This is a genomic window from Armatimonadota bacterium, assembly GCA_037138755.1.
Taxonomy (GTDB): domain Bacteria; phylum Armatimonadota; class Fimbriimonadia; order Fimbriimonadales; family Fimbriimonadaceae; genus Fimbriimonas.
On record JBAXHT010000002.1, the window covers coordinates 112,993 to 168,486 of the forward strand.

66 protein-coding genes and 2 tRNA genes (2 of these 68 cut by a window edge) are annotated in these 55,494 nt (G+C 55.0%); 29 read left to right on the top strand and 39 right to left on the bottom strand.

Translation table 11 applies throughout. The features are described 5' to 3' along the window. Positions 1–125, top strand: the end of a protein-coding gene (locus tag WCK51_10215; protein MEI7577258.1) for a protein kinase. Its footprint begins 1,600 nt before the window's first position; the window shows 125 of its 1,725 coding nt (coding positions 1,601–1,725); its start codon lies beyond the left edge, outside the window; its stop codon occupies positions 123–125. On the opposite strand, the gene WCK51_10220 is transcribed toward WCK51_10215, so the two are convergent. The 9 genes from WCK51_10220 to WCK51_10260 form a co-directional block, all read right to left on the bottom strand. Continuing rightward, positions 122–982 carry a hypothetical protein gene (locus tag WCK51_10220; GenBank protein MEI7577259.1) on the bottom strand — a complete coding sequence of 287 codons (861 nt, stop codon included), beginning with the start codon at positions 980–982 and terminating at the stop codon, positions 122–124. The genes WCK51_10215 and WCK51_10220 overlap by 4 nt on opposite strands. Next, the gene (gene hisS / locus WCK51_10225; protein ID MEI7577260.1) at positions 961–2,220 is read right to left on the bottom strand and encodes a histidine--tRNA ligase; all 1,260 of its coding nucleotides are present in this window, start codon (positions 2,218–2,220) and stop codon (positions 961–963) included. The genes WCK51_10220 and hisS overlap by 22 nt, the downstream gene beginning before the upstream one ends. Positions 2,221–2,243: 23 nt before the next feature. Then, entirely contained in the window at positions 2,244–2,609 is a 366-nt protein-coding gene (locus WCK51_10230) for a DUF5615 family PIN-like protein (protein ID MEI7577261.1), read from the bottom strand. Beyond that, positions 2,606–2,839: a DUF433 domain-containing protein gene (locus WCK51_10235; GenBank protein ID MEI7577262.1), complete on the bottom strand. Its 234-nt coding sequence runs from the start codon at positions 2,837–2,839 to the stop codon at positions 2,606–2,608. The genes WCK51_10230 and WCK51_10235 overlap by 4 nt, the downstream gene beginning before the upstream one ends. 23 nt (positions 2,840–2,862) lie before the next feature. Next, positions 2,863–3,486 carry a class II aldolase/adducin family protein gene (locus tag WCK51_10240; GenBank protein ID MEI7577263.1) on the bottom strand — a complete coding sequence of 208 codons (624 nt, stop codon included), beginning with the start codon at positions 3,484–3,486 and terminating at the stop codon, positions 2,863–2,865. A gap of 7 nt (positions 3,487–3,493) precedes the next feature. Then, a complete protein-coding gene (locus tag WCK51_10245) occupies positions 3,494–4,000 on the bottom strand; it encodes a peroxiredoxin-like family protein (protein MEI7577264.1) in 507 nt (168 codons plus the stop codon). A gap of 20 nt (positions 4,001–4,020) precedes the next feature. Further along, the gene (locus tag WCK51_10250) at positions 4,021–4,938 is read right to left on the bottom strand and encodes a sigma-70 family RNA polymerase sigma factor (protein ID MEI7577265.1); all 918 of its coding nucleotides are present in this window, start codon (positions 4,936–4,938) and stop codon (positions 4,021–4,023) included. 177 nt (positions 4,939–5,115) lie between these two features. Further along, positions 5,116–6,843 carry a DNA primase gene (dnaG, locus tag WCK51_10255; GenBank protein MEI7577266.1) on the bottom strand — a complete coding sequence of 576 codons (1,728 nt, stop codon included), beginning with the start codon at positions 6,841–6,843 and terminating at the stop codon, positions 5,116–5,118. 6 nt (positions 6,844–6,849) lie between these two features. Then, a complete protein-coding gene (locus tag WCK51_10260) occupies positions 6,850–7,770 on the bottom strand; it encodes a hypothetical protein (GenBank protein MEI7577267.1) in 921 nt (306 codons plus the stop codon). Between the two features lie 166 nt (positions 7,771–7,936). Here WCK51_10260 and trxA point away from each other — a divergent pair, with 166 nt between their 5' ends. The 4 genes from trxA (at position 7,937) to WCK51_10280 (ending at position 11,608) form a co-directional block, all read left to right on the top strand. Beyond that, positions 7,937–8,263, top strand: coding sequence for a thioredoxin (gene trxA / locus WCK51_10265; protein ID MEI7577268.1), 327 nt, complete (start codon positions 7,937–7,939; stop codon positions 8,261–8,263). A 99-nt stretch (positions 8,264–8,362) separates the two neighbouring features. Continuing rightward, positions 8,363–9,985 (top strand): murein biosynthesis integral membrane protein MurJ, encoded by a 1,623-nt coding sequence (gene murJ, locus WCK51_10270; protein MEI7577269.1) that lies wholly within the window; start codon positions 8,363–8,365, stop codon positions 9,983–9,985. A 47-nt stretch (positions 9,986–10,032) separates the two neighbouring features. After that, on the top strand, positions 10,033–11,268 hold the full coding sequence (locus WCK51_10275; protein ID MEI7577270.1) for a D-alanyl-D-alanine carboxypeptidase: 1,236 nt from the start codon (positions 10,033–10,035) through the stop codon (positions 11,266–11,268). 37 nt (positions 11,269–11,305) lie between these two features. After that, positions 11,306–11,608 (top strand): DUF5658 family protein, encoded by a 303-nt coding sequence (locus WCK51_10280; GenBank protein MEI7577271.1) that lies wholly within the window; start codon positions 11,306–11,308, stop codon positions 11,606–11,608. On the opposite strand, the gene WCK51_10285 is transcribed toward WCK51_10280, so the two are convergent. After that, entirely contained in the window at positions 11,605–11,940 is a 336-nt protein-coding gene (locus WCK51_10285) for a hypothetical protein (GenBank protein MEI7577272.1), read from the bottom strand. The two genes, WCK51_10280 and WCK51_10285, sit on opposite strands and share 4 nt — an antisense overlap. A 95-nt stretch (positions 11,941–12,035) precedes the next feature. Here WCK51_10285 and WCK51_10290 point away from each other — a divergent pair, with 95 nt between their 5' ends. Genes WCK51_10290 through WCK51_10310 form a run of 5 tightly spaced genes read left to right on the top strand, consistent with a single transcriptional unit; the run spans position 12,036 to position 17,197 of the window. Further along, positions 12,036–13,724 carry a hypothetical protein gene (locus tag WCK51_10290; protein ID MEI7577273.1) on the top strand — a complete coding sequence of 563 codons (1,689 nt, stop codon included), beginning with the start codon at positions 12,036–12,038 and terminating at the stop codon, positions 13,722–13,724. A 12-nt stretch (positions 13,725–13,736) separates the two neighbouring features. Beyond that, entirely contained in the window at positions 13,737–14,633 is an 897-nt protein-coding gene (locus tag WCK51_10295; GenBank protein MEI7577274.1) for a BadF/BadG/BcrA/BcrD ATPase family protein, read from the top strand. Continuing rightward, a complete protein-coding gene (locus tag WCK51_10300; GenBank protein MEI7577275.1) occupies positions 14,623–15,429 on the top strand; it encodes an N-acetylmuramic acid 6-phosphate etherase in 807 nt (268 codons plus the stop codon). The genes WCK51_10295 and WCK51_10300 overlap by 11 nt, the downstream gene beginning before the upstream one ends. A 26-nt stretch (positions 15,430–15,455) precedes the next feature. Continuing rightward, positions 15,456–16,637 (top strand): acetyl-CoA C-acyltransferase, encoded by a 1,182-nt coding sequence (locus WCK51_10305; GenBank protein MEI7577276.1) that lies wholly within the window; start codon positions 15,456–15,458, stop codon positions 16,635–16,637. Between the two features lie 2 nt (positions 16,638–16,639). Next, entirely contained in the window at positions 16,640–17,197 is a 558-nt protein-coding gene (locus WCK51_10310) for a hypothetical protein (protein ID MEI7577277.1), read from the top strand. Here WCK51_10310 and WCK51_10315 read toward each other — a convergent pair. From WCK51_10315 to WCK51_10340, 6 genes are read right to left on the bottom strand one after another with little or no spacing between them, the layout of a single operon-like run. Then, a complete protein-coding gene (locus WCK51_10315; protein ID MEI7577278.1) occupies positions 17,176–17,598 on the bottom strand; it encodes a MarR family transcriptional regulator in 423 nt (140 codons plus the stop codon). The two genes, WCK51_10310 and WCK51_10315, sit on opposite strands and share 22 nt — an antisense overlap. A 24-nt stretch (positions 17,599–17,622) precedes the next feature. Then, complete coding sequence (locus tag WCK51_10320) at positions 17,623–18,600, bottom strand: aldo/keto reductase (GenBank protein ID MEI7577279.1); 978 nt, start codon at positions 18,598–18,600, stop codon at positions 17,623–17,625. Positions 18,601–18,609: 9 nt separating this feature from the next. Continuing rightward, positions 18,610–19,035 carry a hypothetical protein gene (locus tag WCK51_10325; protein ID MEI7577280.1) on the bottom strand — a complete coding sequence of 142 codons (426 nt, stop codon included), beginning with the start codon at positions 19,033–19,035 and terminating at the stop codon, positions 18,610–18,612. Between the two features lie 13 nt (positions 19,036–19,048). Next, positions 19,049–19,435: a type II toxin-antitoxin system VapC family toxin gene (locus WCK51_10330; GenBank protein MEI7577281.1), complete on the bottom strand. Its 387-nt coding sequence runs from the start codon at positions 19,433–19,435 to the stop codon at positions 19,049–19,051. Beyond that, on the bottom strand, positions 19,426–19,668 hold the full coding sequence (locus tag WCK51_10335; protein MEI7577282.1) for a type II toxin-antitoxin system prevent-host-death family antitoxin: 243 nt from the start codon (positions 19,666–19,668) through the stop codon (positions 19,426–19,428). Before WCK51_10335 ends, WCK51_10330 begins: the two co-directional genes overlap by 10 nt. Positions 19,669–19,709: 41 nt before the next feature. Continuing rightward, complete coding sequence (locus WCK51_10340; GenBank protein ID MEI7577283.1) at positions 19,710–20,399, bottom strand: ThuA domain-containing protein; 690 nt, start codon at positions 20,397–20,399, stop codon at positions 19,710–19,712. Between the two features lie 52 nt (positions 20,400–20,451). On the opposite strand from WCK51_10340, the gene WCK51_10345 reads away from it, so the two are divergent. Then, positions 20,452–21,396 carry a DMT family transporter gene (locus WCK51_10345; protein MEI7577284.1) on the top strand — a complete coding sequence of 315 codons (945 nt, stop codon included), beginning with the start codon at positions 20,452–20,454 and terminating at the stop codon, positions 21,394–21,396. Here WCK51_10345 and WCK51_10350 read toward each other — a convergent pair. Continuing rightward, complete coding sequence (locus tag WCK51_10350) at positions 21,393–23,054, bottom strand: serine hydrolase domain-containing protein (GenBank protein ID MEI7577285.1); 1,662 nt, start codon at positions 23,052–23,054, stop codon at positions 21,393–21,395. The two genes, WCK51_10345 and WCK51_10350, sit on opposite strands and share 4 nt — an antisense overlap. Before the next feature lie 78 nt (positions 23,055–23,132). Then, positions 23,133–23,441: a hypothetical protein gene (locus WCK51_10355; protein ID MEI7577286.1), complete on the bottom strand. Its 309-nt coding sequence runs from the start codon at positions 23,439–23,441 to the stop codon at positions 23,133–23,135. Positions 23,442–23,558: 117 nt separating this feature from the next. Between WCK51_10355 and WCK51_10360 the strand changes: the two genes are divergently transcribed. Together WCK51_10360 and WCK51_10365 are read left to right on the top strand one after the other, a co-directional pair. Further along, a complete protein-coding gene (locus tag WCK51_10360; GenBank protein ID MEI7577287.1) occupies positions 23,559–24,725 on the top strand; it encodes an MFS transporter in 1,167 nt (388 codons plus the stop codon). Between the two features lie 7 nt (positions 24,726–24,732). Further along, positions 24,733–24,808 (top strand) — tRNA-Arg (locus WCK51_10365). Positions 24,809–24,845: 37 nt separating this feature from the next. Here the strand turns inward: WCK51_10365 and WCK51_10370 are convergent. The 7 genes from WCK51_10370 to WCK51_10400 form a co-directional block, all read right to left on the bottom strand. Continuing rightward, positions 24,846–25,232 (bottom strand): hypothetical protein, encoded by a 387-nt coding sequence (locus WCK51_10370; GenBank protein MEI7577288.1) that lies wholly within the window; start codon positions 25,230–25,232, stop codon positions 24,846–24,848. Then, complete coding sequence (locus WCK51_10375) at positions 25,229–25,564, bottom strand: ACT domain-containing protein (protein ID MEI7577289.1); 336 nt, start codon at positions 25,562–25,564, stop codon at positions 25,229–25,231. The genes WCK51_10370 and WCK51_10375 overlap by 4 nt, the downstream gene beginning before the upstream one ends. Then, a complete protein-coding gene (locus tag WCK51_10380) occupies positions 25,561–26,640 on the bottom strand; it encodes a homoserine O-acetyltransferase (protein MEI7577290.1) in 1,080 nt (359 codons plus the stop codon). The genes WCK51_10375 and WCK51_10380 overlap by 4 nt, the downstream gene beginning before the upstream one ends. Further along, positions 26,637–27,866, bottom strand: a complete 1,230-nt coding sequence (locus WCK51_10385; protein MEI7577291.1) for a type IV pilus twitching motility protein PilT — start codon at positions 27,864–27,866, stop codon at positions 26,637–26,639. Before WCK51_10385 ends, WCK51_10380 begins: the two co-directional genes overlap by 4 nt. After that, entirely contained in the window at positions 27,866–28,954 is a 1,089-nt protein-coding gene (locus WCK51_10390; protein MEI7577292.1) for a type IV pilus twitching motility protein PilT, read from the bottom strand. The genes WCK51_10385 and WCK51_10390 overlap by 1 nt, the downstream gene beginning before the upstream one ends. A gap of 63 nt (positions 28,955–29,017) precedes the next feature. Continuing rightward, entirely contained in the window at positions 29,018–30,097 is a 1,080-nt protein-coding gene (locus WCK51_10395) for a PilT/PilU family type 4a pilus ATPase (protein ID MEI7577293.1), read from the bottom strand. A gap of 31 nt (positions 30,098–30,128) precedes the next feature. Continuing rightward, the gene (locus WCK51_10400) at positions 30,129–30,806 is read right to left on the bottom strand and encodes a hypothetical protein (protein MEI7577294.1); all 678 of its coding nucleotides are present in this window, start codon (positions 30,804–30,806) and stop codon (positions 30,129–30,131) included. Positions 30,807–30,957: 151 nt separating this feature from the next. On the opposite strand from WCK51_10400, the gene greA reads away from it, so the two are divergent. The 4 genes from greA to recJ all read left to right on the top strand — a co-directional run bounded on the left by greA (position 30,958) and on the right by recJ (position 34,090). Next, complete coding sequence (gene greA, locus WCK51_10405; protein MEI7577295.1) at positions 30,958–31,461, top strand: transcription elongation factor GreA; 504 nt, start codon at positions 30,958–30,960, stop codon at positions 31,459–31,461. Between the two features lie 64 nt (positions 31,462–31,525). Beyond that, positions 31,526–31,765 carry a preprotein translocase subunit SecE gene (gene secE / locus WCK51_10410; GenBank protein MEI7577296.1) on the top strand — a complete coding sequence of 80 codons (240 nt, stop codon included), beginning with the start codon at positions 31,526–31,528 and terminating at the stop codon, positions 31,763–31,765. Positions 31,766–31,768: 3 nt separating this feature from the next. Next, complete coding sequence (gene nusG / locus WCK51_10415; protein MEI7577297.1) at positions 31,769–32,296, top strand: transcription termination/antitermination protein NusG; 528 nt, start codon at positions 31,769–31,771, stop codon at positions 32,294–32,296. A gap of 63 nt (positions 32,297–32,359) precedes the next feature. After that, positions 32,360–34,090, top strand: coding sequence for a single-stranded-DNA-specific exonuclease RecJ (gene recJ / locus WCK51_10420; GenBank protein MEI7577298.1), 1,731 nt, complete (start codon positions 32,360–32,362; stop codon positions 34,088–34,090). Here the strand turns inward: recJ and WCK51_10425 are convergent. The 4 genes from WCK51_10425 to dtd are packed head-to-tail and all read right to left on the bottom strand — an operon-like array spanning position 34,026 to position 36,977. Then, complete coding sequence (locus WCK51_10425; protein ID MEI7577299.1) at positions 34,026–35,081, bottom strand: S1C family serine protease; 1,056 nt, start codon at positions 35,079–35,081, stop codon at positions 34,026–34,028. The two genes, recJ and WCK51_10425, sit on opposite strands and share 65 nt — an antisense overlap. Further along, the gene (locus tag WCK51_10430) at positions 35,062–35,847 is read right to left on the bottom strand and encodes a hypothetical protein (GenBank protein ID MEI7577300.1); all 786 of its coding nucleotides are present in this window, start codon (positions 35,845–35,847) and stop codon (positions 35,062–35,064) included. The genes WCK51_10425 and WCK51_10430 overlap by 20 nt, the downstream gene beginning before the upstream one ends. Next, a complete protein-coding gene (locus tag WCK51_10435) occupies positions 35,844–36,461 on the bottom strand; it encodes a sigma-70 family RNA polymerase sigma factor (protein MEI7577301.1) in 618 nt (205 codons plus the stop codon). The genes WCK51_10430 and WCK51_10435 overlap by 4 nt, the downstream gene beginning before the upstream one ends. A 60-nt stretch (positions 36,462–36,521) precedes the next feature. Next, positions 36,522–36,977 carry a D-aminoacyl-tRNA deacylase gene (dtd, locus tag WCK51_10440; protein ID MEI7577302.1) on the bottom strand — a complete coding sequence of 152 codons (456 nt, stop codon included), beginning with the start codon at positions 36,975–36,977 and terminating at the stop codon, positions 36,522–36,524. 100 nt (positions 36,978–37,077) lie between these two features. Here dtd and WCK51_10445 point away from each other — a divergent pair, with 100 nt between their 5' ends. The 9 genes from WCK51_10445 (at position 37,078) to WCK51_10485 (ending at position 42,034) form a co-directional block, all read left to right on the top strand. Next, complete coding sequence (locus WCK51_10445) at positions 37,078–37,740, top strand: DUF3298 domain-containing protein (protein ID MEI7577303.1); 663 nt, start codon at positions 37,078–37,080, stop codon at positions 37,738–37,740. A 48-nt stretch (positions 37,741–37,788) separates the two neighbouring features. After that, positions 37,789–38,508: a hypothetical protein gene (locus WCK51_10450; protein ID MEI7577304.1), complete on the top strand. Its 720-nt coding sequence runs from the start codon at positions 37,789–37,791 to the stop codon at positions 38,506–38,508. A gap of 87 nt (positions 38,509–38,595) precedes the next feature. Next, positions 38,596–39,495 carry a hypothetical protein gene (locus WCK51_10455; protein MEI7577305.1) on the top strand — a complete coding sequence of 300 codons (900 nt, stop codon included), beginning with the start codon at positions 38,596–38,598 and terminating at the stop codon, positions 39,493–39,495. A 6-nt stretch (positions 39,496–39,501) separates the two neighbouring features. Next, a complete protein-coding gene (locus WCK51_10460; protein ID MEI7577306.1) occupies positions 39,502–39,927 on the top strand; it encodes a hypothetical protein in 426 nt (141 codons plus the stop codon). A 2-nt stretch (positions 39,928–39,929) separates the two neighbouring features. Beyond that, positions 39,930–40,835 carry a Mu-like prophage major head subunit gpT family protein gene (locus tag WCK51_10465; GenBank protein ID MEI7577307.1) on the top strand — a complete coding sequence of 302 codons (906 nt, stop codon included), beginning with the start codon at positions 39,930–39,932 and terminating at the stop codon, positions 40,833–40,835. A 44-nt stretch (positions 40,836–40,879) separates the two neighbouring features. Next, positions 40,880–41,077: a hypothetical protein gene (locus WCK51_10470; protein ID MEI7577308.1), complete on the top strand. Its 198-nt coding sequence runs from the start codon at positions 40,880–40,882 to the stop codon at positions 41,075–41,077. After that, positions 41,074–41,319, top strand: a complete 246-nt coding sequence (locus tag WCK51_10475) for a hypothetical protein (protein MEI7577309.1) — start codon at positions 41,074–41,076, stop codon at positions 41,317–41,319. Before WCK51_10470 ends, WCK51_10475 begins: the two co-directional genes overlap by 4 nt. Next, positions 41,319–41,711, top strand: coding sequence for a hypothetical protein (locus WCK51_10480; protein MEI7577310.1), 393 nt, complete (start codon positions 41,319–41,321; stop codon positions 41,709–41,711). The genes WCK51_10475 and WCK51_10480 overlap by 1 nt, the downstream gene beginning before the upstream one ends. Positions 41,712–41,794: 83 nt before the next feature. Then, positions 41,795–42,034 (top strand): hypothetical protein, encoded by a 240-nt coding sequence (locus WCK51_10485; protein ID MEI7577311.1) that lies wholly within the window; start codon positions 41,795–41,797, stop codon positions 42,032–42,034. Between the two features lie 56 nt (positions 42,035–42,090). Here the strand turns inward: WCK51_10485 and WCK51_10490 are convergent, their stop codons facing one another. Next, positions 42,091–42,876 (bottom strand): hypothetical protein, encoded by a 786-nt coding sequence (locus WCK51_10490; protein ID MEI7577312.1) that lies wholly within the window; start codon positions 42,874–42,876, stop codon positions 42,091–42,093. Between the two features lie 97 nt (positions 42,877–42,973). Between WCK51_10490 and WCK51_10495 the strand changes: the two genes are divergently transcribed. After that, positions 42,974–43,345, top strand: coding sequence for a hypothetical protein (locus tag WCK51_10495; GenBank protein ID MEI7577313.1), 372 nt, complete (start codon positions 42,974–42,976; stop codon positions 43,343–43,345). Here the strand turns inward: WCK51_10495 and WCK51_10500 are convergent. Further along, a complete protein-coding gene (locus WCK51_10500) occupies positions 43,335–43,922 on the bottom strand; it encodes a hypothetical protein (GenBank protein ID MEI7577314.1) in 588 nt (195 codons plus the stop codon). The two genes, WCK51_10495 and WCK51_10500, sit on opposite strands and share 11 nt — an antisense overlap. A 23-nt stretch (positions 43,923–43,945) precedes the next feature. On the opposite strand from WCK51_10500, the gene WCK51_10505 reads away from it, so the two are divergent. Continuing rightward, the gene (locus WCK51_10505; GenBank protein ID MEI7577315.1) at positions 43,946–44,785 is read left to right on the top strand and encodes a serine hydrolase; all 840 of its coding nucleotides are present in this window, start codon (positions 43,946–43,948) and stop codon (positions 44,783–44,785) included. Here the strand turns inward: WCK51_10505 and WCK51_10510 are convergent. From WCK51_10510 to WCK51_10525, 4 genes are all read right to left on the bottom strand, one after another. Further along, positions 44,774–45,664, bottom strand: a complete 891-nt coding sequence (locus WCK51_10510) for a hypothetical protein (GenBank protein MEI7577316.1) — start codon at positions 45,662–45,664, stop codon at positions 44,774–44,776. The two genes, WCK51_10505 and WCK51_10510, sit on opposite strands and share 12 nt — an antisense overlap. 9 nt (positions 45,665–45,673) lie before the next feature. Next, a complete protein-coding gene (locus WCK51_10515; GenBank protein MEI7577317.1) occupies positions 45,674–49,207 on the bottom strand; it encodes a hypothetical protein in 3,534 nt (1,177 codons plus the stop codon). Between the two features lie 372 nt (positions 49,208–49,579). Beyond that, positions 49,580–51,064 carry a DNA recombination protein RmuC gene (gene rmuC / locus WCK51_10520; GenBank protein ID MEI7577318.1) on the bottom strand — a complete coding sequence of 495 codons (1,485 nt, stop codon included), beginning with the start codon at positions 51,062–51,064 and terminating at the stop codon, positions 49,580–49,582. A 9-nt stretch (positions 51,065–51,073) separates the two neighbouring features. After that, complete coding sequence (locus WCK51_10525) at positions 51,074–52,264, bottom strand: glycosyltransferase family 4 protein (protein MEI7577319.1); 1,191 nt, start codon at positions 52,262–52,264, stop codon at positions 51,074–51,076. A gap of 21 nt (positions 52,265–52,285) precedes the next feature. On the opposite strand from WCK51_10525, the gene WCK51_10530 reads away from it, so the two are divergent. Next, positions 52,286–53,515, top strand: a complete 1,230-nt coding sequence (locus tag WCK51_10530; GenBank protein ID MEI7577320.1) for a glycosyltransferase family 1 protein — start codon at positions 52,286–52,288, stop codon at positions 53,513–53,515. Here WCK51_10530 and WCK51_10535 read toward each other — a convergent pair. From WCK51_10535 to WCK51_10550, 4 genes are all read right to left on the bottom strand, one after another. Then, complete coding sequence (locus tag WCK51_10535) at positions 53,495–54,472, bottom strand: hypothetical protein (GenBank protein ID MEI7577321.1); 978 nt, start codon at positions 54,470–54,472, stop codon at positions 53,495–53,497. The genes WCK51_10530 and WCK51_10535 overlap by 21 nt on opposite strands. Positions 54,473–54,544: 72 nt before the next feature. Beyond that, positions 54,545–54,621: transfer RNA gene (locus WCK51_10540), tRNA-Met, on the bottom strand. A 47-nt stretch (positions 54,622–54,668) separates the two neighbouring features. After that, entirely contained in the window at positions 54,669–55,490 is an 822-nt protein-coding gene (locus tag WCK51_10545; protein ID MEI7577322.1) for a hypothetical protein, read from the bottom strand. After that, positions 55,487–55,494: the 3' portion of an LCP family protein gene (locus WCK51_10550; GenBank protein ID MEI7577323.1), read on the bottom strand. The gene runs 955 nt beyond the window's last position; the window shows 8 of its 963 coding nt (coding positions 956–963); the start codon falls outside the window, past its right edge — the gene reads right to left on this strand; the stop codon is at positions 55,487–55,489. The genes WCK51_10545 and WCK51_10550 overlap by 4 nt, the downstream gene beginning before the upstream one ends.

Below are 55,494 nucleotides of genomic sequence, written 5' to 3' on the forward strand. Positions count from 1 at the left end.
ACACCCTGAAAGCGAATAATTCTCCGAATCGCGAACTCAGGCGAACGGTTGACTTGATGATCGACGTGACACCTGCCGATTCTGACCGGCGGCAAAAGCTGACTGAGCTGCGAGCGCAGCTCTAGAATTTGATTCTGAATGTCAGGCTGGACTCGACAATTTTCCCGTTTTGCGCTCGACTCAGGACCTCGATAGTGACACCATGTTTCGCATTGTATGTGCCCCCAAATCGCAACCACCTGTCTCGTCCATCGGAGACACCGAAGAGCAACTGGTTTCGCCCACCTAGGTCGTAGGTGAACGAAAGATCGGTGAGATTGAGCTCGTCAGAGGCTTGGTTTGGTCGGCGGAGCGCTACGGACTCGTACCGCGTGGTTAATCTTCCCGCTCGCTGATTCCAATCAAACCCGAATGCTTGTTGGTAACCACTTTCTCGACCCATCCCAGGGCCGAGCGATTGGAAGAGGTTAAGTGCCGTTCCATTGATTCCCCAATGGTCACCGAGCGCAGCGCTAAAACCGTAGCCTCGGCCGCCTAACCGGCCAATCACGCCAGCTTGTCTTCCCTTCCCAGCGTCGACAAGAGCGAGACTGAGTGGCAGCCCTTCGAAGATCAAGTTTGAGTCAATTCGAGCAGCGAGGGCTGTTTCTCGCATGATTTGGCCACCTCCAAATGGCAAGTATTGTTTCCCGACTCGCCAGCTTCCGGAGTCTTCGACATAGTATTCGTCGAAGAACTCATTGTCCGCGTCATCCTGGATAAAGCTAAACCGTTGGCTCAGGAGGATGTTGAACCCGAGCGGTGACAAGGTGCTCAGCGAGATCGTCGAGTAGCGATTGAGGGGACTGATTGTCCGGAGCCCTGCGCCTTCGTTGTTGATGTAGCTCAGGCTCACATCGCCTTTGATGCGGACATCAGGCGCCTGGCTCTGGGCAGCTTGGATGCTCAGAGCCAAAAAACTTAACGCGAGGAGTTTTCGCATAAGAACTCGACCACTTGGTCGAAGGCTACCAGTTGCTGCTCACTGGTCTCCAGGTTTTTCACGGAAGCCTTGTTTTGCGCGAGTTCGTCGTCGCCGATGATGAGAGCGTAGATTGCTCCGGAACCATCGGCTTGCCGCATTTGGCTCTTGAGGCTGCGGCGGTCCAGGTCAAGGCTGATGGCAATTCCGCTCGCCCGACCGCCACGTGCGATTGCTCTTGCTTGCGGTCCTGCGCTTTCGGAGGCTTGAACGACGAACGCAAGCGGCGCGGGCTGCTTTGTTTCGTGTTCTAACTTCTCTAGAACGGCTAGCAGACGCTCCATTCCGATTCCGTACCCCACACACGGAGTCGATTGACCACCCAACTGGGAAACTAGATTGTCGTACCGACCTCCTCCAAAAACGCTCAGTCCGGGCAGAGCAGGGTGCTCGTACTCGAACACGGTTTCGGTGTAGTAGTCCAGCCCTCGAACGATTTCGGGAGCGACTGTGTACGGCACTTGAGCTTCCGAGAGGAGCGACTGAAGCGAGTCGAACCTTTGCTTTGAGTCGTCTTCCAGAAACTCCAGGATGCTGGGAAGGCCCTGAAGAGCTTCCTTCTGCTTGGGGTCTTTTGAGTCCAGCATTCCGAGCGGGTTCTTTTCGATCTTCCCTCTTGTGAGCTCGTCGGCGTCTTTTAAGTAAGCCTTGACGTGATCCAGAATCACGTCGCGAAACTTGGATCGGCACTCATTGCGGCCGATCGAGTTGACCTTGACAGGTACATCCTTGATCCCGAGTGAGTCAAAGAAGCGGATCGCAAGTTCGATCACTTCAGCATCGGCATCCGCAGAGCTGGATCCAAGTAGCTCCGCCCCAAGTTGGTGGAGTTCTCTAAGACGGCCCGCTCCGGGGCGGCCGTAGCGATAGCAAGCGGTGGCGTACCAGAGCCGAAGGTGGGTTCCGGTTGGACAGAGGTTGTGCTCCAGAACGGCTCGAATTGCGGGTGCGGTTCCTTCAGGTTTTAGGGCGATCTCGCGATCTCCCTTGTCCCTAAACTCATACATCTCCTTGTCCACAATGTCGCTTGTTTCACCTGCGGTCCGTTTGAAGAGTTGGACGTCTTCGAATACGGGAGTCCGGATTTCGCGATAGCCGTACAGGGCGGCTATGTGATGGTATGCCGATTCGATTTCTTGCCATAGCGCCGCCTTTGCTGGGACGACGTCTTCGGTACCTCGTGGTGCTTGAATCCGCATAACGGGAGATAGTTTACTTGGGCTCACCGAAGCGGCAAAGCTCGCATCGCAATGCGATCCTTCGCAATGGACATCGCAAACGACTCTAAACCTCGAATCTGAGCGGCTCTTACTCCCTGATGAACGTACGCCGCCACGTCAGGAGGGCGGAGGCCCTCGATTCTGATCCGAATGACCGATGGCGTAGCGAGAGATTCATGGGCTAGCATCGCGTGAAAGTCACTATCAGAGGTCACCACAATTGCATTTGTTTCGATGGCATTGGCGAGGATCACCTCGTCCGGAATCGCACCTTCACCCAGAGAGTTTGCATGTTTGACTTCATATCCGAGGGCAACAAACTCCGGCATAGAGTTGACCGAGATACCTTGATCAAGAAGCAACCTCACGAGGCGACCGGAAGATCGATAATCTCAGTTGCAAGGTTCTGGGCCGCGAATGCAAGGCATTGCCGAACATCCTCTTCGGTGAGTTCAGGAAAGTCGTGAAAGAGCTCTTTTCGATCTGGATAAGTAGCGCACATATCCAACACCCTGCGCACCGTAATGCGAGTCCCTTTCACACAAGGCTGACCCTGGACCACATTTGGGATCATCGCGATTCGGTCAAATGTTTGCATCTAGAACCAATTATATCGTCATTTCAGTCTCTCAAGGCTCTTGCCTGGTACATCACCTGAGCGAGGCGTTCGAGGGTTTCCATGCGGTTGAAGGCTTCCTCTAGGCTTGAACCGACGGTTGTGGCGCCGTGGCGAGCGAGGAGGAACGCGTTGTGATTTGGCAAGAACGGAAGGAAGCTGGCGGGGACTTCCTCCGTTCCGGGAGTTGCGTAGGGCAGCAGGGCCGGCTGTCCGACGATGAACAATCCCTCTGGGCTACTGCTAAGGTCCAGCGGGGTTTCAGCGTATGCGTAGCTCGTAGCGAACGGTGGATGCGCGTGGACGACAGCCGAGACATCGGGGCGAGCCGCATAAATTCCGAGATGCATTTTGATTTCGGAGCTTGCCTTAAGCGCCGGACTTGCTACGCCTTGGTCGCGAAAGCCCATGCGTCCCGATTGTGAACCCTGCTGATTACCGTTGGAGTCAATCAGGACTAACTGACTTGGTTTCAAATGCCCTTTGGCGAGGCCTGAGGGAGTGCAGATGAAGAGGTTTTCTTCAAGCCTTACCGAGAGATTGCCTTCGATCCCGCCGATTAGACCGCGAGCCCAGAGCAGGGCGGCATATTCGCAGATTTCGATTCTCAAGCGGCTTTCGTCGGGCACCAATCTATTATGAACGGGCGCGCAATTCAGCCGCGATCTGAGGACCGAGCAGGTTATCCGAAGAATCTGAAGAGCGATGTTCGAAAACAACCTCGCCATCCTGATTCAAGATGAAGACGCCGGCGAGCTGCATCGGGTCAGCGTTTGGCAATCCTTCACGATGACCAGCCCTTAGGGCATTGATGCCTCTGTTGACCACACGACGATTAACAAACTGTCCAAAGGAGGCTCGACGGAGGCCGAATTGTTGGAACAGTCCCTTGGTGGGATCTGAGATGATGGTCTGCGGGACTTCCATACGTTTCTTGAACTCGACTGTATCTTTCTGGTCGCCCATCCCTACAAGAACGATGTTATCGTCCTTAAACTCCCGAAGGCTTGCGAGTTGCTCTCGACAAAAAATGCAGCCGTAATGGCGCATAAAGACAAGTGCAAGCGGACGATCCGCGTAGAGAGAATCTAGGTTAACCGATTCGCCAGAATCGAGATTGACGATGGCATACGGCGCGCGCACGATTTATCTTACGCCAGACGCTATGCGCAGTGTGCCGAATCGTCCAACAATTCCCGGAGAGGCTTAATCCGAGAGGGATGCTTCAGTTTTTTGAGCGATTTTTGCTCAATCTGGCGGATTCGCTCCCGAGTCACATTGAAGTGCCTGGCGACGTCTTCCAGGGTTCTGGGGTTACCATCGACGAGCCCGAAACGGAGCATAATCACTCCCTTTTCTCGCTCCGTAAGAGTATCCAGGACAGATTCGATTTGATCCCTCACAATGCTCTTGAACGCGGTTTCCATCGGGGTTTCTTCTTCTTTGTTTTGAACGAAGTCACCCAGGCCGAGGTCCTCGCTGTCTCCAACCGGCGCATCGAGTGAGATCGTGTTGACAGTAGCTCGCTGAAAGTCACTCAGACGCTCGGGAGTGATGTTGAGTTTGTTGCTCAACTCACCGAGAGTAGCATCCCGGCCCAACTCTTGCTGGAGTTGTCCGGCAACCTTCATCATTCGGTTTACGGCTTCGAGAGTATGGACCGGAACTCGGATGGTTCGACCGTGATCGCATATCGCTCGCGAAATCGCTTGTCGTATCCACCAGGTTGCATAGGTGCTGAACCGGAAGCCTCGTTCGGAGTCAAATTTCTCAACTGCCCTGATCAGCCCCATGTTGCCTTCTTGAATCAGGTCCTGGAGCGAGAGACCCCGGCCGACGAATCGCTTTGCAACGCTAACTACCAAGCGGAGATTCGATTCAATCAGCAGCTGTTTGCAGTCGACACAACCGTCCGCTGCGTGCTGGGCGAGTTCGAGTTCCTGATCTCCTTTAAGGAGCGCGATCCGACCGATGCGCCGAAACCAGGTGTGCACAGAATCTTCAAACTCATCAGGGTGCTGTCCGAACAGCGGAACGGATTCGCCCTCTTCGTCCAGCAAAACCGGTTTTTGACGTTCCAAATTTGCTAACGCGATTCTTCGAGCTGGGCACCTTTGTGGTCTCCTCGGCTCGTTCGTCGCGATGGTAAGTTTCCCCTCTTCTCCCAACATCGCAGATGATTCCAATACGGCTACCATCATACGAAAAAAATGATGGCAAACAGTGAAATCTGAGGAACTTTTCTTAAAGTTTTGGCGTTAGTCGCCCCGACCACCCAGCCGCCGGTTCTTGATTTCCTGTTTGAGGGCCTTTAGTCGCTTCCACTCCTTGTAGATCTCAGGATCGTCGTTACCGACTAAACGTTCTGAAACTGAGCGAATTTGCGTGTCTAGCATCGCTAAACGAAGCGAATCGATGACTTCATCCGTTCTTTCTTGCTGGGGAATGGCCGCATCTAGCTCGATCAGAATTCCTTGAATATCTTCCGGAAGATCATCGAAGCCCCCAGCTTCCTCCAGTGCGTTTGCGACAATTCTTGCCGTTCCCGTTTGCCAAAGCTCCGTCTCCTTGAGGAGAGGCTGGATGAGCACCCTACGTTCGGGCTCGAGCCAAATGACGAGAAGAATCTGCTCGGCCTTTTGGAGCGAACTCGCAGAACGTTTGATTTTAGGAGCGGATGGGAGCTCCCCGTTCTTGATTCCCTTCTGAGCCGCCCTTCGGTGCTTGTTGACTTCCCTCCTCAGGGCAGCGGCGGCGGACTGGGAGTTTGGGATAGCCGGATGCTGTCCAGCTAGGCGGAGGATGTGGCGCTCGAGGTCGAGCTCGGTGGGGGCTTTGGCAAGCACCAGCGGGATCTGCTCCCAGAATTCGTCGCTCGCAATGCCGGTTCGAGATTCAAGGAGGCGAATTTCAAAGTCGAAGGGCGTTTCTGCTTTGGTCACTGCTTCCTGAACCGCCTCAGCTCCTTTTTGCCTTAGAAGCGTGTCGGGGTCTTCGCCTTGGGGCATGAGGGCGATTCGGCACTGAAGTCCGACTTCGCCAAGGATTTCGACAGCGCGCATCGCGGCTTTTTCGCCGGCTTTGTCGGCGTCGTAAAGGATTGTGACTTTGTCGCAGAACCGTTTGAGGAGCTTTGCGTGGTCCTCGGCGAGGGAGGTTCCGAGGCTGGCGACGGCCTCTTTAACTCCGGCTCTGTGGCAGGCAATGACGTCGAGATAGCCCTCGACGAGCACAGCATGACGCTCCTTCATCATCCGATCGCGGGCTTTGTGGAATCCGTAGAGCACCCGACTTTTCCGATAGAGCGGAGTGTCGGAGCTGTTGATATACTTCGGCGTGCCATCGCCAAGGACCCGGCCACCGAAACCAACAAGGTCGCCCCTATCGTCCCTGATTGGAAACATCAAACGGGAGAAGAACTTATCGCGATAGCCGGTCTGCTGGTCGCCTTGCACCAAGAAGAGCCGTTCGGCTTCGGCGAGCTGGTGTCCGTCCCTCTTGAGTTGGCTGACGAGGGCTTCCCTCACGTCGGGGGCATAGCCGAGTTCCCATTCCTCTATGACGGATTGGGGAATATCGCGGTTTTCGCAGTACGCCTTTGCCGTAGAGGACTTGTTCAGCTCGTTGCGATAGAAAATGAGAGCCGACTGCATTGTAGCTAGCCAGCCTTCCCTTTCGGATTTATCTTGAGCTGGACCAGAGTAGGAAGTGAGCTTGACCCCGGCTTGATCGGCGAGTAATTGCAGAGCTTCGCGGAACTCAAGACCCTGAGTCTTCATCGTCCAGGTGAAGACATCGCCCTTCTCTCCGCACGAAAAACACGTGTACCGACCCAGAGCGGGGTTGACATAAAAAGACGGGGATTTGTCGTCGTGAAACGGACAAAGCCCCGTATAGTTTTTTCCAGAACGTTTGAGACGAACGCGCTGAGAGACTAGATCGACCAAGTCGATGCGTCGTCTTATCTCATCGCGATCGTCATTCAACTAACCTTACTTCTTGCCCGCGGAGACAACGATTCCGGTGACCACGTGAGGAGTCTTTCCTCCCAGTTGGGTCAGTCGGAATGCCACTCGGCTTCGGGTGAGGAATCGGATGGTGAAGTTGTTTCCAGCGAGGTCGTAGCCATCTGGCTCGTTCGCAGGAGCGTACTTGTTCATCACGGTTTGGAAGGTGTTTCCGAAACCGACACCGCGCTTGGTCGAGATGTTCTTGTTGACAAGACCGATTGCTTCGATTTGGAGGACTCGATTGAACTTGTCGATGACGAAAGCTAATTTAGTTCCGTTCTTGGTGTACTGCCATCGAGTGAAGGTTGTAGTTTCAGCAGCGGTGTTCCCACCTCCGCCTCCACCTGGAGCTGCTGCTCCGTCTCCATCTTTCCCGCCGCCTGCACCTCCCGGAGGTGCATCCGGTGAAGCCATACCTTGAGCACCTCGCTGGCGGTCTGGAAGTGGGAGCCACAGATTTGCATCGCCCGTGAGGTCACCAGGGAAAATATTCGCTTGAGGGGGTGCCGCACCTCCGCGTCCTCCGCCACTACCACCGCTCGGTCGTCCACCGCGCTGTCCGGCACCTGCTCCGCCGCCACCTGGTCCACCAAATCCACCTGGAGGGCCGTCGCCACCGTCACCACCCGAGGTGGTTGTCGCCCCGACAGTGATCGATCCGATCGATTCTGGGTTGCCGTAGAGTTTTAGAACCTTGAGTCCGCTGTCGTAGAGGTTGATCCCGGCGAGCCCAGTCTCGGCACCAGTGCCGCGAACTGCGTAGCGAACTTCGCCAGTTGACTTGCTTGCGGTTTTGCCCTTCGACTTAACCTTTGTTCCGTCGCCAGCCTGAGCTTCCTGCCCAGTTCCTAGCAACACGACCGCTAAAGCGGCAGAGAGTGCGATAAATTTCGACTGTTTCAAATCTGTTCTGGCCTCCAAACCTAAAAAGACTTCGCGAAGTCCCTGGATCGGAAGTATAGACGATGCCTCCTGGCAATTGGTGACACCTCTGACGAAAAACCCTAAGATTTTGGGATTGGAAAGGTACGCTCACACGTATTCCCTAGTGGAGATATTGAGAAATACAATGGCAGCAGACCTCGCAATCAACACCGCAGCTGAGTTCCAGGAGAAGGTCCTGAACTCCGACGTTCCCGTCCTCGTGGACTTCTGGGCTCCGTGGTGCGGGCCATGCAAGATGATCGGACCTTCGGTCGAAGAGCTTGCAACCGAGTACGCCGGAAAGGCCAAGGTCTTCAAGGTTGACGTTGATGTGAACGGCGAAGTCGCCCAGAACTACGGCATCATGAGCATCCCTGCTCTTCTCGTTTTCAAGGGCGGAAAGGTTGTTGACAAGCAAGTCGGTGCGGCTCCAAAAGCAGCCCTCGCTGGTTTGATCGATCGAGCTCTCTAAGCAATCTGAATCAACGCAAGCCTGAAACCCCTCCGGCCTGACGGTCGTAGGGGTTTTCGCTTGCTTGGGCGATCTCTGCCACAATAACAGCGAGCAGTTATGAGTGAAATCCCAGCGTCACCAGTCGAAGAGTCTCCGGGTTCCGGAGTCGGGCGGGCGGGGACGATTATGGTGGCTTCGCTGCTGCTCAGCCGGGTTCTAGGGTTGGTGCGAGATTCGGTGATTAGCGGCTACTATGGGCGATCTGAATTCACCGATGCCTACAACCTAGCCTTCCAAATTCCGGACATCCTTTTCATGCTCGTCAGTGGTGGCGCGCTCAGTTCGGCGTTTATTCCGGTGTTTAGCGAGTACTGGCACACGGACCGGCGGCAGGAAGCCTGGAAGGTGTTCAGCACGGTGTTGACGATTATGTCAACTGTGGTTCTGCTGTTCATTTCGGTCTGTTTCGTTCTTGCGGTGCCGCTCACTAAGTTGGTGGCAGCCGGGAAGCTGACGATGAATCCGGAGTTGATTCCGCTCATTGCCAGGATGAGTCAGATTCTGCTTCCAGCGCAGTTTGCGTTCTTCATCGGTGGGCTAATGATGGGGACGTTGTACGCTCGTAAGGTCTTTTCAATACCGGGGCTAGGGCCAAACATTTACAACATCGGCATCATTTTTGGTGCCTCCGTGATTGGTCACTTCTTCGGAAAGGGAGTCGAGGGGATTTGTTGGGGCGCGACCATCGGGGCAATTTTGGGGAACCTGGTGGTTCCGTTTGTTGTGATTCGCCGGATGGGGATGGAGTTCACGCCCTCTTTTGATACATCCCATGAAGGCGTTCGGAAGGTTTTCCGGCTGATGCTTCCGGTTATCTTGGGGCTCTCGCTTCCGAGCGTCTTTAGCATGATTATCCGATACTTCGGCTCTTTTTATCCGGACGGAACCAACTCGACCTTGGACTACGCGAATAAGCTCATGCAGGCACCACTGGGGATCTTTGGTCAGTCGCTTGCCTTGGCGGTCTTTCCCGTTTTCACTCAGTTCTTTACTCAAGGGCGGATGGACTTGTTCCGGAAGCAGCTTGATTCAACGATGAGAACAGTCATGTATCTCACAGTTCCGGCGAGCGTGCTGATGGCGATGCTCGCCCCGCAGATTGTGTCGGCGTTTTTCAGGCATGGCGCTTTTAAGATTGAGGATGTGCCGCCGGTTGCTCTCTGCCTTCGCTTCTTCTGCATCGGAATCTGGGCTTGGTGTTTGCATCCCGTCATCATGCGGGCGTTCTACTCGATTCAGGATACAAAGACTCCGGTGATCATCGGGACGGTGACCACTGGCATTTTCGTGTTGATCATCCTCGCTCTGAGGGGCTCGATGGGTTATCTCGCTCTGCCGCTAGCGGGTTCGATTGCTCCGATGATCATGGTTTTGATGATGGCGGTCGTTCTGACCCCGCGTATCGGGGGGATTGACATTAAGGGGCTGGCGGTGACGCTTGGGAAGGCGTTTGTTGGTTCACTCTCGGTTGTGGCGGTCGGATTGGTGGTGGCGAATAGCTCGCTTGGTTCGTTGGAGCAGGGCAAAGTTCCGACGTTGCTGATCACGCTCGGCGCGTTCCTGATCTCGATGTGGGGCTACTATTTCATCACCAAGGCTTTGGGGATGCCTGAGTCGGCTTACGTTGAGCGGGCGATGGGAAAGATTAGTCGGAAGTTGGAAGCCGGAAGTCGGAAGTAGGTTCAGTTCAGCTTGCGCCCTAAACCTTTCCGCAGTAAACTCCGAGCATGATTACCGGCACGCTTGCCGCCTCGATAATCCTGGCACAAAAGGGTTGGGGAGCGGCCTTGGATGACTCCAAGCTCAAGGGGGCGATTGTTGGAGCGGTGGTGATGGACACCAGCGGGAAAGTCCTGTTTGAGCGGAATGGCACCACGAGGCTGATGCCGGCGAGTAACGAGAAGCTGGTCACCTGCGCCTTTGCGCTCAACACCTTTGGTCCGGAAAAAAAGTTCACGACACGATTCATGGTGGGGCCGATGGTAGCCGCAATCTCCGCCGAAGGCGATCCGACCCTGACTCCGGAACGATTAGCACCGATCAGGGAGATGTTTGTCAAAAACAACGTCTACACTGTCGAGCTATGGGAGGCTTACCACCTCTCTCCGCCGGACTCTTGGCAGATCGGGGATCTGCCAAATCGGTACGCACCAGTCGTGCACGCCCTGACTTTTGAGAAGGCGGGAGTGGAGGCATGGCTAGGACCCAACGGGATCAGCTTCAAGCCTTACACACCGCGGATCGACGTAGACGAATCCGATGTGACCGATGGTCAGATAGTGCCGAAATATGCGTACAACCCCGGCCAGGGCAAAATACGGCTGAACATGCCCCGGCCAAGTGCGGACCGAGTACTCGACACGATCTCTGACCCGTCGCCCTCAGACTCCGTTCTGGACTATTTGGTAGGCAAGCTGGAGTACAAACGCATGCAAAACACAAAGCGACCCTACTTGAACCAGGCACAAGAGGTCTACCTCAATAGTCCTCCGCTGAAAGAGATTGAGGCGACGTGCCTCCAGAAAAGCGATAACTGCCTTGCTGAGCATCTCTACGCAAATGCCAACGTGAATTCAAAGGTAAAGCTCACGGATTGGCTGAGCAGCATCGGGTGGGAAAAGAACTCATTCAAAGTCGCCGATGGCTCAGGGCTTAGCCGCAAAAACAACGTCACCACGGCCAACATGGCAAAGCTCTTGAAGTGGAGTTATGACCAGCCAACCCGGCAAATATGGCTGGATTCGTTGGCAAGACCCGGCGTTGGCACGCTTGCCAATCGGCTGAAAGGGACGACTTTTTTTGGAAAAACTGGCACACTTGACATGGTGAGTGCGCTGAGTGGTTATGTACAGTGCAAGGACGGTTCACTTAAGATCGTTTCCGTGATCGTCAACCACTACGGTTGCTCGGCAGGCGAGGCTCAGAGTTGCATTGATAGGTTTATTGAAAATGTTAGGGGATAGCACACAATCGGCATGGGGTTTGCGTTTAAGGAGCGTTATGACAGTCGCGTTCCCGACCAAGAGCGTATTTCTCCTGATGAGCATCGGTTTGATTGATTTGGTTTCAACCGCCGTTCTTCACTCACAGGGAAAGATCGTTGAGCTAAACCCGCTCATGCGGGTGTTCATTACGCAGTCTGAATGGCTGTTTGCCTTCGTGAAGGGTCTTACGATCGGTATTGCTTGGGCGACCATGGCTTGGTACGCCAAGCAGAACAAGGATTTTGTGAACAAAGCTTGCACCGTGGGTTCGGCGATGTATGTGCTGATCTGGTGTACTTGGTTCTTTGGGGCGGCTTAGGGTTTCTGCGTGGAGACCACTTGGTAGATAAGGTTTCCCGACTTTGACTCGATTCCAATGTATTTGAAGGAGGCTTCGTACCCGTTCAAAGTCTTGAATTTTTCGCCTTTTGGCACAGAAAAGGTCTCTTCATTAGAAACTTGGGAATAGTCGCCCTTGGCGAAAATCACGATCACGCACCCGGGTTCCCGTGAAGGGTATTCGAACGGCGGTCGGGTGATGGTGGAAGGAATCTCCGTCTTCGGGGAAGTTGGCGCTGGCAGGGAGTTTTGTTGCGAGGCTCCGACCGCAAACAGGCATAAGGCTAACGGCAACCAACTAATTCTGGTCATTTCATTACCACGGACGCATCACGAAGGATCTTGGGTTCACAGAGTTTTTATCAAGAAGAACTATTTGAGTCTCCATTCGTCAAAATGATGTTCTCGTGCAACGCCTTTTGACTTCCCTATCCCTCCTCGGTGCGCTCGCTTCGCTTGGCTTCGCGGACGTGAAGTACAACGTTCGCGTTAATCCTGCCGCCAAGAACTTAACTGTCCGAATGCAAATCGACGGCGCAAAGGAAATCGAGACGGTGCGGATTCCGGCGTGGTGTCCGGGCTTTTACTTCTTATTGGACTACGAAAAGGCCCTGTTTGACGTCAATGTCGTCAACTTAGCCGGCAAGAAGCTGGCGACCAAGAAACTCGATTCTCGAGCGATTCAGATTTCAAACCCAAGCCGTGAGCCCGTTGTTGTCACCTACCGAATCCAAGGGCTAGATACGGGTCTTGGGTTTTTCCGGACTCACGTCCGTGCTACGAGCGCGTTCATCAACGGTCCCTCCGCGTTTCTTTACGCCGACGATCACATGACCGAGAAGCACTCGGTGAAATTCAATGTTCCGACTGGTTGGGACATCGGGACGGCGATGGATCACGACGGACAAGGGACTTATTCGGCCGGCGGGTACGACGAGCTTGTCGACCACCCGATCCAGCTTGGTCGATTTGTTCGACGTTCTTTCAAGGTCGAAGGGGTTCCATTTGAGGCGATTTGGGTTGGCGATCCCGCGCCGCGATGCGACGTTGATGCGGAGACCGAACGGCTGCGCCGGGGAAGCATTCCTGCGATGCGGATGATGAAGAAGGTGCCGTTCAAGAAGTACGTCTATCTCATCCACCTCGAAGTCGGCGACTTCGCCGGGGGTTTGGAGCACCGAGCTTCGACGACGATTGCCACCGGAAACGGGCAAACGGTGCACCTCGACGAACTTGCCACCCACGAGTTCTACCATTCATGGAACGTGAAGCAGATTCGCCCTAAGATTCTGGGGCCATTCGATTACACCAAGCCACAGCGGACAGTGAACCTGTGGTTCTCCGAAGGAGTCACGGACTACTATTCCAAGCTCCATGCCTACCAGGCGGGGCTGATCGGTGAATCACAACTTCTGGACGGGCTCCGCGATGAGATTCGCACGTTGGAACGCAGCGAAACTCGAAAGAAGATGACGCTAGAACAGGTGTGCTTCCAAACCTGGGAAGACTCCGGATTCGGTGGATTTGGAGACCTCAGCTTCTACAACATGGGCCTAGTTTCCGGTTTTATCTTTGATGCAACCATCCGTCAGGAGACCGGCGGTAAGAGGTCGCTTGATGACGTAATGCGACTTGCCTATGACCGCTACGCACTTCCAAACCCAGGCTTTGAAGAAGGTGCGCTGCGCGATCTCATGGTTGAAGTCGGCGGTGAAAAGCTTGGCCCGATCTACGATACGCTGATTCGCTCGGCCGGGAAAGAGCTACCCTATTCCCAGCTCGAAAATCTTGGGTTGCGACTGACGACGCCAGGAAAAGAGTACGTTGACGCTCCTTTTGTAGTAAACGAGGCGGGCACGATCACAAAGGTTCTGGGCAGTGATACCGGGCTACTTGATGGCGATCAGATTGTTCTCGTTGAGCTGGGCGGAACGGACTCGTTGAAGGTCACCGTCACTCGATCAGGAGCAGAGAAACAAGTTGTAGTGAAAGCCAGGAAGTTTAAGGCAAACGATATGCGCCTCACTCGCAATCTGCTCGCGACGCCAACCCAATCGGCGCGGCGCGCAGAATGGCTGAAGGGTTCGGGCGGGTAATCTAGTAGAGAAATGAGCGTTTACGTCGGCCTCGATTGCGGAGGTTCTTCGAGCCGCGTCTTGGCGATGGACGACGACGGAAACATCCTTTTCCAGGGTCAGAGCGGAGCCGCAAACCTCGTATCAACTCCCGAAGGTCGGCTACGCCGGAACCTCACAAACGCTGCGAAAGGGTGCCCGAAACCCGACTTTGTGTGCGGCTGTTTTGCCGGTTTGATCAGCCCACAGACTCGCGAGCGCGGAATTGGGATTCTCGAGGACACGTTTGGAGTTCCGGCAACGTTTCGCGCTGAACCCGATTACACTGCCGCTCTTTACGCCTCACCGGAAGCTGATATCTGTGTGATCTCCGGTACGGGTTCGCTGGTGTGCTCCCGTAATAACGGCAAGATTGTGAAGAGTGGAGGACGAGGATACATTCTTGGAGACGAAGGGTCTGGCTTCTCGTTCGGACGCGACGCGTTGATGCACTATCTTGTGAATCCCGAGCAGTCTACGAAGTATTTGCGGGATCAAATAGAAGACGTCTTCGGTTCGCTTGATGAGTCGGTCTTGGTCACCGGTGTTTACAAAGCGCCTTCTCCGGCGACGATTCTCGCTCGACTTGTTAAAGCCGTTGGGCACGACGCGGCAGACGGCCAGGAGTACGCGACAATAAGTGTGCAGAAGCACATGGGTGACCTAGCACGACTCGTGGCGAGCCATGCCAGACAACACCACGCGGAAGCGAAATCGCTTTCGATCTCACTCGCGGGTGGAGTGTGGAAAGCCTCGGCACAATTTAAGGAAGCATTTTTGCTTCACCTTGGCAACGAACTCCCGAATGTGGAGTGGGAAATGCATAGACTTCTTCGTCCTCCGCTCTACGGCGCTGTAGAGCTAGCAAAAGAACTAAATCATGGGAACTGAATCTCGCAACCCCAGGTCGTACGGCCTCGACAAGATGAATGCGCGCGAAGTTGTGCGCTTGATGAACGAGGAAGAGCACACCGTTTTTCGGGTGATGACCGCCGCCGAAGAGGCGATTGCGGTCGCGATTGAGCACGCTGCGAGAGCGTTTCGCGAGGGTGGCAGGGTCTTCTACATCGGATCGGGAACTAGCGGACGGATCGCAACCGCCGACGCAGCCGAGATGCCTCCGACCTTCGGAATCGACCCCGAGCATTTTGTCGCCGTCGTTTCCGGCGGTTCGGTCGCAACGAATCAGGCGGTAGAGGATGCCGAAGATGATCCGGCGGCTTCGATTCAAGCTCTGAACCTCATGGGTTTGAATCCGAAGGACATCGTCATTGGGATTGCCGCCAGCGGTACGACCCCGTTTGTTCTGAGCGCGATCAAACATGCGCGGCAAAAAGGCGTTTGGACTTGCGGAATAGCCAACAACAAGGCGACTCCAGTGCTGGCGGAAGCCGAGCACGCGATTTTGCTAGACACCGGCCCGGAAATCTTGACCGGTTCGACCCGTCTCAAGGCGGGAACTGCGCAGAAGATGTGTCTCAACCGAATTTCGACCGGCGCAATGGTCCTGAACGGAAAGGTGATTGAGAACTTGATGGTGGACGTTAAGGCCAAAAACATCAAGCTTCGAGACCGGTGCGTTCGAATTGTTTGCGAGCTTTCCACCGCCACGCGCGATGAGGCTCAAGAAGCTCTCGAGGAGAGCGAGTGGAGCATTCGCAGAGCGCTGGATCGCCTGCGCCAATAGGCTCTGCCAGGTACCCTAGAGCAATCATGCACGACGTTGTGATTGTCTCGGTTGCCCGTACCCCAGTCGCCTCCTTCCAGGGCGCTTTGTCCGACTTTTCAGCTCCTCGCTTGGGAGCTTTGGCTATTGCCGGGGCATTGGCTCGGGCTGGGCTATCGGGATCGGATGTGGACGAGGTGATCATGGGGAACGTGCTGACTGGCGGGCTCGGGCAGGCTCCGGCGCGGCAGGCGGCGATTTACGGTGGAGTTCCGGATTCGGTGCCTTGTTTGACAATCAACAAAGTCTGTGGCTCAGGAATGAAGGCCATCATGCTCGCGGCTCAGGCGATTGCGCTGGGCGATTCTTCTGTCGTGGTTGCCGGAGGGATGGAGTCGATGACCAATGCACCATACGTTCTGGATAAAGCTCGAGCGGGATACCGCATGGGGAACGGTGTGTTGGTTGACACCATGATCAACGACGGTCTTTGGGATCCGTATAACAATTGCCACATGGGTAACTGCGGCGATTCCACGGCGGCGGAGCTGGGATACTCCCGAGAGCGATTGGATGAGTTTGCGGCGGAGTCGTTCGCGCGGGCCAAGGCGGCTCAGGCTGCGGGGCGGTTTGACGATGAGATCGTTCCCGTTTCAATCCCTCAGCGCAAGGGCGATCCGATTTCCTTTGCGATGGATGAGCAGCCAGCGAAGGGCGGCGACCCGGCAAAGTTGGCTACTCTTCGGCCTGCGTTCAGTAAAGACGGAGTGACCACCGCTGGGAACGCGAGCTCGATCAACGACGGAGCGGGTGCTTTGGTGATGATGTCCGCTGAAGAAGCCGCGAAGCGGGAATTGAAGCCACTGGGTCGAATTGCTGGGTACGCGACTCACGCTCAGGAGCCAACGAAGTTCACGACCGCTCCGGCAGCGGCGATCGAGAAGCTGGTCTCCAAAGCGGGGATTTCGCTAGGAGACGTCGATTTGTTTGAGATTAACGAAGCGTTCGCAGTGGTGGCCCTGGGCTGCGCCGAGAAGGTCGGGGTTCCACTGGATAAGTTGAACGTTAATGGTGGGGCGGTTGCGCTTGGTCACCCAATTGGTATGACTGGCGCAAGGCTCGTGATGACTTCCCTGCTCGAGCTTCGGCGGCGAGGTGGGAAGTACGCTATTTCCACGCCTTGTATCGGCGGCGGCGAAGCGACTGCCGTATTGGTTGAGGCTTTGTAGTCTTGCAGTTCGAGGGGCTTCCGGAGGTCGATTGGGCGGGGATTCGGCACGCGCACGGGGCGGCGACGGATGTACCGGACATGCTGGAACGCCTCTGCTCAGCAGACCCGGCGGTTCGCGGCGAAGCTTGCGGCGAGCTCTTCGAGACGGTCTGGCACCAGGGCACGATTTACTCCGCTTCTGCGGAGATCCTGCCGTTTCTGTTTCAGATTGTCGCCCAGCGAAACAAGTTCAGCCCCGGAGAGGTTGACGGTCAGTCCATTCCTTCGTCGGACGAGATAGCCGTCGGCCTGATCTGTAGCATTGCCACGGGTGAGACGTGGTTGCGCGATGCTGTCAGAATCGATGGGCTTGAAGTCGTGCAAGCCCGCTTAGAACAGCAAGGGCGGTCGCTCCCCGAGGAGCAGGAGTTGGAAAGACAAACCCTTGAACGGATCAAGGAATTTCTTCTAGGGAATGCTGGCTCTCTTGAAGCATATCGCACGACTCCGGAGGGGCTGGGTGAGATTGTCGAAGAGGCATTGGAGAGGATCGAATCTCAGATGCGTTCCAGACCGTAGATCAATTTCTTCAGTACCTTTGCGGTTGAGGTCACTTCCCGATCCATCAGGCGAGCGGTGACTTCGGCTTCAGCCTCTTCGAGACGCTTCATGACGGCGTTGACTTTTTGGTGGCCTTTGCCAGTGAGGACGAGGGTGACGGCGCGGCCGTCTTCTGCGGAAGGTTTTCGGAGGATCAGCTCTTGGGCGACGAGGGCGGTAACGGCTTCGCTGACGGTGGCTCGGCTGAGGCCGAGGCGGCGGCCGATTTCGGCTTGGGTCTCGCGGCCGTCGGCGGCCTTGACGGAGCTGAGGATGGCGAATGAGGCGCTGGTGATGCCTTGCTCGTCCAGCGCAGGGCGCAGGGCGACGGAGATCAGATCGTTGATCTGGCAGGCAAGACTAATCAGCGACTCACTCATTCGGGAACCGAATTATATCTCAATTCATGCCAGAGCTTCCCTGATGAAGTTCATATCTGCTTCGCTCAGTTCCCGGGTGACGCCAGCGAGGTTGGCTTTCACCTGGCGCTCGTTACGGAAACCGGGGATGGCGCAGGCGACGTTGGGCATGTTGAGGACGTAGCGGAGAGCGACTCCGGCGAGGTCTTCGACCGAATCTCCGAATCGCTCTTTGAGCTTGGCGAGCTTGGGTTTGAGGGCAAGAAGGTTCTCAGTCTCGAATCCGGAGCGACCACGGCGGTTGTCGCCTTCCTCGAACTGGGGAGGGTTGTATGGATCGAATTTGTCGAGCAGGAGGCCCTGGGAGAGGGGGCTGAAGGCGACGAAGGTCATTCCCTTTTCGGCCATGAGGTTGGCGACTCGGGAGCCGGGGAGGATGAACTGGTCGTCCAGGGCGTGGGCCCAGCTTTGGAGGCACTCGGGTTGGACTTTGGGGGTGACTCGCTCGAAGTCGTCGGCGGAGTAGGCGGATTGGCCTTTGACGCGGACTTTGCCTTCTTCGACGAGGCGGTTCATGGTTTCGACGGCGTCATCGAGGTAGAAATCGCCGTCGCCGAAGGAGCCGTGGTGGAAGTAGTAGACGTCGATGTAGTCGCGCTTGAGGTTGATGAGAGACTGCTCGCATTGGTGGCGGATGTGGGCGGGCTCGTAGGCGTGGGCAGCGGTTCCGGGGAAGTGGCCGAGCTTGGTGGCGACGATGAAATCGTTGGTGTTTAGGCCGAGTTTGTCGAAAGCTCGGGCGAGCATTTGCTCGGCTTTTCCATTGCCGTATACGTCGGCGTTATCGAAGTGGTTGACTCCGGCATCGATCCCGGCTTTGATGGCAGCGATGACTTCGACTTCGTCGACGTTTGCCCAGCCGTTGGGGTTTCCGTTGACCCAGTTAAGGCCGCCCATAGTCCAACAGCCGAGGCTGATTTCTGATACTTTGACGCCACTTTTGCCGAGTTCTCGATACTGCACGTGCCGAGTTTATTCGATTTCAAGAGACCCGAACCGCTTCTCGGTGGAATCGACATTTTTGCTTAGGATCGCAAACGCCTTTTCGATTCGGCGCCGCTCGCGGTCGGCAATTGACTTTTTGGCGGGATTGTCCTTGGCGAACTCGTTGATTCGGCCGAGGAACTTCTCGTGTTGGGTTTTGACGAGCGGATATTTGGCGTCCTTGTCGAGGCCGAGGATCAGGCGCGCTTCGTCCTCGCTCATTTCGCTGAGTTCTTTGCGGAGTTGTTTTTCGTCGTTGTTCGCTTCGATTTGGGCGACGACGGCGGGGTTGTTGAGGGCGTCGTCGAGCTCCTTGGTGGCGACGTCGTCAGCCGAGGCTCCGCCGAGGATGGCATCTTTGGCCCGGTCGAAGTAGCCCCGACCGATATTGAACGCGCGATCAAACTCTGACATCTATGGTGATAGTCTACTGGATCGTCTGGAGCCAGGGGAGGTTTTGGAGCAGGGGGTCTGCGGTCGCAAGGGGAACTCCGAGAACATGAGCGGTAGCTGCAATGAACCGATCGGCTGGGTCTTCGTGACGGAATTCTAGAGTTCGAGCAGAAACCGCCATCGCCGGAGTCAGTTCGATGAACTTGAAACCTGGCGCAGTGACCATTCGAAAAACACCTTCCTTCAGGTCAGCAAATTTCAACCCCAAGCGTCCTTTTTGATGCGCCAGACATATCTCCCAGATACAGACCGCCGAGACATATACGTTTTCGGGGTTTGCTTCCATCTGGGATCTCAACTCGGTACTAAGTCTCGGATCGTCCGTTATGAACCATATGAGAATATGAGTATCTAGAACCAAGTATCAACCTGTTCCCACTCTTCGGTAAACGGCTCCATGATGTCGCCGAGAATAGTTACCTGATCCTTCATAAACCCTGCCTTTGCTCGAGGTTTGTCTTCGCAGACCGAAGGGATAATTGTGACGAGTCGCTTGCCATGCTTAGTCACGGTGACCGGCTCACCACTAGCACTGACCTCCTCGATGAGTTGAAGAAACTTAGCCTTACACTCTGTTGCGTTCATTGTAATCATGTTTCTATTATGACTAGTCATTCTGACTAGTTAGTTCCATACTATCGCAATTTACAAGCCCACTTGATTCCGCCGAGCAGGTGCTGTAGGTAAAGCGGCTCGCTGTAGGCTTCTTTGAAGTGGCCCATCTCGGTGTACCAGGCCCTTCCCTTCTTGGCCGGATTGCACCAGGTGATCGGGTGGTCTTCGGGTGGGGATTTCTTGTAGGTGGACTCGTCGGCGGAGATGAGGACGTGGACTTTAGAGCGAGGGTTGGCTTTCCAGTCATACCATTCGTCGGCGCGGCTCCAGGGTGATGGGATGCCTTTCATCGAAGGATGCTTGGGATCCTCGACGGTGAGCTTGACGGTTTGTCCTCCGGGCGGGTGGCTCTTGAAGTAGGCTCCGACGAGATCGGCGTACCAGGGCCAGTCGTATTCGGTGTCGCTGGCGCTGTGGATTCCAACCCAGCCTCCGCCGGATTCTACAAACTGCTGCATCGAGTTTTGCTGATCGGCGTTTAGGATGTCGCCGGTCGTCATTGCGAAAATGATTCCCCGGTACTGCTTCAAGTTGTCTTTGGTGAAGACCGTCGCGTTTTCAGTGGCGTCGATTTCAAAATTGTTTGCTTTGCCAAGAGTCCGGATAGCTTCGACAGCAGCGGGAATGGAATCGTGTCGGAAGCCGGTAGTCTTGGAGAAGATAAGAAGTTTCGGGACTGCGGCAGTAGTCAGCAGTACGGCGAGGAGCATGGGTTTACTTTACTACAGGTTGACGCTGTAGAGAATATGTCACAGTTATAGCTTGCAAAACGCTAACCCGCCTAAGCACGTCTTTGGGATTGTTGTCCTGCTGAATGTGCTTTGGACGCCGGTGAACTTTATGGTTTCTGCGGCGACAGATCGGGGGTTTTCGGGGGCCGGGGTTGGGCTGGTTCGGTGGACGGCGTTATCGCTGATGATGCTGGTCTTGCTCCGCAGCGACTGGTTTCGCAAGGTGACCGGGCACGTCTCGCTTTCAAAATCCGATTGGTGGAAGTGCTTCGGGATCGGATTCTTCCTCTTTGGCCCTTCGCACATGATGTTCTATCTGTCGATGGGGATGGTGAAGCAGGGGCTTGCTAGTGAATTGGAAGGGACGGTCATCCTTGCCATGGCGCCGATTTTCACCGGACTGCTGTCCTATTTCTTCCTTCATGAGCGGCTCCCAGCCAGGCGCGTTGCGGCAATCGCTCTTTCTTGTATCGGCGGATATATTGTTACCATCGGGTTTGCGTTTCCGTCACTTTTGGGCCATGCCAAGGGCAACCTCATTTTTGGCCTGGGTGTGGTCACTGAATGCCTCATGGGAGTGATCGCGGCGCGAATCAGCCGTCGATCAAGCGGCGTGGCCGTTCTGTCGGCTCAGATGCTGGGGGGTGGAGTTTCGTTCTGGGTCATTCCCTTGCTCCTACCGTCAGTATTGCCCCTTTCTTTTGGGTCCACTTTTGTTTCCTGGCTGCCGCTTCTTTATCTCATCTTCCTCTCTGGGCTGGTGACGTTTACCATTTGGTATCGGATCGTCGAATCCGCCCCGCTGACCCAGTTGGTCGTCGGCATCGCTTTACAGCCTCCGCTCGCGGCGTTGATTGGATGGCTGTTTAAAAACGAAATTCCGAAACAGAATGCGGTGATCGGTGGTTGCGTGATTTTGGTCGCGCTGGCGCTGGGGTTCCTAGGGAAGACGGAGAAGGTTGAGGCAGTCGACTAGCTCCGTGGGGACACGCGTTTGAAGAGAATGTTGCTCGCGCCTTGGGTCGATACTCTCAGGCCAGAAATCCGCCCTTTGCGGTCTCTTGTCGGGATGACCTTTCCAAAAAAGTAGGAGCTGCCGTGGTACCAGTCGCGCTGAATGGGCATGAGGGTGATATCTTCATTTCGTCGATGTGCGGCGATCAGTTGTCCTTTGACGATACTTAGAGTGTATTCGTCGCGCAACTCCGGCGAGTAGTAGGTTCCGACAAGTTCTTTCAGGTTTGCTTGGGCCGGTTTGAACGGTTTGAGATTGATTCGGGTTCCGCCGTATGGAATGTCAAAGAGTTGCCATTTGAAGTTCCCGGACTTGCCAAATGTGAACCTGCTGTGCGTGAAAACAGGGTAGTCGAACTCATCTTCCCCAACCTGGGGCAGTTCCATCTTGTTGGGATCTCCGTAGGGCTGGAGGTAGAGCTTTCCTTTTTCGGTGGTCAGGTGGACAATGTTGCCAGGGAAGATTTCATAGTCGCCGACAAACTTGGCTAGGAGTTTTGGGTCGAAGGTTGGCTTCGGTTTTTCGGGCGCAGGCCCGTTAAAGAGGAAGGTGTCGAGAGCACTATACGCCAAGTCAAGCGGGAAGAACTCGCGCGAGTTGCCGAGCACGACAACAGTCAGTTTCTTCTCTGGAACACGAATGAGATAGGAACGGTACCCCGCATCGCCGCCACCGTGGAAGACGACGTTGACCCCTCGGTAGTTTTTGAACTCTTGCCCAAGAGCGTAGCCGAGCTGGGTGCCGTCGGTTAGCTTCATTCGCTCGCTCATGCGCTGGAATATCCTCTGGTTGCCGACTTTGGGATTCTCGAAGTTCTGCGACCAGCGGACGAGGTCATCGGCGGTGGAGTTGATGCCGGTTGAGCCGACGTTGACCGGGCCCAGGAGGCGTTTGTAAAGGACTCCGCCCTGGGTGTAGTAAGAGTAGGCGCGATTCGGGATGATGAGTTCGGGGTCGTCAACGAGCTGGGTATTGTTCATGCCAAGCGGAGTGAAGACTCTCTCGTTCAAGAACTCTCGGAGGGGTTTTTTGGCGACTCGCGATACGACTTCGCCGAGGAGGGTGAAGCTGGAGTTGCCGTACTCGAATTTGGTTCCGGGTTTGAAGTTGAGCTTCTTTTGCTGGACGAGGAGCTTGAGGATTTGACTGTTGTAGGAGACATCCGCCTCGGTGAAGCCCACCATGGCGTTGAGGGCGTAGAAGTCGCGGAGGCCGCTGGTGTGGGTTGCGAGGTTGCGAAGGGTGATTTTTGTGCCGTAGTTCGGGAGTTCAGGGAGGTACTTGCGGACGTCGTCGTCCATGTTGAGCTTCCCTCCTTGCTCCAACAGGCAAGCGGCGAAGGCGGTGAACTGTTTGGAGACCGAGGCGATGTGGAAGATCGATTCTTTCGTGATGGGGATGCCGTACTCGACGTTCGCCATGCCTGCGGTCCGGCGGTAGAGCTCCTTGCCGTCTTGGACGACGAAAATCTCGACTCCGGGACCGGTTTTGGAGTCGTACTTGGCGACGATTTGGTCAAGCTTGTCGGTGGGGGCTTGCGACCCGGCGAGGGTAGTAGCCGATGCAAGAACCAGCAGTGCCGCGCAGTAAGTTTGTTTAGTTGTTTCTCCCCAGAACATGGAGAGAGCTTACGAACTCCGCCTGCCGGCGGTTCAGATCAAGGCGAGAATGCGCCGTAGTGCCCAGCGATCGGCAGTTCAGCGCACGAAGTGGACTTTGGGGTCGCTCATGTTGTCTAGGAGCATCAGTGCCGTGACGGGCATGGGGCGCTCTTTGGCTACTTCGCGGGCTTCGTCGAAAGAAAGCTGCATGATGGTGAGGCCGTCGAGGTCGATGAACTCGCCGAAGTTCACGGCTCCGCCTTGAGAGCTGAAGCAGGCCAAACCGTGGACGCCCTGGTGGCAATAGCAGCCGTAGCGTTTGGTGGGCGAGTGGTGCAACACGTAAACGCTGTCGGGGAACTCGGTGTCGAGTCCTAGCAGGGGCATGACGAGTGTTTGGGACATCTTTTTTGAAACCTCTTGTATGGTTGTTATCGGTAGGTTAAGCCTCGTCTTTAGAGATTCTCTGGTAGTTGTGCTGGGGAACAGTTTTGGGGCAGGTTCTGCCGTAAACTTGACGGCTTGGAATCAATGGTTCGGATTGGGGAACGAGAGGCGGTTTCGACCCGGCTGGGTTTTTTGATTCTTGGTCTGGCTGCGTCGACGTGGGCACCGCTGGTTCCGCTGGTGAAAGCTCGGCTGGGCTTGAGCGATTCTGTGCTGGGTGTTTTGATTCTTTTGATCGGAATCGGGTCGGTGTTGACGATGCCCTTCGCGGGTTCTTTGGCGCATCGGTACGGGTGTCGCCGGGTTCTAATTGTGTCCTGTTTGGTGTTGTTGCTGAGCGTTCCACTGATTCCGCTTTCGCCGTCCTTGTGGGCTTTGGGAGTCGTCTTGACGGTGTACGGAGGCGTGTTGGGATCGTTGGATGTCGTCATTAACCTGCACGGAGTTCAGGTGGAGAAGACCTTGGGGCGACCTCTAATGTCCGGGTTTCATGGGTTTTATAGCCTGGGTGGGATCATTGGTGCGGGGGCGGCGACGTTGTCGTTGTCCGCGGGCGCGTCTTCGTTTGGAGCTACTTTGGTGGCTTTTGTTGGCGGGCTTTGTGTTTTGGCGTATGCGATTCCTGGATTCTTGTCGGACGCGGGGGAGGGGGATCGGCTGGTGTTTCAGGTTCCTCGGGGAGTGGTCTTAGTGATTGGGATTTTGGCGGGGACGGTGTTTTGCGCGGAGGGGTCGGTGACGGATTGGAGCGCGTTGTTGCTGACTCGCGAGTATCTGCTTTCGGCCGGAGCGGCGGGGTTTGGGTATGTGGGGTTTGCGTTTTGTATGACACTGGGTCGGTTGACGGGGGACAGAATTGTAGCTTCGTTAGGGCCACTGCGGGTGCTACTTGTTGGTGGGTTGATTTGTGTGTTGGGGTTCTGGATGGCGGGGCTTGGGAGACTTCCCTTTCTTGGCTTGGTCGGGTTCGGGCTCGTGGGGTTGGGAGCTTCTAACATTGTTCCGGTTCTGTTTTCTGCGGTCGGGCGTCAGCATGCGATGCCGGCTCCGGTGGCGTTGTCGATCGTCACGATCATGGGTTATGCGGGATTTTTGCTTGGTCCGGCGGCGATTGGATCGGCGTCTCAGCATTTGGGGATTCGGGTTGCTATGGGGTTGATTGGAGTGGCGGTGTTGCTTGTTCCACTGTTTTCTAAGTGGATAGTTGGTCAGACCTCAGATTCCGGTATGGTATCATCTTAGTCCGCGCCCGGACGTAGCTCAATGGATAGAGCATCAGTCTTCGGAACTGAGGGTTGGGGGTTCGAATCCCTTCGTCCGGGCCAATTCTTTTGGAAGCCTCCAGGCGTCCGTAGTCTTCCGTCAGCTAACTTCTAAGCGGAGTTGTCCCAGTACTTGGTCATTCCAGACCATGTCGAAGCGGTAGGTGCCGCGTTTCTCGATCTCCTTTCTGACCTCGATTGTCTCGGCCATGTAGAGGTAACTGGGGGAGAGGTCGGGGCGGCGTTTGAACTGGCCGATGAGGTGGTCTTCGAAGAAGATGTTGCCGTCTTCGTCGACAAATCTGAGGGAGAAATGGTGCTCGCCGGCTTCGTGAGGTTCGGCTTCGATTTCGAGGGCGAGCCAGAATGGGGCAAGGCGGGCGGGGAGGGTTTCGGTGGTGATTCCTCGGAAGATTCCGCAGAGGATGGGGGAGCCGTTGGCTTGTTGCGTGGCGTACTCGCACATCACCATGAAATTGACTTTCATTCTTCGATGACTCCAAGCCCCGCCGATCTCAAGGCTTCGACGGCTTTTTGTAAGTTTGAAGTCTTCACGAAAACGAAATCTGTGTGGTAGGCAGAAAGGGTCATGATTGGCACTTCGGCATCCGCGAGCGGTTCTAAGATTTGGAGCAAAATTCCAACTTCATCGAATCCAAACTCACCGTCTATACGGAAGCTCCTCCAGTTCCCGTAGTCGCGCTTCTCAACAATGCTCCAGCCATCCCCGCCGTTTATCACTGCAAAATAGCTCTGGTCTTCTGGAGGTGCATCGGATCGCCAGAACATGAAGCGGTCTTTGGAGAGGATGAGGTTCACGATTGAAGGAACTCGATGATGAGTTTAGCTTGGTGCTCGCCGTCGAGGAGGAAGGCGTCGTGGCCGTAGGGGAGGTCGATTTCGTGCCTGGTGACGTTTTTGTTCGCGGCTTTGAGTTGGGATTCTAGGGCGACCGATTGGGAAGTTGGATAGATCCAGTCGCTGGTGTACGAGATGACGAGGTAGTCGGCTTCGGCTCGCTCGGCGTTTTGGAATTCGTAGTAGTCGATGGCGCGGGTGAGGTGGAGGAGGGAGTTAGCGTCGAAGCGCTTGGTGAACTTGTCGCCTTGGTAGCTGAGGTAGCTTTCGACCTCGAACTCGACGCCGAAGTTCATGTCGGGCTTCTCTTTGCCTTGCAGTCTCCTTCCGAACTTTGCTTGGAATGCTTCTTGGCTGAGGAAGCTGAGGTGGCCGAGCATGCGGGCAACACTCAGGCCGTTGCTGGGTGGCTTCTTCTCGTAGTAGTCGCCGTCATTAAAGTTCGGGTCCCGAAGGATTGCTTGTCGTCCGGCTTCGTTGAATCCAATCTGCATTGCGCTGTGAGCACCGCAAGTGGCAGTGAGGACACATTTTCGGACTCGGTTCGGAAACCGAACTGTCCATTCGAGTGCTTGCATGCCGCCCATGGAGCCACCGGCTACGGCCAAGAGCTGCTGGATGCCCAGATAATCTAGCAGGCGAGCTTGAACTTCGACCATGTCGCCGACGGTGATCATCGGAAACTGGGAGCCATAGAAGTAGTTGTCTGGTCCCGTTGAAGAAGGTCCGGTCGTGCCTTGGCATCCGCCGAGGGCGTTGGAGCAGATGACGAAGTAGCGATCGGTGTCGAACGCTTTTCCGGGGCCGACGAGGCGATCCCACCAACCGATTGCGTGGGCGTCGCCGCTGAGTGCGTGAAAGAGGAAGATGGCATTGGACTTCTCGTTGTTCAGCGTTCCCCAGGTTTCATATGCGACGGTTACTGATTCCAGCCGCTTACCGCACTCACAGTCAAGGGCTCCAACTTCAACATATTTGCGCTCGTCAACCACGGACGCGGTGCGTTCGTTCTCTTGAAACAGGGCAGGGTCGATCATTTCGACTGGTATCCGGGTCTAAACTGTGCGCCGCGGATAGGAGGTGTTGGCGACGCTGCAGGCGCTGTTGGAGGTGTCTGAGTCGATTCGGCAGAGGTCGTTTGAATCGGAGTGACCGCAGGAGCGGACTGGATTGGAGTCGGAGTGCTCGGCGACGCGCTCTTTCCGAGATTGACCAGTCGCTCGAACTCACCGGGATCTTTGGCGCGAGCCTTTGCGTCTTCGTGGGCGACGACGCCCATGTCGACGAGCTTAGCCATGCATTGATCCAGGGATTGCATCTTGGCGCGGCTTCCCGTTTGAATCAGGGAGCTGATTTGGAATGTCTTGTTTTCGCGGATGAGGTTGCGTACGGCTCCAGTGGCAACGAGGGTCTCGTAGGCGGCAACTCGTCCGCGCCCATCTTTTCGGCGTAGCAGGGTTTGCGAAATGACTCCGACTAGGTTGACGGAGAGCTGCATTCTCACCTGTTGCTGTTGGTGAGTTGGAAAGACGTCAACGATTCGGTCGACGGTTTGCACGGCATCAACGGTATGCAACGTGCCAAACACGAGGTGCCCGGTTTCAGCGGCCGTAATCGCAAGGTGGATCGTTTCAAGGTCTCGCATTTCGCCGACAAGAATCACGTCAGGGTCTTGGCGCAGGACGTACTTGAGGGCGTTTGCGAATGAGTCCGTATCGACGCCAAGCTCACGTTGGTTAATCAAAGCGTGTTGGTCCGAGTGAACGAACTCGATCGGGTCCTCGACCGTCATGATGTGAACCGGCTGAGTGCGGTTCACACGGTCAATCATTGCGGCTAACGACGTGGACTTTCCGGAGCCGGCAGGGCCGGTGACCAATACAAGACCACGAGGGCGATTGATAAAGTCATAACAAGCGGCCGGGAGTTGGAGATCCTCCATTGTCTGGATCTCGTAGGGGATGACGCGGAAGGCGGCCTGAGTGAACCCTCGCTGCTGGTAGACGTTGCCCCGGAAACGGGAGACGCCCTTGATTTCGACAGCAAAGTCAAGCTCAAGCTCCTCTTCGTAGTAGGTCACCTGATCCTCGCGGAGCATTTTGAAGAGCTCGACACGGAACTCGCGATTGTGGAAAGGGTCCGCTTCGACGAGTTGCAGGTCTCCGTTGACGCGGATGTAAACGTGGCCAGAGTCGGTTTTGAAGTGGACGTCGGAGCCGCCGACCTCGACGCAGCGCCTTAGGTAGAACTCTATGGACTGCATTAAGCGGGCACTCCTCCGATCAGGCCGTGGGTCGCTGCGCGGTGTTGGAACTCGTTGACGTTCGAGGATTTAGCGAGAGCGTCTTCATATTCGATCTCGCCCTGCTCAACGAGTTTGAGCAGGTGACCGTCGAGCGATTGCATGCCGAACGACTGGCCGGTCTGAATATCGGTGGGAATCTGGTGCGTCTTTCCGTCACGGATGAGGTTGCGGATTGCGGGGGTTGCCAGCATGACTTCAAAAGCGGCGACCCGGCCAGGCTTCCCCTTGCGCGGGATGAGGGTTTGCGAGATAACTGCTTGAAGAGTCACCGAAAGCTGAGTGCGAACCTGCGCTTGCTGTTCAGGGTCGAAGACGTCGACGATTCGGTCAATTGTTTGAGCGGCATCCACTGTGTGGAGCGTGCTGAAGACAAGGTGACCGGTTTCGGCGGCGGTAATTGCGAGTTGGATTGTCTCCAGGTCGCGCATTTCGCCGACGAGGATGACGTCGGGATTCTGCCGAAGAACGTGCTTCAGGGCGTGCGAGAATGAATGAGTATCGGTCGCAAGCTCACGCTGATTGATGATTGAGGTCTGGTCTTTGTGAACGTACTCGATCGGATCCTCGATCGTCATGATGTGACATCGACGCTCGTGGTTGATGTGGTTGATGATCGCAGCAAGCGAAGTCGATTTTCCAGATCCAGTTGGTCCGGTAACCAAGACGAGTCCTCTGGCGAGACCAGCAATCTTTTTGCTGACCTGCGGGAGATTTAGCTCGTCGATTGTGCGTATCTGGAATGGAATGACTCTGAAAACAGCCCCCAGGTTGCCTCGCTGCCAGAACATATTGACTCTGAACCGCGCGAGACCTGGGACGTTATAGCTGAGATCGACTTCCTTAAAGGTCTCCAGCTTGTGACGACGTTCGTCGTTGAGGATACTGAAAAGCCGCTCATTGTGGGCTTCTGTGCTGAGGGCAGGAACGTCAAGACGAACGAGGTCGCCTCGGATTCGCATGCATGGGGCAACTCCGGCCTTCAGGTGCAAGTCCGATGCGTCTCGCTCGACGAGCAGGCGCAAAAGATCGTCAATCGGTAACGACAATTACTCCCCTCATATCCATTTCGAGACGCCTCTCATACCTTCCTTGTTCCAGGTTTGACCTGTTTAGCGGCGTAGCATTTGCTTAAGTTCTGAAGCAACACCCGCGTATTGGATCGCAACTTGTTCACTAATCAATCCTGCGCGGACATACTTCAGCAAGCTCTGGTTCATCGTTTGCATGCCCCAGTACGTGCCGTCATTCATGTGCTGATAAAGGTCGCTGAAGTGTCCGTCTTCGATCGCCTTGGTGACCGTCGGAGTACAGATGAGGATCTCAGAGGCGCAGACTCGGCCCTTTCCGTCCACGGTTGGCACGAGCTTTTGGGCAACGATTGCGCGAAGCGAGTTCGCCATTCGTTGGCAGAGGTACATCTTCTCGTGGGGCGGGAACATGTTCATGATTCGATCCATGGTCTCGTAGGCCGAGGACGTGTGAACCGTTGAGAAGACGAGGTGGCCGGTTTCACCAGCCTGGAGCGATGCGCCCATGGTGGTGACGTCGCGCATTTCACCAACAAGAATGACGTCCGGAGCTTCGCGGAGGGCAGCACGAAGGGCGGGCTGGAAGTCAAGAGTGTCGATTCCAACTTCGCGCTGACTAACGTATGCGGTCTTATCGGGGTGAACGTACTCGAGTGGGTCTTCAATGGTGACCAAGTGGCAGGCTCGCTCGCGGTTGATGATGTCGAGCATTGCCGCCAGGGTCGTGGTCTTTCCGGAGCCGGTGGGTCCAGTGACCAGGATGAGACCGGTCTTGTGCTTCGTCAGCTCGCCGAGGACGGAGGGCATTCCTAGCTCTTCGAGCGAGCGAATTTTGAACGGAATTGTTCGAGCAACAATGGCGCATTCGCCCTTAGCACGGTAGATGTTCGCACGAACGCGACACTTGCCGGGAACTTCGAACGCAAGGTCCATCTCGAAGGTCTCATCGAAGATCCGCTTCATGCGGTCGTTCATGAGGGCGGTAATCATTCGCTCGGCGTTAGCGGAATCGATGAAAGGAAGAGAGTCGTCGATTTCATGGACGGCGCTGTGGATTTTCATCTTCGGGCGACAATTGCCTTTTACCATGACGTCCGAAGATCCACGGTCAAAAGCCATCTCACAAAGTTGCGCCATCGTCAGAGTATTGACATCGATCATTTCTGCTTCTCCATCCCCTCGAAATCGCCCGTCATTTTGACTTGCGTTGACCCCGAATAAAGGCGGAGTATACCAACACACCAATCGAAATCGCGGCTACCACAATCGCGCCAATTAGGACAATGTCAGGCTTTTTTTGTTCTTCCCGAGTTTCTTTGTTTTTCTTCTCGGTTGCAGGACCGGGCAAAACGACTTCTGCTGGGTTTTTGGTGTTGACCTTTACTCGATACTCAATGCAGAGCGGCGACTTCATTCCGACGCCTTCCATCATCCAAGCATCCTTCGGAGCGAACCAGTACGCAGGTGTTTTGGCATCGGGCACCATGTCCATAAACATGACGCTGAGCTGAGTAAGTGGTGCGTCACCGAAGGCAAACGCTCGCGCGATTGCAGGCAGATTGAACTTTGGCTCCTTGTTCTGGATCAGACCCGGCACGGCAAAGGTGGCTTTAACAAAAGAATCTCCCACGACTCCGATGCTGACTCCGCGAGGGTCCATCCCGACTTCCTTGCCCAGCGCGACGATGTGCTTCTGAAGGGCGTCTTGCGGATACTTCGCTCCAAGCACGGTGACCTCAACCAGGTCTGCTCCCATGGGGTGCTGTTTGATCACAACGGATGCTTGAGGGGTGACTGAAGAGAAAAACTTGGTTTGTCCGAGCGATAGCGCGGTCAAAAGACCCACGAGAACCAACCAAAAAGCCTTCATATCCTGTTATTGTCCTTCATTCAGTGATCGTGCCGTATGAAAACTCTCTTTTGTTGGGAAATGTTGCCGATTATGAACGTCTAAGACAGATAGATCGTATATCTACCGGAGGATCAGCTATAATGCTCCCTCCCCACCAAGGATTTGACTCGTGAATCAACCCGAAATCGCAATGGAACATGGCACGCTGACTCCGCTCACCCCGGACGGTCACGCTGCGCTTACCGCTGAGTTGCAGCGGTTAACAATTGAGGTTCGGGCAGACATCGCCGAACGCATCCGAGAGAGCCAACAGCACGGCGAGTTTAGCGAGGATAACAGCGAGCTTGATCAGGTGAAAACCGAGCAAGCTTTTGTTGAAAACCGAATCGCTGAGCTTCGCTCCACTTTGAGCCACTGCTACATCTTGGAGATGGATGCGATTTCGACGGATACCGTCGGAATTGGTGCTCTAGTCTTGATTGAAGACGTCGAATTTGCCGACAAGTTTGAAGTCCGAATCGTTTCTTCTGCGGAAGCCAATCCGGATCGAGATTACATCTCGGCCGAATCTCCGATGGGTTCTGCGATTTATGGCCAATCGAAAGGCGAGGTTGTGACCTTCGAGGCACCTGATGGTCCAAAGAAGATCAAAATCCACGCAATCGGACGTTAAGATTTGGCGTCATTAACGGTACACTTCGGGTTCCCCCTCAAAAGTGAGCCGGGCAAAACTGTCTATGTCTGAAAAGCAGCCTTCAAAAATTTCGCTTCCAAATGTCAAGCGCGGCATCAAGCCGTTCTTTGCTGGCGTCAAGCGGGAACTGAAAAAGGTCTCCTGGCCGACTTACAAGGAAACGAACCGATTGTTCGGGGTTGTTGTTTCCGTTTGCATTTTGCTCATCGTGGTTATGGGAGTTCTTGGATTCACGTTCGAGACTCTGATCCACATCATCACTAGAACAGGGACTGGAGCGTAAGAGATGCCAAAAGCCTGGTACGCAGTACACACAATTTCGGGTCACGAAAACAAGGTTCGTGACGTTCTCACTCGCCGCGCCCAAGTCGAAGGGCTTTGGGACTACGATATCTTCGAGATCCTGATTCCAACCGAAAAGGAGCTTCAGACTCGGAACGGCAAGCGAGTTGAGAAAGACAAGAAGGTCTTCCCTGGATACATCCTGGTCAACATGATGCTGAGCGACGACTCGTTCAAGCTAGTGAAATCCACCTCTGGAGTCACCGGTTTCGTCCAGTCTGGCAACAAGCCAATTCCTCTTGAGGAATATGAAGTACGCCGCATCATGACCAACCTCGAAGCAAGCCAAGAAGCTCCCAAGGTCATGTGGAACAAGGGCGAAGCGATTCGCGTCGTTGCCGGACCGTTCAGCGACTTCAGCGGAAAGATCGAAGAAGTCATGGTCGAGAAGGAGATGCTCAAGGTTCTTATCAATATCTTTGGTCGCGATACTCCAGTTGAGCTCGAATTCGATCAAGTCGAAAAGATGTAGTTCCACTTTGCCCTGGCACGTTTGCCAGGGCATCGTTTTCCCGGCAGATGCCGGGTTCGTTTTATGTCAACGCTTCAGCTATCACTTACCGGAAAACGATGGCTGGTTTCGGCACCTGATCCTGCGGCGACGGATCGTCTGTCAGCAGAGTTAGGAGTTTCTCCGTCGACTGCAGAGGTTTTAATCCAACGTGGCTACTCGTCTCCTGAGCAGGCCCAGAAATTTCTCAATCCTTCGTTTGACGACCTGGGGGACCCTTACCTCTTGCCGGATTTCTCGGTGGCTCGCGATGAGATTCTTGGGGCAAAAGAACGCGGCGAGCAAATCTATGTTCATGGCGACTACGACGTCGACGGAGTCACCTCCGCAGCGATCTTTGATCGATATCTGAAGAAGATTGGATGCGATGTTCACACCCACGTTCCGCACCGGATCAACGAAGGCTACGGCATCAACCTTTCTGCAGTTGATGCGGCGCATGAGCGAGGGGCCAAGCTCTTTCTGACGTGCGACTGCGGAATCTCGGCTCATGCTCAGGTTTTGAGAGCTCGTGAGCTCGGCATGAGGGTGGTGGTGACCGATCATCACGAGCTTAAGGACACCTTGCCCGAAGCTCAGGCGGTTGTGAATCCGCACCGCAAGGACTCGAAGTACCCGTTCTCGCACCTTTCGGGGGCGGGAGTTGTTTATCGATTGTGCGAAGGGCTGACCCGGACTCTTGACGAGAAAGGAGTTGACTCGTATCGACGAAACTTTGTTGACCTTGCTGCGCTCGGCACAATCGCCGATGTGATGCCGTTGAACAGCGACAACCGAATTATTGCCCGATTCGGCTTGGAGAAGTTGACGGACACCAAGAAGAAGGGGCTGGTTGCGCTTAAGGAGGTTTCCGAGATTCGCGGGAAGGTGATGTCATATGATGTCGGCTTCAAGCTTGGGCCGCGGTTGAACGCGGCTGGGCGCATCGACGATGCAGCACTTTCCCTCCGCTTACTGCTCACTGAAGATGCCGCCGAGGCAAGAGAAGTCGCGCTTGAGCTGGATCGGCACAATCAGGACCGACGCGAGATGCAGGATCAGATGTTTGAGGAAGCTTTTGCTCAGGCCGAAGCACAAGGCGGGAAAGATCAGCACATGATCATGGTGTTCAATCCATCCTGGCACCCCGGAATTGTGGGGCTGCTCGCGGGCAAGCTTAAGGAGCACTATGCGAGACCGGTTTTCGCCGGGACGATTGACCCCGAAACGGGCAAGGGCAAGGCAAGTGGCCGCTCGATTCCTGGCCTTAGCTTGGCAGAACTCATTTCGGCTCACCCTGCGCTAGTCCAAGGCGGCGGACACGCTATGGCCGCGGGTATTGGATTCCCCGAAGCACATCTCGAAGAGATTCGGGCAACGTTCAACTCCTACGCCCTGGCGACTTTAAGTCCGGAAGATCTGTTCCCGGCGATTGAAATCGCGGCGTTTGTAGATCCCGCAAAGGTTGATCGGAGTTCCATCGACGAGTTTTCGGCCTTGGAGCCGTTCGGAATGATGAATCCCAAGCCCATCTTTGGCGCGCAAAGCATGGAAGTGCTTTACATTAAGTCAATGGGGCAAGAGCGACAACATATCGCATTGACCCTCAAGCACTCTGGTGGCACCGTTCGTTGCGTCGGATGGGGCATGTTTGCGGCTTTGGCTGAACTACGCGCAGGTGATCGAGTTGATGTCGCGTTTGAGCCTCAGCTCAATACCTATCAGGGCCAAGAGTCGCTTCAATGGAAGCTGGCCGATGTTCGGCGAGCTGTGTAGTTTGGGCTCCTAGAGTCGCCTCCAGAGTTAGCTTTTGGTTTCCGCGTTGGAGTTGGATGGCAACTTTGTCGCCCGGTCGGAAGTCGTAGGTCATTCGCGCAAAGTCGATCTGGTCGCGAATCTTCTTTCCGCCAATATCCGAGATCACGTCGCCAACGAGGATTCCGGCGTTAGCGGCGGGTGAATCCACGTCCACTTGCTGGACGCTCACTCCGCCTAGGGAGTTGACGATGAGGACGCCGAGCAATGCCGTTGGCGCTTTGTGGCTCGGGGTCAGGAATCCAGCGAGGGCTCGTTTGGTGACTTCCCAAGTGGGTGTGTAGCCGACAACGAGGCCAGCAGGTCCCGGAGCCGTCGCGGAACGGACAGCCAGGCCGGCTGGGCCCGCATTGTTTTGTAGGCCCGCTTGCCGAGAACTATCCTGCGCAACCACTCCTTGCGTAACCGCGAGGGTTGCGGCGATTGAACCGATGAGGCGGCCTTTGCCGCTGAAAAGTAATGCTCCTCCGATGGCGGCCGGGGTTTGCTCGATCCGAACTTCGTTCATCGGCACCGCGCGGCGGCTGCGGTCATCAACGCCGATTCGTTCGGACGAGGTGATTTCAGCGCGGACGGTTCCGGTGGGGAGGACGGCGAGAATCATTCCGCGACCTCCGTCAGTGTCGTCCGCCCAGGTGACCGTCTCGACCTTTGTTGGCGCTTTTGAAGTTTTGATGAGGACCAGCTGCGAAGGAGTGTCTTTGTAAACAGTCGTGAAACTGAGTTTCTCACCAGTTCCGGTGACGAGTTCTTTTGCGCCCGAGCCGAGGCTGAGCTGGTGGGTGATGGCGTAGCCATCCTTAGTGATAAAGGCGGCGGCACCCGAGTTGAGAGCGCCCAGCTTGATGTATGCCAGGGCGGGCCGGAGGTTGTTGATTGTGACAACCTCGGGTTGTGTGAACTGCGTTCGCACCCCGAGTGCGCACGCCAAGTTAGCCGCCGATAGCAACATTGCTTGGGTTGCTGACCTCCGTTGCGGTCGGTGCACCAACCCCAGAGTCGGTGTTGGCATCGATGAGGATGATCGGTGCGGCTTCTGTGCTTGCGAGGGTGATCGCGGCAGGGGGAGCTATAGTCGCCGAATCAGATGCTTTCAACGCAGCACTCGACCCAGAGTTGACATCGCGAAGATCAGGCTTCGGATCTTCCCTTCGGGCAACCAGAACTGCCGAGTTCACTCGAGTTCGGATGCGTTTCTTAGAAGGTCCCTTCTTCCGTTCAACACGAACTTCAGTCGGACCTGACTCATCAATGCGCAAGTTCGAAGGAGGGATCGTGAGTGATGCAACGCGATCTTCTTTCAGCCCAGCTGGGACTTTGATCTCAACGTCGGGCAAAACGTTTTCGACTGCTGGCTTTGTGTTGTTCGCAACGAAAACAGTCTCCTTCGGGCCGGAACCTTTGGTCATCACAAACGCGAGTGCCGCGACGCTGGCGAGTGCTGCGGGGCCGAGCACCCAATTCAGCCATGGGAACGCTGGGCGGGCCGGCTTGCCGGACGAGAGGATCGCCTGGCGGAGTCGCTCGTTGCTGAACTGCATTTCCGGAATGTCGTCTCGGATGGCGATCATATCGGATCGCAAAGTTCGGAGAAGATCAAGCTCTTTTTGCGCGGAATAATCACCCAAGAGCTTCGCTTCAAGTGCCTGTGAGTCACGGTCGCTCAGCTCGCCAAAGGCGAGATTTAGCAATTCGTCGTCGTTCTTCCAGTTCTTCATAGCTCTCCTAACATGGGGGCAACCCGGTCCCGAAGTGCGCGTCGGGCTCGCAACACGCGGAGCTTGGCTCCGCCTACACTACACTTACAAATCTCGGCGATCTCGTCGTATTCCTTCTCTTCCAAATCGCGCATGATGATCATTTGCCGGTGGTGATCAGGCAACGCCAGGATTGCTTTTCGGAGGATGTTCTGCCGCGATTCTTGTTCCAAGTTCGCGATCGGGTTCTCAAAATTGCCCACGGTCATCCAGTCCAGAGCACCTTGGGCTTCTTTTTGCTCAAGGTTGTTGCGCCGTGTGCTCATTCGCGCCTGATCGGTGCCGAGATTGCTGACAATGCGGAGAAGCCAGGTGGTGAACTTGGCTTCGTCACGGTAGCGATGCAAATTTTGGTAGGCGCGAACAAAGGCTTCTTGAACCAGATCCTCGGCGTCGTCGCGCTTGTGGGTCATCTGATACGAGAACCGATAGACCATGAGGCGGTGCCGCTCGAAAAGCTGCTCGAAAGCGGCGTAATCTCCGTCACGAGCACGTTTGACAAGCGCCTCGTCGGAGTCGCTGTCGATCTTCGTGCTGATCGCGGTTCTAAGGCTCATTGCTAGGGTTCGTGCCATCTTTGGTCCGTCCTTGTTTTGTATAGGAATGGACGTACAGAGTTGGCTGGCGTTTCGGTTTTATGCGGCGTCTACATCTAGGATAACCGTAACCGGTCCGTCATTGATGAGTGAGACCTGCATATCTGCACCAAATGTGCCAGTTTGGGTTGAGATTCCTTGGTTTTTGAGTTCGCCGACGAAGACATTGAAGAGTTCTTCACCTTGCGCATACGGGGCGGAATTGGTGAAGCTTGGGCGGTTGGACTTCTTGGCGTCGCCGTAGACGGTGAAGTTGCTGACAGCGAGGACGTCGTAGGGTTCGTCTTTGAAGTCTTGAAGGCTAAGGTTCAGTTTGCCTTCGTGATCGTTGAAGATTCTGAGTTTGGTGATCTTTTCCGCGAGCTTCTTAGATTCCTTTTCCGTGTCGGTAGTGTGGACTCCGATGAGGAGCATCAGTCCGCGACCGCACCGACCAACTTCCCTTCCGTCGACTTGAACGGTTGCGGCGGAGACTCGCTGGATGATGGCTCGCATTTTGAGTTGGCAGTTAGCAGTTTGCAGATAGCGACTAAGAACCTGGATAGTTTAGCAAATTGGCGAATCGGTCACACGTTGGTGCGCGTCAGTAACCCAGATGATTCTCGCGCTTCTTCTGCAGCAGCCCACTATTCTTCATGACAAGGTCGAAAACAAGTGGGAGGTAACGGCGACGATTCCGGCGTTCGCGGGGAAGGATCGGTTGTCGGTGCTTGCCCAGAAAACGATTACCGCGAAGATGACCAAGGACTTCAACGACTTCTTGAAGGAGACTAAGAAGGATTGGGTGAAGGGTTACGAGAGTGCGCCGTACGGACTGGATTCAAGTGCCACCCGCCAGCTGGGCGACACCCAGGCTCAGTCTTACACAGTTTCCACATTCCGTTTTCTTGGCGGAGCGCACGGAGTTGGGGTGACGGAGTGCATGAACTTTGCCTTGGTCAAGGGCCGGGCAAAACAACTTGGAATCTGGGATGTGTTTCGGCGTGACAAACGGGCCGCGCTGGAGAAGATGATTCTGGCAAAAGCGAAAAAGGATCCCAACACCGACTGGCTCCAAGATCCCGAGATGCACAAGAAACTGGAGCCGACCGAGCTCGCCAATTTCTGGGTGAAGGGCAAGGCGGGTTGCACCTGGGAGTTTGACCCGTACGTTTTGGGGAGCTACGCTTCGGGGCCGTTCAGCTTTTCGTACAGTTGGGCAGAACTTAAGCCCTTCCTGCGGAGCCCGAATCCGCTCAAAAAGTTTATCGCCCCTTGATTCTGAGCGTCATACCCGCTAATATACGGGGAGATGGAAACTCCTCCAATGTCAAATTATCCCCGAGGCGGCGGCCCCGGGGGCGGTGGGAACTACGCGACTCCTCTTAGGACCCCAGGAATCTACTTCGACGATATCGGACGGGCCTGGACGATGATCACCAAAAACCCGTCCGTGTACATCGTTGGCGGAATCGTTATTCTTCTAGCGGCAGCGGTTGTAGTAGTTCCGCTCTCCATACTCAGCAACATCCTCATGTATGGCACTGCAGTGCCTGGCCCCGACGCAAAGATGAACCTCGGCATGTATCCGGCGATGCTCGCGCTCAATATGGTGGCCGGAGGCTTCAACGCTGCATTGATGTCAGGGATTGCGCTGGCGGCCATTGAAGAAGCCGACACCGGCTCAACCCGATTTGAAACCCTGTTCTCAGGGTTCCGAAACTTTGGCAACCTGATCGTTGGGTCCATTGCCTACTCCATTGCGGTCACCGTCGGAGCGATTTGCTGCATCGTGCCAGGAATATACTTGGCTGGAGCCTTGGCATTCACAAACCTCGCGGTTATCCTTTTCGGACTACCTGGCATCGAAGGACTCAAGAAGTCCTACGAGATGCTCAAACCCTATGCGTGGTCGATGTTTGCCCTATTGCTGGTTTCGGGTTGCGTGTCGGGGCTTGGACTGATTCTCTGCTGCTTCGGAATTTTCGTGACTTGGCCGATTCAGCAAGTCGTGCTCGGCCTCCATTTCCGCGACTTTCGCGGTTAATCTCATTCGACTCGTCCCCTCGATTTTGAGGGGATTTTTTATGCATTAGGTTGACAATAGCGCACATACGTCTACTATATAGTGACCATGATCGCAAACGACACAACGATCGCCGAAGCGCGACTCGACCTCTTGCGGCGGGCTGCCCTTGCGGGACCTGGATACCGGGGAACTAGGAATGAAGTCAGCGAGGCCACCCGCCTTGCATTGGTGGCTGAGTTCCGAGACCAAGGACTCCAGGCTCCGGCGTACCTCACTCATCCAACCAGTTGGGTCGAGCGGCGCGCCAAGCTCTTCGAGGCCGGCGACTACCCCGATAAGGGAGTCTCCGTCTCGACCGAGAATCTGCAAGCCATTGCCACCAACTTCGACCTCCCCGTCCCGGTGCTCATCGAGCACGGCGACTCGCCTCTCCACCTCGGCTTCCTCATCGCGGTTGATGCGGATGGGGCTAACCTCACGGGCCTAATCGCCCTCACCAGCGAAGCCGATCAGCTCCTCATCCAGAGCGGTGCTCAGAGCCTTTCGGTGGGTCTCGAACGAGACCTTGAGCACATTCGCGAAGTTAGCGTCGTCCGAAACCCTCGGATAGAGAGTGCGCGACTGTTTGACACGCGCCCCCTGTTCAGCAGTGGCTTTGCGGATGTTGACTACGCAAAGCTTGCTCACCAGGCCCAAGTTGAAAGCCGGAAGCGGGAAGCAGGGAGTCGGGTTGAAGAGTTCGTCAATCGCGGCCAGCTTGCGCCCCGCCAGGCAAAGATTGCAACGCTGCTCTTTGCCTGCGATGCGGAAGTCAACGGGCAGCCGGTCGCCGATCTTGTGAACCAGCTCCTCGAGGATTTCCCAAAATCGAACATCTTCAGCCAGCAGGCTCCGGCCGCCGCCGACCACGAGTCGGCACTTAACCTACTTCTCCCCGAAGAGTCGGCGTTTTACCGCCGTCACTTCCCCGGAGTTGACCTCAGCGAAATCGCCAAACGGCGCTAACCAACCATGCCAGCACTTACCAAACCTTACGAAACATACGAAAAGCCGGGGATCGTTGTGAGCTACAACGTCGGCACGAACACCACCATCTACAAGGGTGCCCTAGTCGGCGTCAATGCATCGGGCAACATCGTTTCCATGACCCACGTAACCGCCAACCTCAAGTTCGTCGGCGTGGCCAACGAGACAGTCGTAACCACAGCGGCGACCAAGCGAATCACCATCACCAAGTCGGGAACGTTTGTCTTCCCGACTCCCTCCCCGAATACTAACAAGACCGGAGGCGATGCCTGGGCTAAGTTCGATGGCGAGGTCCAAGACGCCGCAACTGGCCTGACCAACGCATACATCGTCGGCACCATCGTCGGAGTTGAATCAACCTCCGACGGCCTCGGCGGCTACCGAGTCCGCATCGACAACCACACAAAATAACCATGGCACTTACCAAATCAGATATCCCCGATCTTCTTCTCCCTGGCCTCAGGGCCGAATTCGCGCTTGCTTATCGCAATGAGCAGCAAGCCGACGTCGTCTCGCAACTCGCGACCGTCATTCAGACAACTCAGCCGATTCAGCGGTACCCGCTTTTAGACAACGCTCCCGCTATGCGAGAGTTTGTTGATGAGCGGCGGGCGTCTGGCCTCACGGCTCAAGCGATCAGCATCGAGGACAAGGTCTTTGAATCAACCATCGCGGTCGACCGAAAGGCTCTTGAGGACGATCAGCTCGACCTGATCCGCCTGCGGATCCGCGACCTCGCAAACCGAGTTGTCCACCACCGGCACGAGTTGGTGGTTAATACCCTCACCGGCGGCACAGACATCATTGGTTACGATGGTGCGGCTCTGCTCTCGGCAAACCACCCGGAGGCGGGCGGAACGGCTTCTAACGTCAGTGCTGAGTCTCTCGGGGCCGTGGGGCTTCGGGCGGCTTGCTCGGAGATGATCTCGCGACGCGACAACGAAGGAGTTCCGCTCGGCATTAGTCCAAACGTGCTGCTCGTCGGTCCGCAGAACATGTGGACAGCAATCGAGCTGGTCGACAGCAAAGGCACTTCCCAATCATCTGGCGTTGTGAACGTGTTCAACGGACTTCTCAAGGTCGTAGTCTCGCCGTTTGTGACCGATGAGAGTTGGTATCTGCTCGATACAACTCGACCGATGCGAGGAGTTATTCTGCAGCAGCGAAGCGACGTACCGGTTGAGTTTGCCGCCTTGGAATCCGCCAAAGGGTCGGATTCGGCGTTCTTCAGCGACAGGTTCTACTACGGCGTTAGGGCTCGCTACAATGCCGGGCCGGGAATGTGGCAGACGGTGTTCGGCGGGGGCATCGAACTCTGATGGACTGGCTCCAGATCGCTTCTAGTCTGGGGCTGGGAGGAGCTGTGGGCGCCATTGTAGGCGTCCTCGCCGCCACCCAGAACGCCAAACAGAGGTTCGACGAGTTGAACGAGGCGGTCATCAAAGTCGCTCCGGAGGCTCGATCAAAGATTCAGACCCAGTTCGAGGAGTTCAAAGCGGCGTTTGATCGACTCAAGGTCGCCCTCGACCTTTTAAGGAGGGCAATGAAACGAAATACATGATGGAAACACAGAGTTTAGGCGTGATTGGCCTGTTCATCGTTGCGATGGCGGGCCTTCTTCGTTTTGGGATGATGCAACATCGGCGGCTTGCCGACCAGTTTGTCCAGTTCCTTGAGCGCTCGTTTGAGCAGCGCGAGGGGCTGACGAATCGCATGATGACGACGCTTGAGTCGCTCTCGGCGAATGTTGGTGAGAACTCAAACCTTTTGCACCGGATCATGAACCAGTTGAGGGTGGCTTAGTGCCAATCTCGCTGCCGACCGACCGCATCTTGGAACGATGCGGTTTGGCGGGAACGGGGACGGTTTACTCGTCGCGAGTGTCGAACTTGGCCGGGGAGTTTGCGGCGGCGTTTAATGCGATGCTGCTTCCTTCTGCGCTTGAAGACGAGTCGCTGACCTGGGCGGTGTCTCAGGGAGTAATCGACTTGGTCGCGGCGGACTTCGTCGAGATTCTGCGGAGAGAACCTGGCTCGACGGACGTCATTACGATTGGAGACCTTCGGATCGAACCCTCACCTTATAGCACAGCCGAGCAGATGCGTCAGCGCGGCTGGGCGCGGCTGATGCCGTTTATGAAACGCGACATGATTCCAGAGGACCCCCGCGTGCTTGGCTCGGGAGACCGAGGATGAGCTTGAGGCTGGATCGGATCGCCAGGGCAATCCAACGCTTTGGGTCGGTGGTGACGGTAGACGGGGTTAGTCTGCTAGCTGTCATGAGACCCATTGCAATCGGGCAGTTGCAGACCTACGTAAGTAGCGGGGGCTTTGCCAGTTGGGAGCGACCCGTTTACGTTGGCCTCTTCCTGCCTTCTGCGCCATTGGCCGAGGAGGATGACTTTCTGGGGCCAGACTTCGAGGGCAAGGTCAAGCAGATTACGCCGATTCGAGTTATGAGTGAGCTGGTCGCAAGACAGGCGATCATCCAAGTGATCACGCCTCCCGTGGCTCCTTAAAACAAAAACACCCCATTGCCCGTAGCAATGGGGTGTACGCGTTGACACTTCGGAGCTTAGTTGCCGCCGCTCTTCTTATCGTCTTTCTTCTCGTCCTTCTTATCGTCTTTTTTTGACTTGGTGTCCTTCTTTGACTTGCTGGACTTCTTGGTGTCGTCCTTCTTATCGTCGGTCTTCTTAACTTCGTCCTTCTTGGACTTAGTTGACTTCATAGACTTGTCGTCAGCTTTCATCTCGTCAGCCTTCTTCTCGTCCTTCTTGCCACGGGTCGACTTAGAATCCTTCTTCTCGTCAGTCTTCATGGTCTCACCCTTCTTGTCGTCTTTCTTACTTCGAGTTGATTTGGTATCCTTCTTCTCGTCTGGCTTCATCGCCTCGCCCTTCTTGTCGTCTTTCTTCAAGAACCGACCGGTCTTAGCATCGCGACCACTAGCGGTAGGCTTTGTTTCGACCTTCTTGTCATCCTTCTTAGTTGACTTAGCATCAGGCTTCTTCTCGTCCTTTTTGACGTCTTTCTTGTCATCTTTCTTTGCGGCACCCTCTGCTCGGGAGTAAGTGACCAGAACTTGAGAAGCTTTAATGGTTTTTCCGGAGAGCTTTCCGGTGACCGAAACCATGGTTCCACCCACGATTTTGGAAACTTCGAATCGGCGTCCATCGTAGCTGACCTTGGCACTGCTGCAGTCAACGGTGAACTCCCCCTTTCGCGAACCGAGGGTGAACTTGGTAGCGGAGGGGGTTCCCTTCGCGATTCCCGATACACTAAACGTTTCGTCTTGTTTGGCGTTAACTGCACCAACGGCGAGGGCAAAAACTAGAGTAGGTAAGATTTTTTTCAGCATCAATGCTATTCTCCTTGGGAGACTCTGCCTAATTGTACAACCAAACTCCGAATCGGGGTAGGTATTTCTACCGGGCGGGCTCGTACCAGATAGATTCATGGATAAAACCCTTCAACACTATCGAATCTACTGCTACTTGAACATGGCCTGGTACGCCTTTCTTTGTTTTCTGGGTTTCGCCGGCTTGTTTCTGTCTCGAACCGCTGATCCGGAAGTGCTGCCACCTGAGAATCGCGGAGTGTTCCAAATAGCGTCTTTCGCACTGGTCGTCATGGGGGTGGTGTTTGGACTTACCAATCTCTCGCTGATGCGACAGCCCAGAAGCCCGAAAGCGCACTTGGCGCATTTCGTCAACATTTGCCTGGGAATTTCGACGTGCCTTCTCGCCCCATACTGCATCTGGCTCGCCATGCGTTGGCAGCAGCCAGATTTGAAGGCTTACTTCGACCAACAAGACTTCAAGCTCTGAGCCAGGCGTTTAGGTCATCGATTTCTTCTTGGCAAATCGAATGCCCCATCTCGTAGGCGTGAAACTGGTGGCGGTCACCCATTACCGTGAGATCGGATCGAAGCTGATCTCCCTCGCGAAAGGAAACAACATCATCAAGCAACCCGTGGGCCTGGAAAGCTCGACCGGGGAAGCTCCCTGAAGCCGGGTCGACGGCGCGTCCACTCATCAATACCGCGGACGCAAAGATATCCGGATGCCTGGCCATGAGCCCGGCGGTCATCATCGAGCCTTGGCTGAATCCGCCGACGACGGTGGTCTGCGGGACCTCTTTTGTTACTAGCTCCGCGACTAGATCGACCGACGCCCAAAGTTGGTCTAAGTTTGCCTCTACACCAACCGAAGAAAAGGAAATCTCGAACCATGCAAATCCCGGCCCGTACTCCCAAGGGGCCCGAAGGCAGACTATATCGTAGCCGGGATCAAGGACCTGAGCGAGTCCGTACATATCCCGCTCGTCGCTTCCGAGACCGTGCATCAGGAAGAACTTTCCTTTGCTCGGTTGAGTTGAAGGGCGAGAAACTGAAATCAGAGACACGTCTATTAGTATAGAATCTAAGAGTGGTCGCACTGGTCGCTCTCATGGCAATGACTCCTCAAACAGGCATCCCAACGGTGATGGAAGACATCGCAGTACGCGCCCAATCAGCCTTCCCCGGTCTGAAGCCCACTGACTTTGCGATAAGCTGGCGGAACTTAGAGACTGGCGCAGAGATGAACTACAACGGTGGACTTTCGATGTACCCCGCGAGTGTTGTGAAGATGTTCTACCTAGCGTATGCGGAAGAGCTTTTGACGAGGAAAAAACTGGTCCGGAATCCCGAGTTTGATCGGGCCTTGGCGGATATGATCAAAGAATCTAACAACGACGCCACCGGGTTGATCTTGGATACGATCACGGGAACTACAGGTGGGCCTTCGCTCTCGGATGCCGAACTGAAGAAGTGGGTCGAAAAACGGCAGATGGTTAACAATTGGTTGATGACGCTGGGAATCAAAGGAATCAACGCGAGCCAGAAGACTTGGAACGAGGGTCCCTACGGACGCGAGCGCCAGGGCTATGGGCCGAACTTTGAGCACCGGAACTCACTCACTGCCGACTCGTGTGTTCAACTTATGTCGCTGATCGCTCAGAAGAAGCTGGCCGGATCTGACGAAATGCTGAGCTTGCTCAGCAGGAAGGCTGGTAGCAAGGATGGGCAAGTCGAAGGTTTCTTGGGTGAACTGCTACCCGCCGATGCGAAGCTCTGGTCCAAAGCGGGTTGGACTTCGACGACACGCCACGATGTCGCATTCGTCGAGCTAGGCGGGCAGAAAAAAGTGTACGCCGTCTTCACTCGATACCAAGTCGAGAACCCGAAGTTGCTCCAGTGGCTAGCGAACGAAATACTAAAGCTTTAGGTTCGCAAACCACGCTCCGGCCGATTCGTCGCTGGTTGGAACGTGTCCTTCGGCGATGAACCACTCCTCGGTGTGGACCGCAGTCGAGGCTCCTGCAGGGACGGACTGCAGCAACCCCAGGCTCTCGACTTCAAGCATCCCTTGTTTGGTGTAGCTCTCAAAATTGCAGCCCATGTCGATGTGGCTCGCACTCGCTGGGTGAACCGAGAAGCGCTTGACGAACGTTTCGCGCTGGTTGGAATAGGCGGCGAGTCCCTGGTCGACATAGGTTCCGAACTTCGTCGGGTTGGGATCGTCCGTCGATCTCAGGCGCGCGACTTGGGTGCCCCATGTATATCTTGAGTCATCCATTCGAGCGTAGGCCCATAGCACGACAGGTTGGACAGGAAGGAGTCCATCACTTTGGGGTCGAACCGGGTGCATCGGAACAACACACTCGCCTCCTGGAGCCATCACGGTAATGGCCCAAGGGCATAGGTCTGCGGAGTACGCTCCCTGATTCAGCAGCTGGTGTTCGATCCGGAAGCCGTTTGGAATCATCGAGACCCGGAACATTTTTTGGATATGAAACTCGTCAATGTGGGACAAGAATCGCACCGCTTCGTCTTCTTCCTGAATCTGAACAGGAAACGAATCGGAAGTGTACGTCTTGGGCCTTTGCTCTGGACCTGTCCAGAGCCGATGGCCGCCGTAGGAGCGATATTCGCCACCGACTAGCCCTCGATGTTCTTCGCGGACGAGGAGATGATTCGGGCCGTCTTCCTTGCCGAAAAACAAGATTCTTGGGCCGATCACAGTGGTGACAATCAGCTTGAGACCATCGTGCCGGAACACGGCGCAGTCAGAAAATCCGGCAAAGTCTTCGTACTCGAACAACACCGTTCAAGCTTACTTAAAGCGCCACTGATAGTTGAGTCGGCCAACCCAATCGTTTTGGTTTGCCAGACTAGCATTGGCGTTGTTGAGCCAGCCTTGGTTCGTTAGAGCCAAGCTGAACACCTGGTTCGCCGAGGCTTTTTGCTCAAAGGTGAGTCCAAACCGAACGTAGTCCTGGCGGTTACCGGCCAGATCGCTCTGTTCCATGCCATAGAAGAAACTAATTGGCGAGCCGGAGCGCTGATTCAAAGTCAGGTTAAAACCGGCGGTGCGGCGGATGCTTCTGACAGCATCGTCAATCAGCTCATCGAACTGACCACCAAGCGTGAAGTCTTTGTTCGCCGTGTAGTCCATTCGCCAGGTATTGCGGCGTTGAGCAAGCGGCTGGGTCCCGAGGACGATATTGGGATTGACAGGGCCTTCCGGATTCGTCTGAATCTGGTTTGAAAGGGTGAATCCCTTGATTCCCTTGTAATCCACCTTGTAGTCGCGAATCGCGAACTCTTGATTGGTAGGCAAAACGCGTTGCTTGTAGCTCATCGACGCGGCAAGCGGAGCTTTGCCGGTGGTGTCGGTATTCAACTTATACGTGCGGTCAATAGCCCGGCTACCGGTCTGGTCGACTTGACCCCGGTAGTTCATTCCCACACCGTACTTGCCAATTTTGGACTCGAACGACGACATGATATCCTCGCGCAACCAGCGCGAGTTGTCGGACGCCATATAGCTGTTGAGGCTAAACTTCGACTCTTTGAGGAATCCAAGCGAAAATGGCTTGGTCGTTTGAAGAGTCGCGCTACTGAAAGCTTGAGCCCGGCCGTTTTGCTCGTCCCAGGTATTCGTTCCGTTCTGGAAGCCAAGCGTGGTTCCGTTGACGTTCGCACCGCCAACCCCGCCGATCGCCTGGTTCGCCGCGATTCGATTTGCGTCCTGTCCGAAGGATAATGAGGACGATCCGAACCCAGCCGCGTCTCCGTTCAGGTGCCGGACATGGCCGTAAGAAGCTCTAACGCCCTTTCCGAAGTCGAACCAAACGCCATAGTCACGCTTGACTTCGTTTCGATCTGAAGAGCCACGGTCGATGTTTGTATCAGTCACGCTAACACCGACATTCTTGGCGATCTTGGTTGAGATGGAATTGCTGTTAACGTCCTCTTTGCCGCCATCGTTGAAGGCTGTTCGAGATTGCTCGGTGCGGAAACTGGTACTGCCGGAAAGTTTAGTTTCTACCGCGACCGTCGTTCGGTTAGAATCTGGCGCTCCATTGTTGGAACCATCGTTCTGGATCTTCTCGTTTGTGATGCTAAGGTTCTGGTTTCCGAAGCGCTTGTTCAGGCTCACACGCTCCATGTTTGCCGCAAACAGCGTGCTCGTAGATTGCTTGTTCAGCTGGCTCGCTTTGGCGTAGTCGACTTGCAAAGTCGGATCGAGAGCCATTGAGAACATAAGCGCGTCGCTCGCCCGGAGCTCTTCATTCGTGTCGCGATATGCACTGGAAGCCGAGTATTCGAACTGGATGTTCTTGAGCGCACTGAACTTGATCCGGCTGTCCTTTTGAGAGAATCCGGTGAGCGAGTTCATCAAATCTCGTTGCGAATCAACGAGGCCCATCACACTGAAACCAGTGTCAACTCGACGCTGGTTGTAGTCGACTTCGAGTCCTTGGCCCCGGTAAGCGAGGTTGGTGCGTCCGGCACCAGTGCCGTTGACATCAGCCGCCATGGACGAATACGAGAATGTCTGCCCCTTGCTCATTTGCATTGCAAGGTTCAGGTCCGTCCGGCTGATCCCGCTTATCAGGCCGATCTGCTGCTGTTCGTAAGGCATCAGCCGTGAAATCTCATTGAACGCCGTGCCGGTGTTCAGCTTTCGCATGCTGAACTGGAGATTCTTGCCGGCGATGTTCGCCGTGTGGATAGCTGCGCCACCCTTCTCTCCAGCGATTTTGACCTGATTGACGTTCAGGGTTCCGCCCTTGATGTTCGACTTAAAGTTTGCGCCATCGCGCTGGATCCCAGCGGAACCAATGAATGCCTGTCGATCCGCCGGTTGTACTGCAGCATTGGGGCCGTACATCCCCGCAACTGCGCGCATGTGGCTATCGATCTCACCAGGTTGCATTGAACCCAGTCGATTAAATCCCTTGTCTGATCCTCTCGAACCCATGTTGAGAGCCCAGGTCTTTCCTGAAATGGCGATATCACTCGCATCAAACGTCCCGACTCCGTTATCAACGGAACTCTTCGAGAACGTCAGGTTCAGCCCTTTGCCGATAACTCCCTTAGTAAGCGCCGCCGACTGTCGTTTCAGTCCGGCTTCGAGGCCAAACGCCCCGCGCTCGGCTTCAAAACGGTTGAAACCAGCATCCACGGACTGCGAACCCAGTTCAAGGGCCCAGTTCTTGGAATCCAGAATGACTTTTTGCTTTTGGATGCCTTTATCTCGTTCGAAATCTTGAACTCGAGAGCTCTCATAGCCTAACGAGAGAAACTTTGACTTGAAGCCTGCCGTCTCGGCGGTTTTGTTGATTCCCTGGGAGACTTGCAGCCTCTGCCAGTCGGCAACCCCGAGATCTTTGAACCGGTTGAAGCCGCGCTCGACGTTTTCTTTGTTTTGGGAATAAGAGAATCCGCCGGTTCCTACAGCATAGGAGCTAACGGAAATACCTTTGTCCTCATCTTTGACAAGCTTTTGACTTCCGCTAAAGTTGAGCGATCCGAACTTGAGAGCCTCGGCCCCGAAGCCAGTTCGCTTCAGACCGCGCTCCCTTGCGAAAGCGGCGACTTGTTGTTCGGAGTAACCAGAGTCCTTGACCGCATTGAATCCGGTGAAGTTCTTGCTGACATCTTGAAGGTCAGCGGTGAGGGACCCTCCGGCTAGGCTAGATCTGAACGACTGAACGAGGAACGAAGACTTGCCGGTTTCGGAAGAAAGGTTTCCGCCTTTCGCGCCGTCGAATGAGAAGCCTGCTCCAACGCCTTCCTCTGAGCGAGAACCAGCAAAGTAGGCTCCCGACAGCCCTAGACCGCCACCGGTGAAGGAATTCTTGGTTCCGTAAATGTTTGTTCGGAGTACTTTTCCGTCTGCAGTTCGCTCTAGTTGCCCAAGACCAAGCCGAAGCGGCATCGAGTTCCCAAGAAGATTGAACTTCATGGGAGCGACTCCCATTGCCGAAGAACCTGAGTCGACTTTCTTCTTGCCGTCGTAGCGATAAGAAACACTGAGAGAATCGCCCTCTCTGACCGCGCGACTGACGTAGACCACGCCAACCGAATAGTCGAACGAATAGTCCGCACCGGGCCTCAATCGAACCCCATTTAGGGTGACTACTTCGGTTCCTTTCAGAACAGACCCGAATCGGAGCGGCGCGCCTAGACCGCCGCTGTCGAGCCTAATAATATCAACCGCAGGCGTGCCGCCTATCTCGGAAGTGGAATTAGAAACGTTCGCCTTTTCGTTGAAAGTCAGAGGCGCAACGACTTGCCCTACCGTGGTAAGCGGAATCGCCATCGTGGCGAATGCAATTGTCCTCCGTGCGTTTTTCATCTGGACGTCTCCAAGATGAGTCTCCTCTGCGGCGAGTTTCCTCTCTCTAAATTATAGCGGGTTCCACCTGACTCTCTAGTCTAAACGTCCATACAATTAACAGGTTTCACCCGTTTTTGTGTGATTTTGCTGAACTTGGCACATTGTTGTGGAAAAAACTAGCCGGAGGGAGGTTTTGGGCGCAAGTCTAAACCACTGAGAGATGGCGGCAAACGGCACAGTTCAATTGGTTTTAACGCACGATGAAGCGACGGATTTGTTTTTCCGATGCCTTCGGTCGCCGGACGAAGACAATCCCTTATCCGAACTCGTTTTGAGCAAGCTGGCCAGAGCGATTGCTGAGTCGTCTGAAGACGATCTTAGGATGTCAGCCTAGAAAAGAGCTCCAGGCTCATCTTTGGCCTCAACGACCGGCAACGCAGATGGCCGGATCACGGCGTTTAAGATTTCTGGCTCATCCAACTCCTTGGTCCCTTTCGCGCCGAGCTCGCGCATCCTCCTAGCCTTGCTGAGGACATTACGCTCGACAGAGCCGACCATTTGGTTGTAACTGTTGGCCGCTTGACCAATGTTTTTGCCGACTTTTACAAAGTGCTCAGTCATGACGCCAACGGCATCGTGGAGTTCGCCACCCAGCTTCGCAATTTGGAGGGCGTTTTCGTAGGCTTTCTGCTGCTGCATACCGCTGGCTACGGTTCTTAGCAGGGCCACAAGAGTCATCGGATTAGCAAGAATCACCTTCTTATTAAAGGCCTCTTCGAGCAGGCTTGGATCTTGTTCAATCGCGCCTTGATACAGCGCTTCGCTTGGCACGAACATTACCACAAAGTCGGCTGAGTCGGCGTATATTCCTTGATACTGTTTGCTGGAGAGCTGCTGAATGTGTTTTCGCACCTGAGCGGCGTGCTCCTTGAGTTTCAACGTCTTTTCGCCGGAGTCTTCGGCATGGATTGCGGCGAGATAGGCGTCGAGCGGCACTTTTGAGTCGACGACGATTGTCTTTCCGTTTGGCAGTTTGACGACCATGTCTGGGCGTAAACGCCCATCATCGGTGTTTGATGAAACTTGCATCTCAAAGTCGTTGCCTTCCACCAGCCCTGCCGCCTCAGCCGCCCGCTTGAGGGTGAGTTCTCCCCACGAGCCTCTCACCTCTGGCCTTTTGAGCGCATTCGAAAGTTGATTGGTGGAGGACAACAGGCTCCTGACTTGCTGCGAAAGCTCTGCGTAGGAGTGGGTTCGTTTTTCTTCCAGTTCGCGGGTGTGTTCTTTGAGCTGGCCCAAGGTCTCCTTCATCGGAGAGAGTAGCTGGTCAATCTCTTTTTGGGATACTTGGCGAGCGTCCTTGAACTTGCTTTCAGCAACTTCGAGGAAGCTCTGTTGGGCTTGTGCAAGTGCTTGTTTCGACAAGGATGCAAAAGAGTCTTCGAGTTGTTTCTTATCTTCCGCAAACTGCTTTCGCTGACGTTCCAGGGCGTCTTCTCGCTCACGAATCAGCGCTTCTTGGCTCTGGCTCTTGAGCTCGAACCCCTGAATTTCCAGGCTCGCTTGCTCGTGCTCTTCTCGAAGTGCATTCAGTTCAGTTTCAAGGTTTGTGAGCGTCAACTTTAAACTCGCCAACGATTCACGCAAGGTTGAAACTTCGCCCTCCAGCGGGAGAACTTCATTCAGTTTGGCCTGGATGGAGTTTCGGTCCGCGAGTGCTCGGTCGAGGTTCGCTTTTGCATCCGCTAGACGGTCTGCGGATGACGACACGACGCCATCAAGACGTGATTTCGACACGAAATACGCTGCGGCGAACCCTACGATGGCCGCCAAAAAAGCAACCACTAACAGCATCAAAGACCCATCTTTTGGCATAGAACACGTTTACGGACGTCTAGTAATCTCCAAAAGATGCGCCTCAAGTCGATCAGTCGCCGCCGCAAGCCCCCATTGTGCGTGGATTCCTGGGATCTTTGCCAGGGCTTTCTGCTTTGCCTCCGCCGGATCAGCGAGAACCCGGCAAATCTGCTGGGCTATAGACTCCGGTGTTGGGTCCGCGAGGTATCCAATCTCGGTCATCGTCTCCCGCAGGCCACCTTCGCGTACGGTTACGACCGAGGCTCCGCATGCAGCGGCTTCCAGTGGGACATAGCCAAAGGGCTCCAAACGAGGAACATACAAGACGCAAACCGCCCGCTGCATCAGGCCTACTAGCTCCAAGTCAGAGATCAAGAATCTCCATTCCAGTTCGACTCCTTGCTCGTGAGCAAGAACATCGAGCGAGGCCTTGTAGGTTTCGTCGGTATAGTTCCCAACCCAGATGAGCTTTGGGCGTGAGGCAGGCATTGCCCCAATGGCGCGAATCGCGAGTTCAAGCCGCTTCGGTGTCGCAATCGCTCCTACCCCCAACACAAACGACTCGCGAGAATTCGGACTCGGCGTGAACTTGTCCAGGTCGATGCCAAGGTAGCAAACTTGGGAATTCAATCCGTAAACCTTTGAGACTGATTCCGCCGAGAAGTAGCTGTTCACCAGAATTCGGTCGAATGATTTCGCATTCTCCAACTCAGCCGCTGCCTGCCTCCGTAGCGCAACCATGTCAAAAACTCCTCTCAGCCGTCTTCGCCAAGATACTCCGGCTTCGGGTCCAAGCCAAGCAAGCCGAGGCAGCGCCTCATAGAGAAATCGATTGGGCTCTTGTAAGTACAACAGCTTTGGACCCTTGAAATAGCGACCGATGAACGGCGAGTGGTACTGGCAACAGGTATTGGCAAAAAGGACATCAAACCCCTCCATCTGCCCAGCGCAAATCTGGGAGTGACGTTCCATCGTTTGTATCGCCAAGGTGGGCCGGACGATGTGCTTGATGACCCTCTTTAAGTAGGAGTTCTCATCGCCGATGATGCCCGCGGGTACTTCATGCTCTTTGCACGGCATCCTCATCCAATCTGGATTTGGAACTGGTGGCCGCCAATGCTCCACCTCATGGCCTTTGCCAACCAACCCGGTCAGGTGGTCATGCAGCGCTCGCCTTGCGCCCCCCGTGGGCAAGTTTGACCACACCGCGATTTTCATTTTCTGTGCCAACATTACCTCGTGGAAACGTTCCGAGTTGGTATCGACTTTCGCGGTGCCCAGAGCGGAGGAGGAAGCGGCCAGCGGGGCATTGGCAGGTACACGACTGAGTTAGTTCTTGGACTACTCGAATACGGTCGACCGTATTTGCAACAGCAAACTGGAAAGCTGGTCGAGATCGTCCTGTTTCATGCAGAGGGAGTCCCGATTCCGGCTGAGATCAACGGGTTGGTTACAACCGCTCCGGTTAAGGCGCCAACATGGAGCGATGGCAAAAAGCCTTTGTGGCTGCGCTTACCAAAAATTCGGTCTCAAAAGCGGTTTCATGAAATGCGCTTTAACAACTCTGTGAAGAGCCAGAAACGGGAGATGGAAAGGCAGTTGGCTAAAGTCAAGCTTGACGTGCTGCACATTCCATCAGCCCTGGACGTAGGCAGCTATCCCATCTACTCGTACCCGTGCCCTGTCGTGATGACCTTCCTCGATGCCATCGTGGTCGAACTCCGTGAGGACGTCCTAGATTCCTATCCCTGGTTCCTCCAGGACTACTACTTTCTTCAAGCTAAAAACTTGGAAAGCGCAGATCGGATTGTGGCAATCTCCGAGGCTTCCAAGTCAGACGCGAGCAGAGTGTTTGGTTTGGCCGAAGACAAGATCAATGTCGTCTATCCTGCTGTCTCGAAGGTTTACGACCACCCACCCGAACCGTCCCTAAGAAGTCGGCCCTACTTCCTCTTCTGCAGTGTCCCAGACCCTCACAAGAATCCTCGACGGGTGATGGAGGCGTTTTCCAGAATGCCGGATAGCCACGACCTTGTGTTTATATCGCCTCACGATCAGCTCTACATGCCAAGCCTTATGGCCTACGCCCAAGAGCTTGGAATTCACAAGCGATTCTTCATGACAGGTTTCATCCCTGAGCGAGAGCTGATCAACCTATTCCAAAATGCCGAAGCCCTTGTCAGCCCCTCTAAGATGGAAGGCTTTGGGCTCCCGGTCGCTCAGGCACTGAGGGCAGGAATTCCCGTGATCACCAGCAACGTTTCTGCGCAAGCCGAAATTGCCGAGGGAGTCGGACTCCTCGTTGATCCATATTCCGTGGATCAAATCGCTCACGCGATGTCGAGCATCCTGAGCAACTATGATCGCGACTTGGCACGACAACTCGGGCGTCAGAGGGCATGTTGGTTTGATGCTGAAAAAGTCACTCGCGAACTTGCCGACGTATATTTATCCGTTGCTCGGAAATAGTTCGCAAACGGTCGTTTCCTTCCCGGCTTCAAGGTCGATGATCTTGCCGTCCGCCATGTTGCTTATTCTTGCCTGAACAGTCGAGAGGAACTCATTCACTCCGTTCGGCGAGAGCGCTTCCTTGATGTTCCAATTCCGCCAGCACTCTTGCGGGGTCCGCCGCTTGAGATCACCCAAGCAGTCTTTTCTGACAAAGAACGCATTCGGCCCATCCGAAGTCTCGACCAGGCAATATCCTTTGCTCTCGCCGAGTGCAACCAACGCAGAGAGCGAAGCTCCATAGCATGTGCTAGAAAAGTGGTGCTCCTTCCGCTCAAAGTCGTCTCGGTAAGGAACGACTACTTTGTGCTCCTTGCCGAACAACGGATTAAACTCAATGACAACGATTCTTGGTTGCTGAGATACGATTGCCTGCCAGAGGTAGTAGTCCATGCCGTCGACATCAATACTCAGCACGTCGACTTCGGCAAACGAAGCATTCACCATCGCGTCCGCGTTACCCTTCGTCACAAAACTCTTAATATGGGCAATGTCGTGAAAGAACTCGAGCTTGGAACTGCGCAACCATTTTGCTGCCGCATCGCCCGCGTCGACGGTTCTTCCGCTCCAGGCGAGATGCTCGAGCAGAAAGCGCGTGTTCGATTCGCGATAATCCTCAACCCCGATTTCGACAAATGTTTTGTTAGGGCATCCTACGACCCGAACGAGGTAATCAAGAATTCCATCCTCGTTGAATTGTGAAAAACCTTTGAAACCAGCCGCGTAGGGCCGATCGAATTCCTGTCCTCGGTTGATCCGAGCCAAAACCTTGGCTGATTCAAACCGGACCAGCTCCTCAACCGACTTCCACTTATGCTGCTCGCCCTGGACAGGAAACCCATGGCTTACCAGCGCGTTTTTGACTGCCGCCTCTACGATGAGTCGGAATCGCTCTTTGAATTTTTGAATTGCGGCCACAGTCGCTGAGTTTAACTCGGGGCGGTATCGAGAAACAAAAAAAAGTCTCGAATTCATACTGAATTCGAGACTTGGGTGCGGGGACAGGATTTGAACCTATGACCTCCGGGTTATGAGCCCGACGAGCTACCAGACTGCTCCACCCCGCGGTGACAGTCTATGATTATGACAGCGTTAAGGCTCAAAGTCAAGCAGGTTAGCGACCTTTGTTCAACAAAGGCTCGCGCCACTTGCCTGCTAGGCTGTACTTCGTGCGGTCATACTCGGTTTGGGCGTCTTCAGATTTGAGGAGGAGCAGACCTCGGTTGACCGAGATTGCGTGGACCAGGAACCCGTGGCGGCCATCTGCCTGGGTGAAGTTCTCTTTGGCAGTCTTCTTAAAGGCTAGCCGTGTCATCGCAATCGTCGACTCGTCCGGTGCCTCGTTGCTGTTGTTCCAGCCGATCAGGAATCCATCCTGCTTGCCGGAGAACGGTTTTGGGTTGAATGTCTCAGATGCTCCGGCGTTGGCCGTTTCCGCAACCAAAACAATATTGTCCGCGTTCTCGACTTCTTTAGTTGGACTGCTGGAGTACGCGGCGTACATGCCGTAAGTCGATGGTATTGGATCTCCGCCAGTCGGACTGGCCGAATATGCGTATTCGGAGGGATCTGCACTCGGGCAGACGAACGTGGCCCGAATGCTCATCAACGGTTGAATATCGCTGACCCAGGTGTAAGGATATCCGGCTGGACCGATTGCGGGTTCGCCGTTCTGTCCTACTTCATAAACGGGCGGGAATCGATCGTCGTGCTGATCTGCATAAAGTTGGAGGGCCTCGCCGATTTTGCTCAGATTCTTTTTACAAGTCGTCGCATAGGCCTTGTCTCGCATCGAAATGTAGACTGGAACCATGCCTAGGAGTACCCCTGCAGTTGCCAGAAGAATCCACTTGACATCCTTGCGGGTCATATACTGCGCACCGGGAGATTTTGCTCCCTCTGGCGCGTCAATGTCGTAGGCCGAATTCTCGCTCATTGGT

Coding starts and splice junctions, on each gene's coding strand:
- WCK51_10220 (MEI7577259.1), bottom strand. CDS start 982: ATGCGAAAACTCCTCGCGTTAAGTTTTTTGGCTCTGAGCATCCAAGCT.
- hisS (MEI7577260.1), bottom strand. CDS start 2,220: ATGCGGATTCAAGCACCACGAGGTACCGAAGACGTCGTCCCAGCAAAG.
- WCK51_10235 (MEI7577262.1), bottom strand. CDS start 2,839: ATGCAAACATTTGACCGAATCGCGATGATCCCAAATGTGGTCCAGGGT.
- trxA (MEI7577268.1), top strand. CDS start 7,937: ATGGCAGCAGACCTCGCAATCAACACCGCAGCTGAGTTCCAGGAGAAG.
- murJ (MEI7577269.1), top strand. CDS start 8,363: ATGAGTGAAATCCCAGCGTCACCAGTCGAAGAGTCTCCGGGTTCCGGA.
- WCK51_10275 (MEI7577270.1), top strand. CDS start 10,033: ATGATTACCGGCACGCTTGCCGCCTCGATAATCCTGGCACAAAAGGGT.
- WCK51_10280 (MEI7577271.1), top strand. CDS start 11,306: ATGACAGTCGCGTTCCCGACCAAGAGCGTATTTCTCCTGATGAGCATC.
- WCK51_10285 (MEI7577272.1), bottom strand. CDS start 11,940: ATGACCAGAATTAGTTGGTTGCCGTTAGCCTTATGCCTGTTTGCGGTC.
- WCK51_10295 (MEI7577274.1), top strand. CDS start 13,737: ATGAGCGTTTACGTCGGCCTCGATTGCGGAGGTTCTTCGAGCCGCGTC.
- WCK51_10300 (MEI7577275.1), top strand. CDS start 14,623: ATGGGAACTGAATCTCGCAACCCCAGGTCGTACGGCCTCGACAAGATG.
- WCK51_10305 (MEI7577276.1), top strand. CDS start 15,456: ATGCACGACGTTGTGATTGTCTCGGTTGCCCGTACCCCAGTCGCCTCC.
- WCK51_10315 (MEI7577278.1), bottom strand. CDS start 17,598: ATGAGTGAGTCGCTGATTAGTCTTGCCTGCCAGATCAACGATCTGATC.
- WCK51_10325 (MEI7577280.1), bottom strand. CDS start 19,035: ATGTCAGAGTTTGATCGCGCGTTCAATATCGGTCGGGGCTACTTCGAC.
- WCK51_10335 (MEI7577282.1), bottom strand. CDS start 19,668: ATGATTACAATGAACGCAACAGAGTGTAAGGCTAAGTTTCTTCAACTC.
- WCK51_10340 (MEI7577283.1), bottom strand. CDS start 20,399: ATGCTCCTCGCCGTACTGCTGACTACTGCCGCAGTCCCGAAACTTCTT.
- WCK51_10350 (MEI7577285.1), bottom strand. CDS start 23,054: ATGTTCTGGGGAGAAACAACTAAACAAACTTACTGCGCGGCACTGCTG.
- WCK51_10355 (MEI7577286.1), bottom strand. CDS start 23,441: ATGTCCCAAACACTCGTCATGCCCCTGCTAGGACTCGACACCGAGTTC.
- WCK51_10370 (MEI7577288.1), bottom strand. CDS start 25,232: ATGAAAGTCAATTTCATGGTGATGTGCGAGTACGCCACGCAACAAGCC.
- WCK51_10380 (MEI7577290.1), bottom strand. CDS start 26,640: ATGATCGACCCTGCCCTGTTTCAAGAGAACGAACGCACCGCGTCCGTG.
- WCK51_10385 (MEI7577291.1), bottom strand. CDS start 27,866: ATGCAGTCCATAGAGTTCTACCTAAGGCGCTGCGTCGAGGTCGGCGGC.
- WCK51_10395 (MEI7577293.1), bottom strand. CDS start 30,097: ATGATCGATGTCAATACTCTGACGATGGCGCAACTTTGTGAGATGGCT.
- WCK51_10400 (MEI7577294.1), bottom strand. CDS start 30,806: ATGAAGGCTTTTTGGTTGGTTCTCGTGGGTCTTTTGACCGCGCTATCG.
- secE (MEI7577296.1), top strand. CDS start 31,526: ATGTCTGAAAAGCAGCCTTCAAAAATTTCGCTTCCAAATGTCAAGCGC.
- nusG (MEI7577297.1), top strand. CDS start 31,769: ATGCCAAAAGCCTGGTACGCAGTACACACAATTTCGGGTCACGAAAAC.
- recJ (MEI7577298.1), top strand. CDS start 32,360: ATGTCAACGCTTCAGCTATCACTTACCGGAAAACGATGGCTGGTTTCG.
- WCK51_10425 (MEI7577299.1), bottom strand. CDS start 35,081: ATGTTGCTATCGGCGGCTAACTTGGCGTGCGCACTCGGGGTGCGAACG.
- WCK51_10430 (MEI7577300.1), bottom strand. CDS start 35,847: ATGAAGAACTGGAAGAACGACGACGAATTGCTAAATCTCGCCTTTGGC.
- WCK51_10435 (MEI7577301.1), bottom strand. CDS start 36,461: ATGGCACGAACCCTAGCAATGAGCCTTAGAACCGCGATCAGCACGAAG.
- dtd (MEI7577302.1), bottom strand. CDS start 36,977: ATGCGAGCCATCATCCAGCGAGTCTCCGCCGCAACCGTTCAAGTCGAC.
- WCK51_10445 (MEI7577303.1), top strand. CDS start 37,078: ATGATTCTCGCGCTTCTTCTGCAGCAGCCCACTATTCTTCATGACAAG.
- WCK51_10450 (MEI7577304.1), top strand. CDS start 37,789: ATGTCAAATTATCCCCGAGGCGGCGGCCCCGGGGGCGGTGGGAACTAC.
- WCK51_10455 (MEI7577305.1), top strand. CDS start 38,596: ATGATCGCAAACGACACAACGATCGCCGAAGCGCGACTCGACCTCTTG.
- WCK51_10460 (MEI7577306.1), top strand. CDS start 39,502: ATGCCAGCACTTACCAAACCTTACGAAACATACGAAAAGCCGGGGATC.
- WCK51_10465 (MEI7577307.1), top strand. CDS start 39,930: ATGGCACTTACCAAATCAGATATCCCCGATCTTCTTCTCCCTGGCCTC.
- WCK51_10475 (MEI7577309.1), top strand. CDS start 41,074: ATGATGGAAACACAGAGTTTAGGCGTGATTGGCCTGTTCATCGTTGCG.
- WCK51_10485 (MEI7577311.1), top strand. CDS start 41,795: ATGAGACCCATTGCAATCGGGCAGTTGCAGACCTACGTAAGTAGCGGG.
- WCK51_10490 (MEI7577312.1), bottom strand. CDS start 42,876: ATGCTGAAAAAAATCTTACCTACTCTAGTTTTTGCCCTCGCCGTTGGT.
- WCK51_10495 (MEI7577313.1), top strand. CDS start 42,974: ATGGATAAAACCCTTCAACACTATCGAATCTACTGCTACTTGAACATG.
- WCK51_10515 (MEI7577317.1), bottom strand. CDS start 49,207: ATGAAAAACGCACGGAGGACAATTGCATTCGCCACGATGGCGATTCCG.
- rmuC (MEI7577318.1), bottom strand. CDS start 51,064: ATGCCAAAAGATGGGTCTTTGATGCTGTTAGTGGTTGCTTTTTTGGCG.
- WCK51_10525 (MEI7577319.1), bottom strand. CDS start 52,264: ATGAAAATCGCGGTGTGGTCAAACTTGCCCACGGGGGGCGCAAGGCGA.
- WCK51_10545 (MEI7577322.1), bottom strand. CDS start 55,490: ATGAGCGAGAATTCGGCCTACGACATTGACGCGCCAGAGGGAGCAAAA.